46 protein-coding genes and 1 pseudogene (1 of these 47 running past the window's edge) are annotated in these 57,671 nt (G+C 71.6%); 20 read left to right on the top strand and 27 right to left on the bottom strand.

The genetic code is table 11. The features are described 5' to 3' along the window. Positions 1-373: the 3' end of a trans-aconitate methyltransferase gene (locus ACIPFH_RS07090; protein ID WP_401824004.1), read on the top strand. The gene continues 821 nt to the left of window position 1, outside the view; 373 of the gene's 1,194 nt are visible here — the last part of the coding sequence; the start codon falls outside the window, past its left edge; the stop codon is at positions 371-373. Then, positions 373-1,386, top strand: a pseudogene (locus ACIPFH_RS07085) (YbhN family protein); the annotation flags it as partial. The gene ACIPFH_RS07090 and the pseudogene ACIPFH_RS07085, both read left to right, overlap by 1 nt. A 143-nt stretch (positions 1,387-1,529) precedes the next feature. Here ACIPFH_RS07085 and ACIPFH_RS07080 read toward each other — a convergent pair. Beyond that, complete coding sequence (locus ACIPFH_RS07080; protein ID WP_401824002.1) at positions 1,530-2,402, bottom strand: creatininase family protein; 873 nt, start codon at positions 2,400-2,402, stop codon at positions 1,530-1,532. A gap of 38 nt (positions 2,403-2,440) precedes the next feature. Between ACIPFH_RS07080 and ribA the strand changes: the two genes are divergently transcribed. The 4 genes from ribA (at position 2,441) to ACIPFH_RS07060 (ending at position 6,611) form a co-directional block, all read left to right on the top strand. Further along, positions 2,441-3,100, top strand: coding sequence for a GTP cyclohydrolase II (gene ribA, locus ACIPFH_RS07075; protein WP_401824000.1), 660 nt, complete (start codon positions 2,441-2,443; stop codon positions 3,098-3,100). A 109-nt stretch (positions 3,101-3,209) separates the two neighbouring features. Beyond that, positions 3,210-4,355, top strand: a complete 1,146-nt coding sequence (locus tag ACIPFH_RS07070) for an NAD(P)/FAD-dependent oxidoreductase (RefSeq protein ID WP_401823998.1) — start codon at positions 3,210-3,212, stop codon at positions 4,353-4,355. Next, a complete protein-coding gene (locus tag ACIPFH_RS07065) occupies positions 4,352-5,413 on the top strand; it encodes a saccharopine dehydrogenase (RefSeq protein WP_401823996.1) in 1,062 nt (353 codons plus the stop codon). The genes ACIPFH_RS07070 and ACIPFH_RS07065 overlap by 4 nt, the downstream gene beginning before the upstream one ends. After that, positions 5,406-6,611, top strand: coding sequence for a saccharopine dehydrogenase family protein (locus ACIPFH_RS07060; RefSeq protein ID WP_401823994.1), 1,206 nt, complete (start codon positions 5,406-5,408; stop codon positions 6,609-6,611). Before ACIPFH_RS07065 ends, ACIPFH_RS07060 begins: the two co-directional genes overlap by 8 nt. Before the next feature lie 44 nt (positions 6,612-6,655). On the opposite strand, the gene ACIPFH_RS07055 is transcribed toward ACIPFH_RS07060, so the two are convergent. From ACIPFH_RS07055 to ACIPFH_RS07045, 3 genes are read right to left on the bottom strand one after another with little or no spacing between them, the layout of a single operon-like run. Continuing rightward, positions 6,656-7,888: a serine hydrolase domain-containing protein gene (locus tag ACIPFH_RS07055; RefSeq protein ID WP_401823992.1), complete on the bottom strand. Its 1,233-nt coding sequence runs from the start codon at positions 7,886-7,888 to the stop codon at positions 6,656-6,658. A 59-nt stretch (positions 7,889-7,947) separates the two neighbouring features. After that, positions 7,948-9,312, bottom strand: a complete 1,365-nt coding sequence (locus ACIPFH_RS07050) for an MFS transporter (protein ID WP_401825080.1) — start codon at positions 9,310-9,312, stop codon at positions 7,948-7,950. 53 nt (positions 9,313-9,365) lie between these two features. Continuing rightward, complete coding sequence (locus tag ACIPFH_RS07045; protein ID WP_401823990.1) at positions 9,366-9,962, bottom strand: TetR/AcrR family transcriptional regulator; 597 nt, start codon at positions 9,960-9,962, stop codon at positions 9,366-9,368. Between the two features lie 119 nt (positions 9,963-10,081). Between ACIPFH_RS07045 and ACIPFH_RS07040 the strand changes: the two genes are divergently transcribed. After that, positions 10,082-10,531: a PPOX class F420-dependent oxidoreductase gene (locus tag ACIPFH_RS07040; RefSeq protein WP_401823988.1), complete on the top strand. Its 450-nt coding sequence runs from the start codon at positions 10,082-10,084 to the stop codon at positions 10,529-10,531. On the opposite strand, the gene ACIPFH_RS07035 is transcribed toward ACIPFH_RS07040, so the two are convergent. Then, positions 10,528-11,550: an NAD(P)-dependent oxidoreductase gene (locus tag ACIPFH_RS07035; protein WP_401825078.1), complete on the bottom strand. Its 1,023-nt coding sequence runs from the start codon at positions 11,548-11,550 to the stop codon at positions 10,528-10,530. The two genes, ACIPFH_RS07040 and ACIPFH_RS07035, sit on opposite strands and share 4 nt — an antisense overlap. A gap of 26 nt (positions 11,551-11,576) precedes the next feature. Between ACIPFH_RS07035 and ACIPFH_RS07030 the strand changes: the two genes are divergently transcribed. Next, positions 11,577-12,191: a TetR/AcrR family transcriptional regulator gene (locus tag ACIPFH_RS07030; protein ID WP_401823987.1), complete on the top strand. Its 615-nt coding sequence runs from the start codon at positions 11,577-11,579 to the stop codon at positions 12,189-12,191. A 119-nt stretch (positions 12,192-12,310) separates the two neighbouring features. On the opposite strand, the gene ACIPFH_RS07025 is transcribed toward ACIPFH_RS07030, so the two are convergent. Together ACIPFH_RS07025 and ACIPFH_RS07020 are read right to left on the bottom strand one after the other, a co-directional pair. Beyond that, positions 12,311-13,651, bottom strand: a complete 1,341-nt coding sequence (locus tag ACIPFH_RS07025) for an MFS transporter (protein WP_401823985.1) — start codon at positions 13,649-13,651, stop codon at positions 12,311-12,313. 222 nt (positions 13,652-13,873) lie between these two features. Then, positions 13,874-14,545, bottom strand: coding sequence for a TetR family transcriptional regulator (locus ACIPFH_RS07020; protein ID WP_401823983.1), 672 nt, complete (start codon positions 14,543-14,545; stop codon positions 13,874-13,876). A gap of 150 nt (positions 14,546-14,695) precedes the next feature. Between ACIPFH_RS07020 and ACIPFH_RS07015 the strand changes: the two genes are divergently transcribed. Together ACIPFH_RS07015 and ACIPFH_RS07010 are read left to right on the top strand one after the other, a co-directional pair. Continuing rightward, positions 14,696-15,592, top strand: a complete 897-nt coding sequence (locus ACIPFH_RS07015) for a shikimate dehydrogenase (protein WP_401823981.1) — start codon at positions 14,696-14,698, stop codon at positions 15,590-15,592. 106 nt (positions 15,593-15,698) lie between these two features. Further along, positions 15,699-17,531 (top strand): bifunctional sugar phosphate isomerase/epimerase/4-hydroxyphenylpyruvate dioxygenase family protein, encoded by a 1,833-nt coding sequence (locus ACIPFH_RS07010; protein WP_401823979.1) that lies wholly within the window; start codon positions 15,699-15,701, stop codon positions 17,529-17,531. A gap of 1 nt (position 17,532) precedes the next feature. Here the strand turns inward: ACIPFH_RS07010 and ACIPFH_RS07005 are convergent, their stop codons facing one another. Genes ACIPFH_RS07005 through tkt form a run of 8 tightly spaced genes read right to left on the bottom strand, consistent with a single transcriptional unit; the run spans position 17,533 to position 27,884 of the window. Then, the gene (locus ACIPFH_RS07005; RefSeq protein ID WP_401823978.1) at positions 17,533-18,975 is read right to left on the bottom strand and encodes a membrane-associated oxidoreductase; all 1,443 of its coding nucleotides are present in this window, start codon (positions 18,973-18,975) and stop codon (positions 17,533-17,535) included. Positions 18,976-19,017: 42 nt separating this feature from the next. Continuing rightward, positions 19,018-19,611: a histidine phosphatase family protein gene (locus tag ACIPFH_RS07000; RefSeq protein WP_401823976.1), complete on the bottom strand. Its 594-nt coding sequence runs from the start codon at positions 19,609-19,611 to the stop codon at positions 19,018-19,020. 8 nt (positions 19,612-19,619) lie between these two features. Next, complete coding sequence (gnd, locus tag ACIPFH_RS06995; RefSeq protein WP_401823974.1) at positions 19,620-20,510, bottom strand: phosphogluconate dehydrogenase (NAD(+)-dependent, decarboxylating); 891 nt, start codon at positions 20,508-20,510, stop codon at positions 19,620-19,622. A gap of 9 nt (positions 20,511-20,519) precedes the next feature. Next, entirely contained in the window at positions 20,520-22,160 is a 1,641-nt protein-coding gene (gene pgi, locus ACIPFH_RS06990) for a glucose-6-phosphate isomerase (protein ID WP_401823973.1), read from the bottom strand. Beyond that, on the bottom strand, positions 22,153-23,088 hold the full coding sequence (gene opcA, locus ACIPFH_RS06985) for a glucose-6-phosphate dehydrogenase assembly protein OpcA (RefSeq protein WP_401823971.1): 936 nt from the start codon (positions 23,086-23,088) through the stop codon (positions 22,153-22,155). Before opcA ends, pgi begins: the two co-directional genes overlap by 8 nt. After that, positions 23,085-24,629 (bottom strand): glucose-6-phosphate dehydrogenase, encoded by a 1,545-nt coding sequence (zwf, locus tag ACIPFH_RS06980; RefSeq protein WP_401823970.1) that lies wholly within the window; start codon positions 24,627-24,629, stop codon positions 23,085-23,087. The genes opcA and zwf overlap by 4 nt, the downstream gene beginning before the upstream one ends. Then, positions 24,626-25,789 (bottom strand): transaldolase, encoded by a 1,164-nt coding sequence (tal, locus tag ACIPFH_RS06975; protein ID WP_401823968.1) that lies wholly within the window; start codon positions 25,787-25,789, stop codon positions 24,626-24,628. The genes zwf and tal overlap by 4 nt, the downstream gene beginning before the upstream one ends. 19 nt (positions 25,790-25,808) lie before the next feature. Continuing rightward, complete coding sequence (gene tkt / locus ACIPFH_RS06970; protein ID WP_401823966.1) at positions 25,809-27,884, bottom strand: transketolase; 2,076 nt, start codon at positions 27,882-27,884, stop codon at positions 25,809-25,811. Between the two features lie 168 nt (positions 27,885-28,052). Here tkt and ACIPFH_RS06965 point away from each other — a divergent pair, with 168 nt between their 5' ends. Continuing rightward, on the top strand, positions 28,053-28,955 hold the full coding sequence (locus tag ACIPFH_RS06965; protein ID WP_401823964.1) for a helix-turn-helix domain-containing protein: 903 nt from the start codon (positions 28,053-28,055) through the stop codon (positions 28,953-28,955). A 121-nt stretch (positions 28,956-29,076) separates the two neighbouring features. Here the strand turns inward: ACIPFH_RS06965 and ACIPFH_RS06960 are convergent, their stop codons facing one another. Continuing rightward, on the bottom strand, positions 29,077-29,988 hold the full coding sequence (locus ACIPFH_RS06960) for an SDR family oxidoreductase (RefSeq protein ID WP_401823962.1): 912 nt from the start codon (positions 29,986-29,988) through the stop codon (positions 29,077-29,079). A gap of 254 nt (positions 29,989-30,242) precedes the next feature. On the opposite strand from ACIPFH_RS06960, the gene ACIPFH_RS06955 reads away from it, so the two are divergent. Then, positions 30,243-31,187: a LysR substrate-binding domain-containing protein gene (locus ACIPFH_RS06955; RefSeq protein WP_401823960.1), complete on the top strand. Its 945-nt coding sequence runs from the start codon at positions 30,243-30,245 to the stop codon at positions 31,185-31,187. A gap of 92 nt (positions 31,188-31,279) precedes the next feature. On the opposite strand, the gene ACIPFH_RS06950 is transcribed toward ACIPFH_RS06955, so the two are convergent. From ACIPFH_RS06950 to ACIPFH_RS06935, 4 genes are all read right to left on the bottom strand, one after another. After that, entirely contained in the window at positions 31,280-32,671 is a 1,392-nt protein-coding gene (locus tag ACIPFH_RS06950) for a glycoside hydrolase family 16 protein (protein WP_401823959.1), read from the bottom strand. 171 nt (positions 32,672-32,842) lie between these two features. Next, positions 32,843-34,099, bottom strand: coding sequence for an Ig-like domain-containing protein (locus tag ACIPFH_RS06945; protein ID WP_401823957.1), 1,257 nt, complete (start codon positions 34,097-34,099; stop codon positions 32,843-32,845). Positions 34,100-34,463: 364 nt separating this feature from the next. Continuing rightward, positions 34,464-35,243: an IclR family transcriptional regulator gene (locus ACIPFH_RS06940; RefSeq protein ID WP_401823955.1), complete on the bottom strand. Its 780-nt coding sequence runs from the start codon at positions 35,241-35,243 to the stop codon at positions 34,464-34,466. Between the two features lie 18 nt (positions 35,244-35,261). Beyond that, entirely contained in the window at positions 35,262-35,687 is a 426-nt protein-coding gene (locus tag ACIPFH_RS06935; RefSeq protein ID WP_401825076.1) for a MarR family winged helix-turn-helix transcriptional regulator, read from the bottom strand. Positions 35,688-35,915: 228 nt separating this feature from the next. Between ACIPFH_RS06935 and ACIPFH_RS06930 the strand changes: the two genes are divergently transcribed. The 4 genes from ACIPFH_RS06930 to ACIPFH_RS06915 are packed head-to-tail and all read left to right on the top strand — an operon-like array spanning position 35,916 to position 39,731. Then, on the top strand, positions 35,916-36,833 hold the full coding sequence (locus ACIPFH_RS06930) for an SDR family NAD(P)-dependent oxidoreductase (RefSeq protein ID WP_401823954.1): 918 nt from the start codon (positions 35,916-35,918) through the stop codon (positions 36,831-36,833). Positions 36,834-36,856: 23 nt separating this feature from the next. Beyond that, on the top strand, positions 36,857-37,732 hold the full coding sequence (locus ACIPFH_RS06925) for an amidohydrolase family protein (protein WP_401825074.1): 876 nt from the start codon (positions 36,857-36,859) through the stop codon (positions 37,730-37,732). A gap of 12 nt (positions 37,733-37,744) precedes the next feature. Further along, a complete protein-coding gene (locus ACIPFH_RS06920; protein ID WP_401823952.1) occupies positions 37,745-39,250 on the top strand; it encodes a long-chain fatty acid--CoA ligase in 1,506 nt (501 codons plus the stop codon). A gap of 25 nt (positions 39,251-39,275) precedes the next feature. Then, a complete protein-coding gene (locus ACIPFH_RS06915) occupies positions 39,276-39,731 on the top strand; it encodes a MaoC family dehydratase (RefSeq protein ID WP_359122286.1) in 456 nt (151 codons plus the stop codon). A gap of 94 nt (positions 39,732-39,825) precedes the next feature. Here ACIPFH_RS06915 and ACIPFH_RS06910 read toward each other — a convergent pair whose 3' ends face one another. The 7 genes from ACIPFH_RS06910 to ACIPFH_RS06880 form a co-directional block, all read right to left on the bottom strand. Then, the gene (locus ACIPFH_RS06910; RefSeq protein ID WP_401823951.1) at positions 39,826-41,493 is read right to left on the bottom strand and encodes a histidinol-phosphatase; all 1,668 of its coding nucleotides are present in this window, start codon (positions 41,491-41,493) and stop codon (positions 39,826-39,828) included. Between the two features lie 20 nt (positions 41,494-41,513). After that, a complete protein-coding gene (locus tag ACIPFH_RS06905; RefSeq protein WP_401823949.1) occupies positions 41,514-43,361 on the bottom strand; it encodes a LamG-like jellyroll fold domain-containing protein in 1,848 nt (615 codons plus the stop codon). A 38-nt stretch (positions 43,362-43,399) separates the two neighbouring features. Beyond that, the gene (locus ACIPFH_RS06900) at positions 43,400-46,318 is read right to left on the bottom strand and encodes a glycoside hydrolase family 2 TIM barrel-domain containing protein (protein ID WP_401823947.1); all 2,919 of its coding nucleotides are present in this window, start codon (positions 46,316-46,318) and stop codon (positions 43,400-43,402) included. Then, positions 46,315-47,178 (bottom strand): carbohydrate ABC transporter permease, encoded by an 864-nt coding sequence (locus tag ACIPFH_RS06895; RefSeq protein ID WP_401823945.1) that lies wholly within the window; start codon positions 47,176-47,178, stop codon positions 46,315-46,317. The genes ACIPFH_RS06900 and ACIPFH_RS06895 overlap by 4 nt, the downstream gene beginning before the upstream one ends. Positions 47,179-47,193: 15 nt before the next feature. Beyond that, on the bottom strand, positions 47,194-48,156 hold the full coding sequence (locus tag ACIPFH_RS06890; protein ID WP_401823943.1) for a carbohydrate ABC transporter permease: 963 nt from the start codon (positions 48,154-48,156) through the stop codon (positions 47,194-47,196). Continuing rightward, positions 48,156-49,442 carry an ABC transporter substrate-binding protein gene (locus ACIPFH_RS06885; protein WP_401823942.1) on the bottom strand — a complete coding sequence of 429 codons (1,287 nt, stop codon included), beginning with the start codon at positions 49,440-49,442 and terminating at the stop codon, positions 48,156-48,158. The genes ACIPFH_RS06890 and ACIPFH_RS06885 overlap by 1 nt, the downstream gene beginning before the upstream one ends. A 94-nt stretch (positions 49,443-49,536) precedes the next feature. Continuing rightward, the gene (locus tag ACIPFH_RS06880) at positions 49,537-50,556 is read right to left on the bottom strand and encodes a carbohydrate kinase family protein (protein WP_401823940.1); all 1,020 of its coding nucleotides are present in this window, start codon (positions 50,554-50,556) and stop codon (positions 49,537-49,539) included. A gap of 159 nt (positions 50,557-50,715) precedes the next feature. On the opposite strand from ACIPFH_RS06880, the gene ACIPFH_RS06875 reads away from it, so the two are divergent. The 4 genes from ACIPFH_RS06875 to ACIPFH_RS06860 all read left to right on the top strand — a co-directional run bounded on the left by ACIPFH_RS06875 (position 50,716) and on the right by ACIPFH_RS06860 (position 57,428). Then, positions 50,716-51,480, top strand: a complete 765-nt coding sequence (locus tag ACIPFH_RS06875; protein ID WP_401823938.1) for a DeoR/GlpR family DNA-binding transcription regulator — start codon at positions 50,716-50,718, stop codon at positions 51,478-51,480. Next, positions 51,477-52,814 carry a 6-phospho-beta-glucosidase gene (locus ACIPFH_RS06870; protein WP_359122272.1) on the top strand — a complete coding sequence of 446 codons (1,338 nt, stop codon included), beginning with the start codon at positions 51,477-51,479 and terminating at the stop codon, positions 52,812-52,814. The genes ACIPFH_RS06875 and ACIPFH_RS06870 overlap by 4 nt, the downstream gene beginning before the upstream one ends. Before the next feature lie 113 nt (positions 52,815-52,927). After that, the gene (locus tag ACIPFH_RS06865; protein ID WP_401823937.1) at positions 52,928-56,014 is read left to right on the top strand and encodes an alpha-mannosidase; all 3,087 of its coding nucleotides are present in this window, start codon (positions 52,928-52,930) and stop codon (positions 56,012-56,014) included. Positions 56,015-56,177: 163 nt separating this feature from the next. Continuing rightward, positions 56,178-57,428 carry an alpha-L-fucosidase gene (locus ACIPFH_RS06860; RefSeq protein ID WP_401823936.1) on the top strand — a complete coding sequence of 417 codons (1,251 nt, stop codon included), beginning with the start codon at positions 56,178-56,180 and terminating at the stop codon, positions 57,426-57,428. Positions 57,429-57,671: the final 243 nt, after the last annotated feature.

The following is a 57,671-nucleotide window of genomic DNA, read 5'->3' as shown; positions in this document are numbered from 1 at the left end:
CGCCGGCCGCGTCGAGTTCAGCACGCCGGACCCGCTGGACGACGAGATCGCCGCCGCCTTCAACGACCACCAGCGGCGCGGCGGCCTCCTCGGCCCCGACGCGGTGACCGTCGCCTGCGAGGCGTTCGCCGCCCACGGCGCGACCGTCAAGGTGCATCCGAGCCCGTGGCGGCTCGGCCCCGAGAACGTGGGCCTGACCGCCCAGTGGCTGCGAGGCTGGGTCGGCGCGGCCGTCGAGGAGCGCCCCGCGCTGGCCGGGCGCGCCGAGGCCTACCTGACCGCCCGGCTGGCGGCCTGCGCGGCGGGCGACCTGCACGTCACCGTCCACCACAGCGACCTGCTCGCACTCGCCCGGCCGACGGGCGGGCTCTGATGAGCGCGGAGACGGTGAGCCCGCGGGTGACGGCGGCGCCGCCGGTCGTGTGGGCGCAGGGAGCGAAGGCGGTCGCACGACGGCCCCCGCGCAGCCCGTCGGTGGCCCGCACCGGCGCCGCCGTGTCCGAGGCCCGTATCGGCGTCATCGTGACCGCCCCGCGCGCGGCGAAGCCCTCCCCGTTGCGGGCCCTGCTCGGCAACCGCGCGCTGCGCACGCACATCGGGACGGTCGCCGGAGTCGCCATCCTCGGCGTGCTGCTGTGGCGGATGGGCACCGGCGTCTTCCTGGACGGGCTGCGCCGGATCGACGTGCCGACGCTGCTGGTGGCGCTCGGGGTCGGCGCGGTCACCACGGTGTTCAGCGCCTGGCGGTGGGCTCTGGTGGCCCGCGGGCTGCGCATCCGGCTGCCGCTCGGCCCGGCCGTCGCCGACTACTACCGGGCCCTGTTCCTCAACGCGGCCCTGCCCGGCGGCATCCTCGGCGACGTGCACCGCGCGGTGCGGCACGGGCAGAGTGCCGGCGACGTCGGACGAGGCGTGCGGGCCGTGGTCCTGGAGCGCACCGCGGGACAGCTCGTGCTGGCCGTGGCAGGCGTAACGGTCCTGCTGACCCTGCCCTCCCCGGTCATGCAGGACGTACGGAACATCGCCCCGCTGGTCCTGCTGGCCGGCGTGGGCGCGCTCGCCGTCGTCCTCGCCGTACGGATGAACTCCTCGGCCCCGCGTCGCGGGGGGCGGCTGCGGGCGGGCCTGGCCGAGGCGCGCGAGGGACTGCTGTCACGGCGCAACGGGCCGGGTGTCGCCGTGTCGTCGGCGATCGTGCTGGCCGGGCATCTCGGGATGTTCGTCGTGGCCGCTCGGGTCGCCGGCTCCGGCGCCTCCGTCCTCGCGCTGCTGCCGATCGCCGTCCTCGCCCTGCTCGCCATGGGCCTGCCGCTGAACGTCGGCGGCTGGGGCCCCCGCGAGGGCGTCACCGCCTGGGCGTTCGGGGCCGCCGGGCTCGGCGCGAGCACCGGTCTCGCGGTCGCCGTCGTGTACGGCGTGCTCAGCTTCGTGGCGGCGCTGCCGGGGGCGGTCGTGCTGGTCGTCCGCTGGTACGCGGGGCTGCGGGCCGGGGCCCCCGACGGCGCGGGTCCCCGGCTCGACGAGCGGCGTCACGACGACGTCGCGTCATCCGTTCCGGAGTCACCCGTTTCGAAGTCACCGGCTTCGGCGTCACGTGCTCCGGCGTCATCCGTTCCGGCCTCACCCGTTTCGGTTCCCGAAGCCGCCGGAGCCCCCGAAGCCAGCAATGAGAAATACGCGCCGAAGGAATCCGCCAGGCTCGCCAGGAGTTCCTTCCCCTTTTCCGCCGATCCCAGGGAAGGACGGCCGATGACGCCCGAATCGGTATAGGCGGACATTCCCAGCGTGAGCAGATGACGGCGGTCGTCCGCGACGAAATCGGCCGACTCATAACCGGGCCGGACGACTTCGGGGTGGGCGTGCAGCAGGATCGAGGTCTCGATCTCCCCGGCGTGCATGTCGGTGAGCAGCGAGGTCGACACCCCGGACCGCTCCAGCGCCGCCTCCCAGTCCTCCGGGGCCGGGAAGAGCGCCATCCGCTCACCGGCGGCGGAGGACTCCTGGACGACGTTGCCCAGGACGTAGTTCCCGCCGTGTCCGTTGACCAGCACCAGGGCCTCGACGCCCGAGCGGCGCAGCGACGCCGCGATGTCCCGTACCACCGCGTGAAGGGTCACGGAGGAGATGCTGACGGTTCCCGGCCAGGCCGCGTGCTCGTGCGAGCAGGCGATGGTCACCGGCGGGAGGAGGTGCACCGGGTACGCCCCGGCGATCTCCCGGGCGATGGCACAGGCGACCAGTGTGTCGGTGGCCAACGGCAGGTACGCACCGTGCTGTTCGAAGCTTCCGACGGGCAGGACCGCCACCTGTGCCGAGACATCGGCGCCCCGGGTCCGCACGTCTTCGGTAGTGTCCGTCGGCACCAGTCCGTACGCCGCCGACCGTATTTCCGCACCACTCATTTCTTCCCGGCCCTTCGTCTCTGCTTAGGAACCAGATCATGACAGAAAAAATTGGCGTACTCGGCACGAAGACCCCGCAGCGCACCGGTGTGGAACGCGTGGTGAATGCCCCCTTGCCCACCGTGTACGGGAAATTCCAGGCGATCGGCTACATGGACCATGACCGCGGTGACGAGCAAGTCGCCCTGGTCTACGGAGAGATCGGCACCGAGGACGTCCTGACCCGGCTGCACTCCGAGTGCCTGACCGGCGACGCGTTCGGTTCCCAGCACTGCGAGTGCGGCGACCAGTTGGCGTCCGCGCTGCGGGCTGTCGTCTCGGAGGGCCGCGGCATCGTCGTCTATCTGCGCGGGCACGAGGGCCGGGGCATCGGGCTGCTCGGCAAGCTGCGGGCGATGGCGTTGCAGGCGGAGGGCCTGGACACGGTCGAGGCGAACGTGGCGCTCGGCTTCCCGGTCGACGCCCGCGACTACAAGGTGGCCGCCGACATCCTGCGTGACCTGGGCGTGGACTCCGTCCGCCTGATGTCGAACAACCCGCGCAAGCGCGAGGCGCTGGTGGACAACGGCATCCGGGTCGCCGAGGAGGTGCCGTTGCTGATCGAGCCGTGCGAGAACAACATCACCTATCTGCGCACCAAGCGGGAACGCCTGGACCACCGGCTGCCCCACCTGGACGCGGTGGCGCACTGGTCCTGAAGCCGCTTCGCACCGCCGCCCCGACGGGTGGGGATCGTGGCGGCCATGGCGTACGACAGCCCCGGTCCCGGCGTACGGGCCGGGGCCGCCGTGACAAGGAGCCGCCCCGGTGAACACGCATGCCTCGGTCGTAGTCATCGGCGGCGGGGTGATGGGCACGAGCATCGCCTACCACCTCGCCGCCGTCGGCGTACCCGACGTCCTGTTGGTCGAGCGCGACGAACTCGCCGCGGGTTCGACCTCGAAAGCCGCGGGCGGGGTGCGCGCCCAGTTCTCCGACGAGTTGAACATCCAGCTCGGGGCGCGCAGCCTGGAGGCGTTCGGGCGGTTCGGGGAGGAGATCGGACACGACATCGGCCTGCACCGCGTCGGCTACCTCTTCCTGCTGTCCACCCCCGAGGAGGTCGCCTCCTTCGAGGCGGGCGTGCGGCTGCAGAACGCGCTCGGCGTGCCCAGCCGGATGATCGACCCGGCCGAGGCGCGCCGCCTGTCCCCGCTGATCCGCACCGACGGGTTACGGGCGGCCGCGTTCTCGCCCGACGACGGCCACTGCACCCCCGAGGCCGTCGTCCACGGGTACGCGGCCGCCGCCCGCCGGTGCGGGGCGCGCATCCTGCGGCACACCGCCGTCACCGGCATCGAACGCCGGGGCGACACGATCACCGCCGTGCAGACCACCCTCGGCCGGATCACCACCGACACGGTGATCTGCGCGGCCGGGGCCTGGTCCCGGGGCGTCGGCGCGATGGCCGGCGTGGAGCTGCCGGTGCAGCCGCTGCGCCGCCAGATCGCGGTCACCGAACCGGTCCCCGGTCTGCCGCCGGACCTCCCCATGACCATCGACTTCACCAGCAGCCTCTACTTCCACGCCGAGGGCCCGGGGCTGCTGGTCGGGATGTCGGACCCCGACGAACGGCCGGGCTTCGCCACCGACACCCACGACCGGTGGATCCCCCGCCTCGCCGCGGCCATGGAGCGTCGCGCGCCCGCGCTCCTCGACCTGCGCCGCACGGGCGGCTGGGCGGGACTGTACGAGGTCACACCGGACCACAACGCGCTGATCGGCGAGGCGTCCTCGGTATCCCGTTTTCTGTATGCCACCGGCTTCTCCGGTCATGGCTTCCTGCAGGGACCGGCCGTCGGCGAGGTCGTCCGCGACCTCTGTATCGGCCGCGTACCCTTCGTGGACGTCACGCCCCTGAGCGCCGACCGCTTCGCGGCCGACGCCCCGCGTCCGGAGGTCAACCGCGTATGACCGAACTGCACCTGTGGTTGCGCCATGAGGCCCGCACCACCGAACGGCGCACCCCGGTCGTCCCCGACGACGCCCGCCGCCTCGTCGAGGCCGGCGTGGAACTGACCGTCGAGGACTCTCCGCAGCGCGTCTTCCCGGCGCGGGAGTACGAGGCCGTCGGCGCCCGGGTCGTCCCCGCCGGCTCCTGGGTGTCCGCGCCCCGCGACGCCGTCGTCCTGGGCCTGAAGGAACTCCCGGACGAGCCGGACCGGCTGACGCACCGCCACATCCTCTTCGGACACGCCTACAAACAACAGCCGGGCGCCGCAGCCCTGTTGCGCCGGTTCGCCGCCGGGGGAGGGGCGCTCCTGGACCTGGAGTACCTGGTCGACGACGACGGCCGTCGCCTCGCCGCGTTCGGCTTCTGGGCGGGCTACCTGGGTGCGGCCCTGGCGGTGCTCCAGCACCGGGGCAGGCTGACCGCCCCCCTGCTGCCCACCGAGAGGGGCGTATGGGACGAGGCGCTGCGTCCGGCCCCCGGCGACGGGGGGTTCACCGCCCTCGTCGTCGGCGCCCTGGGCCGTAGCGGCCGGGGCGCCCGGGCCGCGTTCGCCACCGCCGGCGTCGACCCCACCTGCTGGGACCTGGCGGAGACCGTCGACCTGGACCGCGCCGCCCTACTGGCCCACGACGTGATGGTCAACTGCGTCCTCGCCACGAGCCCGGTGCCGCCGTTCGTCCGCGAGGAGGACCTCGACGCCCCGGACCGCCGGCTGCGCACCCTCTCCGACGTCACCTGCGACGTGGGCTCGCCGCTCAACGTCCTGCCGGTGTACGACCGCACCACCGAGTGGGCGGAGCCCGTGCGCCGCCTGCGCAAGGAACCCCCGCTCGACCTGATCGCCATCGACAACCTGCCGTCCCTGCTGCCGCGCGAGTCCAGCGTCGACTTCTCCGCGGCCCTGACGCCCCAGCTGCTGGACTTCGGCGTCGGCGGATCGTGGGGCCGCTGCCTGGACCGCTTCCACCAGGCATCCCGCGAACTGGCTCTCGTGGAAGGGAAGTCGGACCGTGTCTGACCTCGTTCCGGCGACCGGTACCGTCCACTGGGTCGGCGCCGGTCTCTCCACGGGCAGTGGCCTGGCCGCCCTGTGCGAGCGCACCGACGGCGTACGGCTGTGGCACCGCACGACGGAGCGAGCGGCCGAGGCCCTCGACCGGCTGGGCCTGACCGGACGGGCCGAGCCGTGCGCGTACGGCCTCGACGCGCTCACGGCCCGGCTGGCCCCCGGGGACGTCGTGGTGTCGATGCTGCCCGCGCCCGAGCACGCGAGCCTGCTGGCGGCGTGCGTGGCCCGGCGGGCCCACTTCGCGTGTTCCAGCTACGTCTCCGACGCGGTGATGGAGCAGGTGCCGGCGGCCGCCGACGCCGGGATCGTCGTGCTCACCGAAGCCGGGCTCGACCCGGGCATCGACCATCTCTTCGCGCACAGCCTCGTCGCTCGCGCCCGGGAGGCGATCGGCGACGACACAGCGGCCTCGTACCGTCTCACCTCGTACTGCGGAGGTGTCCCGGCGGTCCCCAACGCCTTCCGTTACCGCTTCAGCTGGGCGCCGCTCGGCGTCCTCAACGCCCTGCGCTCGCCCGCGCGTTACGTCGAGGACGGCACCGAGATCGTGGCCGACCGGCCCTGGGAGGCGACGCGCGGACACCTCGTCGACGGCGAGAACTTCGAGGTCTATCCCAACCGTGACAGCGTCCCGTTCATCGAGCAGTACGGGCTGCCGCGGGCCTGGAAGGCGCGGACCTTCGTACGCGGCACCCTGCGCCTGGACGGCTGGCTGCGGGCCTGGGACACGGTCTTCGAACAGCTGACGGCGGGCGACGACACCCGGATCGCCGCGCTGGCTCAGGAGTTGGCGGCGGCCCACCCCACCACGGAGACCGATCGCGACCGCGTGGTCCTCGCCGTGTCGCTGGAGGTGCACGTGCCCGGTGGCGACAGCGGCGGCAGGGACGAAGGCGGCGGCAGCGGTGAAGGCGTCGGCAACGGCACTACCTGGTCCGGGAGTTACCTCCTGGACCTGAAGGGCGGCGAGGAGGAGAGCGCGATGGCACGCTGCGTCTCCCGGCCGCTCGCCCTGGGCGTCCGGCACATCATGGACGGCTCCCTGTCGCCCGGGCTGAGCCGGGCGGCCGAGACGGCGACGCGCTCCGAGGAGTGGCTCCGTGAACTCGGGGATCAGGGGCTCGACTTCACGTTGCGGATCGAATAGAGCCGACCGACCGAATGCTGACGGCCAGGCGTCGGCCGACCCGGTCAGGACGTGACTGACTCGTGGATCAGCCGCTTGAGTTCGGGGTAGAGCTTCAGAGACCTCCTCGGCCTCAACTGGGTCAGGAACTGGACGCTCAGATCGCGGCTCGGGTCGACCCAGAACGTCGTGGTGGCGACACCGCTCCAGCCGTAGGTGCCGAGGCCGCCGGGGGCCTGCGTGCGGCTCGGATCGGTGACCACGGAGACACCCAGGCCGAAGCCGACGCCGTCGTTGCCGGGTTCGTCGTGGGCGGGGCGGCTGCCGAAGGAGCGCAGGTCGGCGCCGCCGGGGAGGTGGTTGCGGGTCATCAGGTCGACGGTCTCGGGCGCGAGCAGCCGGACGCCGTCGAGCTCGCCGCGGCGGCGCAGCAGCTCGCTGAACCGGTGGATGTCGTACGCGGTCGCCACCATGCCGCCGCTTCCCGAGAGGAACCGGGGGCGGCCGAACAGCGGCAGGCCCGGGATCCGCTCGATGCCGCTGCCGTCGCCGCTGTCGCCGTACAGTTCCGCCAGCCGGCCGGCCTGTTCGTCGGTGACCTGGAAGCCGGCGTCGGGCATGCCGAGCGGGCGGAAGATCCGCTCGGCGAGGAACTCGTCCAGCGGCCGGCCGGAGACGACCTCGATGATCCGGCCCAGGACGTTCGTGGCCACCGAGTAGTTCCACTGCGTGCCCGGCTCGAACTGGAGCGGCAGTCGCGCGTATGCCTCGACCGTGCCGGCCAGGTCCGAGCCCGGCAGCACCGCCGACTCCAGCCCGGCCTCGCGGTACAGGGCGTCGACGGGGTGGCAGTGGTAGAAGGCGAAGGTCAGCCCCGCCGTGTGGGTCATCAGATGCTTCACGAGCAGGGGCCGGCCGGCCGGGCGGGTGGTGAGGTCGGCGCCCGAGCCGCCCGTGTACACCCGCTGGTCGGCGAAGGCGGGGAGGTGGTCGGCGACCGGGTCGTCCAGGCCCAGCCGGCCCTCCTCGACCAGTATCAGCGCGGCGACCGAGGTGACCGGCTTGGTCATCGAGTAGATCCGGTAGAGGGTGTCGGCCTCGACGGGCAGTCCGGCGGCGATGTCGCGGTGCCCGTGCGCGGTGAGGTGGGCGACCCTGCCGCCGCGGGAGACGGCCACGAGGAACCCGGGCAGGCGCCCCTCGTCGACATAGTGGGCGACATGCTGATCGAGACGGTCCAGCGCCTTCGCGTCCAGCCCGACCTCGCTCGGGTCGACCTCTTGCCGCAGCAGTGCCATCGTTCTCCTCCGGTGCGATCGTTCAAGGTGCGGTCCCGGCCTACCCCGCCCGGACGCCCTCAGACCTCATGGTCGCGCAGGGAACGCGAGTGCGGACCCCTTTCGACGTCGTGATCCGTGTGGGTTGCGTCGCTTCCACCCGCCGGGGTGCAGAGAGAAGGGGCGGGCGGGGCGGGGCGCGAAGGGCCCGGCAGCGCCCGGCAGACCGGCAGCGCCGCCGCGACCACGAACGCCAGCAGGACGAGGGGTGAGCGCGCCGCGCCGAAGTCCATGAGCACGGTCGCCGACGCCACGCCCAGCACCGGCCCCACGTTCATCGCCGTCTGCTGCAACCCGCCCGCCACCCCGGCCGACTCCGCGGGAGCCTGCCGTACGACGACATGGGTCGCCGCGACCATCACGGCGCCGAAACCGGCGCCCACCAGCGCGAACCCGGCGCAGAAGGAGAACGGCCCGGAAGCCCGGGCGAGGAGGAGCAGCCCGGCGGCGAGGACCGCCATCGCTCCCGCGACCGTGGCGCGGGCGCCGGACCGGCGCAGCAGGACGGCGGAGGCGGGCGCGGCGGCGATCAGCAGCGCGGCCAGCGGGAGGCTGAGCAGCGCGCTGTGCAGCGGGGTCAGCCCGAGGTCGTCCTGGAGGACATAGACGCAGGCCAGCAGTCCGCCGTTGAGGGCGGCCGACGCGGTGACCAGCACGCCGAGCGCCCCGCCCACCGCGGGCGGGCGCACCACCTCCGGCGGCAGCAGCGGGGAGCCGGTGCGGCGCTCGTGCCGTACGAAGGCGGCGCCGGCGAGGAGGGAGACCGGCGCCGACCACGTCATGGCGGGGAGGGTGACGAGCGCGTGCACCAGGCAGGCCAGAGCCACGGCGAGCAGCATGGCGCCTGGCAGGTCGAGCGGGACGTCGGCGGGCGGTCGCGGGCGGTCCCGGGAGGCGAGGGCGAGTGCACCGAACAGCAGCGCGGGCACGATGTTGAGGAGGAACACGGCCCGCCAGCCGAACTCCGTGGCCAGCGCCCCGCCCACCACCGGCCCGGCCGCCGCGGCCACCCCGATGGACGCGGTGCGCACGGCGATCGGCGTCCGCAGCCGCTCGGGCGGGTACGCGGCCCGCAGCATCCCCAGCGTGGCCGGCTGCAACAGCGCGCCGAACGCGCCCTGCACGACCCGCAGCGCGATCACCCAGCCGATGTCCGGCGCCAGCGCGATGCCCGCCGAGGCGGCGCCGAAGCCGAGCATGCCGAGGGCGAAGGTACGGCGGTGCCCGTAGCGGTCGCCGAGCCGCCCGGCGAACACCAGCAGCCCCGCCACCGCGACGAGATATCCGGTGCTGGTCCACTGCACCTGGGTGAACCCGGCGTGCAGGTCGCGGCGCAGGGTGGGCTGGGCGACGGTGAGCACGGTGCCGTCCAGGGCGACGACCATGGCACCGGCCACGCTGCTCGCCAGCGTCAGTGACGGCGAGGACGCGGAAGGCCTCACCGGTCGGCCGCCGGGCCGAGATGCGCGTCCAGGGCCGATCGGAGAAGGGGCGCGAAGTCGTCGTTCCCCGTGGCGAGTTGGAGGCTTCCCCAGCGCCACAGCTGGGCGATGCCGTGCAGGTTCGCCCACAGCGCGCCCGCGACGGCCCGGGCGTCGCAGCCGGGCCGGACCCGGCCGACCAGCTCCACCAGGACGCCGAACAGCGGAAGGCTGGTGTCCCGCAGCCGCAAATGCCCGCTCTCCAGCAGGTCGTGACGGAACATCAGCTCGTACATGCCGGGGTTGTCCGCCGCGAACTCCAGGTAGACGTGGGCCAGTTCGCCCAGCTGGACGCGCGGACCGGCGGCGCCGTCGCCGAGCGCCTTTGTCACCCGGGCGCCCAGCTGGGCGAAACCGCGGTGGGCGATGGCCGACAGCAGCTCCAGGTGCGTGGGGAAGTGGCGGCGGGGCGCACCGTGCGAGACGCCTGCCCGGCGGGCGATCTCCCGCAGGGTGAGCGCTCCGGCGCCCTCCCGGGAGAGCAGGTCCACGCCGACGTCGACCAGACGGGTGCGCAGATCGGGGTCCGGGTCCGGCTTGTCGGAATCACTCATGGACACTGTCTACCAGGAGTTGGTAGACAGTGTCTACGCGCGAGGGTGGACGGTGTCCATGCGTGTGCGGCGGATCGGGGCGGGGGAATGGGACCGGGGCGACACGGGTTGTGCCGGACATGACTCAGGACAGGACGCGGAACGCGCTGCTCGCACTGCTCTCCGAGGGCCGCGGCGGGGTACTGGTCACCCTCAAGCGCGACGGCCGCCCCCAGTTGTCGAACGTCTCGCACCACTACTATCCGGACGAGGGCCTGATCCGGATCTCCGTCACGGACGACCGCGCCAAGACCCGCAACCTGCGCCGTGACCCACGGGCGTCGTACCACGTCACCGCGTCCGACCACCGTGCCTACACGGTCGCCGAGGCCACCGCAGACCTCACGCCGGTCGCGAAGGACCCCTACGACAGCACCGTCGAGGAACTCGTCAGGCTCTACCGCGACGTCCAGGGCGAGCATCCCGACTGGGACGACTACCGCGCCGCCATGGTCCGCGACCACCGCCTGGTGCTGCGCCTGCGGGTGGAGCGGGCGTACGGCATCCCCAGGGGATCCGCCGACGGCTAGCCGGTGGGCCTGCCGCTGCCGTCGCGGGTGCGGGGGCTGCCGTCGCCGACAGGCGTGCTGTCGTCGCTGCGGGCTCGAAGGGCGTGCAGCACGGCGACCATGTCCGCGCCCGCATGGCCCAGCGCCACGGTCTCCTCGAACAGGGCGTGGCAGGCGTCGAGCAGCGGGGACGCCAGTCCCGACGCGCGTGCGGCCCCGGCGATCAGGCGGTTGTTCCTGAGGACGTCGAGCGCGGCGGCCTGCACGGCGAAGTCGCCCGCCAGCAGTTTGGGCGCCTTCATGCGCGAGACCCCGCTCGACAGCGGGCCCGCCGCCACGACGTCCAGGAACAGGCCCCGGTCGAGCCCCTGCCGCTCCGCGAAGTGGAACGCCTCGGTGAAGCCGGTCACCTGCGTGATCAGGAACAGGTTCACCGCGAGCTTCATCAGCAGGGCGCCGGGCGCCGGCCCGCAGCGAAACGTCTCGTGACACATCGGCGCGAGCAGCGGCCGCACGATGTCCACGGCCCCCTCCTCGCCGGCCAGCATCGCGACCAACCGCCCCTGCTCGGCCGGGACCCGTGAGCCGGAGACGGGCGCCTCGACATGGCGGCCGCCCCCCGCGCGCACGTCCGCCTCCAGCCCTCGCGAGTACTCGGGCGAGGTCGTGCCCATGGTGACGACGACGCGCCCCGCCACGCGCGCGCCGAAGTCCGGAGTGCCGCGGCCGAGGACGGCGTCGACGGCGGACCCGTCGGCCAGCATGAGGATCACGACGTCGGCGCGGGCGAACACGCCGGCGGGATCCGCCGCGACCTCGGCGCCGGCCGCGCGCAGGGTCTCGGCGGAGTCCGCCGTGCGGTTCCACACCACCAGGGGCGTTCCGGCGCGGGCCAGGCGCAGTGCCATGGGGCGGCCCATCACGCCCAGACCGATGAATCCGACCCGCATGAGGCCGCCTTCCCGCTCAGCTCTATGACAGCGGTCATAGTAGCGGCCGCTATGACGCCGGTCATAGGCTTCCTGCGACGGCGCAGCCAGGGGGCGCAGCTCGAAGGAGGCCGACCATGCCGGTGCCCGAACGCGGACCCCGTGAGCGGATGGTCTTCAGCGCGGCCCAGCTCGTCCGCCGCGACGGGGTCGGCGCCACGGGCATGCGGGACGTCGCCGTGCACGCCGGCGCACCCCGGGGTTCGCTCCAGCACTACTTCCCCGGCGGCAAGCAGCAGCTCGTCAACGAGGCCGTGGACTGGGCGGGCCGCTACGCCGGCAAGCGCGTCGCGCGCTTCCTGGACGACCTGGCGAAGACCGGCGAGCCGACTCCCGCCGGACTCTTCGCCGCGATGGTGCGCCAGTGGACGGACGAGTACGCGACGGCCGGCTTCGCCACCGGCTGCCCCGTGGCCGCGGCGACCGTCGACGGCGCGGCCACGGGTGACGCCACCAGGGAGGCCGCGGCCGCCGCGTTCGCGGCCTGGACGGGCCCGGTCGCCGAGGCCCTGACCGGCATGGGCGTTCCGGCGGGCAGGGCCGGTTCGCTCGCCACCCTCATGATCAGCGCCCTGGAGGGAGCGATCCTGATCGCCCGGGCGGAGCAGGACGTACGAGCACTGACGACGGTCGCGGCGGAGTTGGCTCCCCTGCTGGACGGGTCCGTGGAGAGGGGCTTCCCCCCGGGGTGAGAACGGCCCCGGCCCGGTGGACCGGTCCCGGCGCATCCCCGAGCCCCCGGAGCGACGAAGGCGTCCGGGGGCTCGGGGATCACGAAGTACCGGGGAGTCCACCCGGTGGGCGGCCAGGATCAGGCGGTGACCGTTTCCGGCTGCGCGGCGTTTCGCGCGCCCCGCGCGCCCAACTGCTCGGTCGGGATCTTCGCGGTCTCCCGGGCCGACAGGGCCGCGATCACCGGCGGGACACACAGTGCCGCCGTGAAGAGGGCCACGGAGGACCAGCCGTCGCCGTCCGGGCCCGCGATCTGCGCGGCGAAGGTGACCGCGAATCCGGCCACCGCGAAGCCGATCTGGGTGCCGATCGCCATGCCGGACAGACGGACGCGGGTGGAGAACATCTCGCCGTAGAAGGAGGGCCACACGCCGTTCGCGGCGCTGTAGACGACCCCGAAGGTGGCGATGCCCAGCAGCAGGATCAACGGGTAGGAGCCGGTGGAGATCGCCCAGAGGTAGGCGAACATCATCACCGCGCTGCCGGACGCGCCGATCAGGTACACCGGACGGCGGCCGATGCGGTCGGAGAGCGTGGCCCACGCCGGGATGGCCGCCAGCGCGACCACGTTGGCCAGCGCGCCCACCCACAGCATGGAGGTGCGGCTCATCCCCACCGAGTCGCTGGTCGCGTAGGCCAGCGCCCACACCGTGAAGATGGTGCTGACCGAGGCGACGAGCGCGCCCGCGACCACCCGGAGGACGTCCGCCCAGTGGTCGCGCAGCAGCACCACCAGCGGCAGCTTGACGACCTCGCCGGTGGCCTGCTGGGCGGCGAAGGCCGGGGTCTCCTCCAGCTTGCGGCGGATGACGTAGCCGGCGACGGCGACCGCGATGCTCAGCCAGAACGGCACCCGCCAGCCCCAGGACAGCAACTGCTCCTCGGGGAGGGCCGCGATCGGGATGAAGACGAGGGTGGCGAGGAGCTGACCGCCCTGGGTGCCGCTGAGGGTGAAGCTGGTGAAGAAGCCCCGTCGCTCCGACGGCGCGTGTTCCAGCGTCATGGAGTTGGCGCTGGCCTGCTCGCCGGCGGCGGAGATGCCCTGGAGGACGCGGCACAGCACCAGCAGGGCGGGCGCGAGCGTGCCGACCTGGGCGCGGGTGGGCAGGCAGCCGATGAGGAACGTCGAGACGCCCATCAGGATGAGGGTGAAGACCATGATCTTCTTGCGGCCCACACGGTCGCCGAAGTGACCGAGGAAGAGTGCGCCGACGGGACGGGCCGCGTACGCGACACCGAAGGTGGCCAGCGACAGCAGGGTCGCGGTGGCCGGGTCGGACTCGTCGAAGAAGACCTTCGGGAAGATCAGTGCTGCCGCGCTGCCGTAGATGAAGAAGTCGTAGTACTCCAGAGCGCTGCCGATCCAGGCCGCCATGGCGGCTTTCCTCGGCTGGCCGGGAGGTGCGGCGGGGACGGACACGGCGTGCTCCTTCGAGGGAACTCCAACGTACGTGGAGTGGGGCAAGGGGAGTAGGGCCGGTTCCCTGGGGTGCGGGGCGGCTGCGCCGGGTGCGTGCCCGGCTAATTAACCCACTGGGTAGTTAGTAGCGGATGGCTAGGGATGTTGCGCTGATGTTTCTCCGCTGTCAATAGGCGGCGCCGTAGGATCTTCCGCCGGGGCGCCGGGCCGCTCCGTGGCGGATCAGTCCGCCGTGCGCTCCGCCGTCAGATAGGCGATGACCATGTCGCCGAGCATGGTGCGGTAGTGCTCCCGCTGGGCCGGGTCGACCAGGTCACGGCCGAACAGGGCGCCGAACGTGTGCCGGTTGGCCACCCGGAAGAAGCAGAACGAGCTGATCATCGCGTGCAGGTCCACGGCGTCCACCTCGGCCGTGAACAGGCCGGACTCCCGCCCGGAGGCCAGGATGCGGCGGATCACGTCGAGCGCCGGGGAGCCGATCCGCCCGAGCTTCTCGGAGGCGGCGATGTGCTCGGCCTCGTGGATGTTCTCGATGCTCACCAGACGGATGAAGTCCGGGTGCCGCTCGTGGTGGTCGAAGGTCAGCTCCGCCAGCCGGCGGATGGCCGCGACCGGGTCGAGGTGCTCGACGTCGAGCTGCTGCTCGGTCTCGCGGATCACGCCGTACGCCCGCTCCAGTACGGCGGTGAAAAGCTGCTCCTTGCCGCCGAAGTAGTAGTAGATCATCCGCTTCGTGGTGCTGGTGCGGGCGGCGATGTCGTCGACCCGGGCCCCGGCGTAGCCGACCCGGGCGAACTCCTGGGTCGCCACGTCGAGGATCTCGGCCCGGGTCCGGGCGGCGTCGCGCAGGCGCCCGTTGCCGTGGGGTCGTGCCGGTTCGTCGACGCTGGTCATCGGGGTTCCTTCGAGCGGCGTGGGTGCAGTGCCGCGATTCTAGAAGCCCACCCGCGTCCCGGGGGGTGAGAAGGCTTCCCCCGGGACCCGCCTTGGTGTTATGACTAACTCACCAGTTCGTACATTAGCCAGCCGATCAGGAGGTCCGCCGTGGCCGTCGTCTTCAAGGACTCGTATCTCGTCGGGCTGATCGGTTCCGGTATCGGTCCGTCGCTCAGCCCGGCGTTGCACGAGCGGGAGGCCGATCGGCAGGGCCTGCGCTACCTGTACCGCCTCGTCGACATCGACGCGCTGGACCTCGGCCCCGAGGCGGTGGGCGATCTGGTGCGCGCCGCCCGCGACCTCGGCTTCGACGGGCTCAACATCACGCACCCGTGCAAGCAGCTGGTCATCCCGCACCTGGACGCGCTCGCCCCGCAGGCCGAGGCGCTCGGCGCGGTCAACACCGTCGTCTTCGAGGACGGCCGGGCCGTCGGCCACAACACCGACGTGACCGGTTTCGCCGCCTCCTTCGCGCGCGGTCTGCCCGACGTCCCGCTCGATCGGGTGGTCCAGCTGGGCGCCGGAGGCGCGGGAGCGGCCGTCGCGCACGCCACCCTCACCCTGGGCGCCGGGCAGGTCACCGTCGTGGACGCGCTGTCCGAACGGGCCGCGGACCTCGCCCGCTCCCTCAACCGCCACTTCGGCCCGGGCCGGGCGGCGGCCGCCGCACCGGACCGGCTGGCCCACCTGCTCGCGCGGGCCGACGGCGTCGTGCACGCCACCCCCACCGGCATGGCCGCACACCCGGGCCTGCCCTTCCCGGCCGAGCTGATCCGTCCCGACCTGTGGGTCGCCGAGGTCGTCTACCGGCCCCTGGAGACCGAGCTGCTGCGCACCGCCCGCGGGGTCGGCTGCGCCACCCTGGACGGGGGCGGCATGGCCGTCTTCCAGGCCGTGGACGCCTTCCGTCTGTTCACCGGCCACGAGCCCGACAGCGTCGCCATGCTGGCCGACTTCGCGGAGATGGCCCGTGGTGCGGAGCACTCCGCGGGCCACGCCGTATGACAGCCGCGGGCCGTCCGCGTCCGGTCACGCCCACCCGGCGGAGCCGCGGGACGTCCCCGCCCCGCGCCCCTGACGGGACGCGGCACAGCCCCCAAGGAGCACCACCGTGCGTACGTCCATAGCCACCGTCTCCCTCAGCGGATCCCTGACCGAGAAGCTCACGGCCGCCGCCCGGGCCGGATTCGACGGCGTCGAGATCTTCGAGAACGATCTGCTCGCGAGCCCCCTCACCCCGGAGGAGATCCGCGACCGCTGCGCCGACCTCGGCCTGGGCATCGATCTCTACCAGCCGATGAGGGACATGGAGGCGGTGCCGGCCGAGGAGTTCGCCCGTGGCCTGCGCCGCGCCCGCCACAAGTTCGAGGTGATGAACAGGCTCGGCGCGGACACCGTCCTGGTCTGCTCCAGCGTCTCCCCGCTCGCGGTGGACGACGACGCGCTCGCCGCCGCGCAGCTGAGCGAACTCGCCCACCTAGCAGAGGACTTCGGCATCCGCGTCGCCTACGAGGCACTCGCCTGGGGACGGCACGTCAGCACCTACGACCACGCCTGGCGCATCGTCGAGACAGCCGGCCACCCCGCGCTCGGCACCTGCCTGGACAGCTTCCACATCCTGTCCCGCAGCTCCGGTCCGAAGGACCTCGAAGGCATCGAGGACATCCCCGGCGAGAAGATCTTCTTCCTCCAGCTGGCCGACGCCCCGCTGCTCGGCATGGACGTCCTCCAGTGGAGCCGCCACCACCGCTGTTTCCCCGGCCAGGGCGGCTTCGACGTCGCCGGACTGGTGAGACACGTACTGCGCACCGGCTACGCGGGCCCCCTCTCGCTCGAGGTCTTCAACGACGTCTTCCGGCAGGCCGAGGCCGGCCCGACCGCCGTGGACGCCCGCCGCTCCCTGCTGCTCCTCCAGGAGGAGGCCGGCATCCGGACGCTGCCCGCGCCCGCGGTCCCCACCGGCGTGGCCTTCGCCGAGCTGGTCACCCACGACGCCGAGCCCGTCGTCCCCCTCCTCACCGGCCTGGGCTTCGTCCGCACCGCCCGCCACCGCGGCAAGCCGGTCGAGCTGTGGGAGCGGGGCGAGGCCCGCATCCTGGTCAACACCGGTCCGGCCACCCTCTCCCGCTCTCGGCCTCGCTCGCGCGGGGCGACCCCCGTCGACGGCACCACCCTCGCCGCGATCGGCCTGGAGTCACCCGACCCGGCCGCCGCCGCCCGCCGCGCCGAGGCACTTCTCGCCCCCGTCCTGCCGCGCCGTCGCGCCACCGCCGACGCCGCGCTGGACGCCGTGGCCGCGCCCGACGGCACGGAACTCTTCCTGTGCGCGACGAACCGGCCCGGACTGCCCGACTGGCGCGCCGACTTCGAGGACGTGCACACCCCCGCCGCTCCGGCCCGCTCCGACGCCTTCCGCATCGACCATGTGGCGCTGACCCAGCCCTGGCACCACTTCGACGAGGCGGTCCTCTTCCACCGCGGCGTCCTCGGCCTCGACGCCCAGGAGAGCGTCGACGTCGCCGACCCCTACGGGCTGCTGCGCAGCCGTGCCGTCACCAACGCCGACGGCAGCGTGCGGCTCCCGCTCACCGTCGGCGCGGCCCCCGGCGACGACACCGCGCAGGCCCGGCACATCGCGCTGGGCACCGAGGACGTGGTCGCAGCGGCCCGCCGTTTCACCGAGGCCGGTGGCCGTCTGCTGCCCATCCCGGCGAACTACCACGACGACCTCGCGGCCCGCTTCGAGTTCGCCGACGGCGAGCTGGAGACCTACCGCGAGCTGGGCATCCTCTACGACCGGGACGCGCACGGTGTCTTCCGGCACTGCTACACGCACACCGTCGGCCGCGTCTTCTTCGAACTCGTCCAGCGCGACGGCGGCTACCAGGGCTACGGCGCCGCCAACGCGCCGGTGCGGCTGGCCGCCCAGCGCGCCGTGCGCTGACCTACTGCCGGCTGACCGTCCTGGTCACACCGGCGACGACCGTCGTGGCCAGGATCCAGCCGGTCACGATGAGGACGTACGACAGCCACTGGTACCAGCCGGTCGGCGCGAACGCGCTCTCCTGCCCGAAGGAGATCACGGGCAGCAGCAGGTCGAGGGTGTAGAAGACCGGGTTGAAGTGGGGCGCCTCGCCCGCCTTGAGCGCGGGCGGGTGGTGCCCGGCGTACGCGATCGAGCCGACGGCCAGCAGGGACAACAGCCAGACGGCCGCCCGCAGCGGACGGAACCCGTAGCCGACGGCCGCGTCCTGGAGCCGGCCCCACACGCGGCCGTACCAGGGCAGGGTGCCGCGATGCCGGCGCTGCTTGGCCAGCTGTACGACCCGGGCCGCCCGGTCGTCGCCGATGCGGCGGTAGGCGGCCGTCAGCTGCTCGTAGGCGTGCGGGTCGAACGCGCCGTCGTCGCGCTCCAGCATCGGCAGCCGTCGCTCGGCGGGCTCGTGCGGGGTGAGGAAGGTGTAGGTGAGATCCAGCAGCCGCACCTGGTCGGGCAGCATCTCCGGCTCCAGCTGGAGCTGACCCACCTCGGCGCGCCGCAGGTTGAGCCTGCCCTCGATCGGGGCGCCCTCGCGCAGCCAGATCTCCCCTATGACGCAGCTGCTGGCCCGCAGCGCGGTGCCGCCCGGGTTGGACAGGGAGCTGCGCAGCAGATCCACCCGGCCGGGGATGCGGGAGCCCCGCAGATCGATGCGGCCCCGGGCGCGCATCCGCCGGCCCAGCAGGTTGGCGCCCACGTCGAGGGACTCCGCGCTCAGCACATGTGCGCCGGGGTTGTTCAGTTCGGCGTCCTCCAGGTCGATCGAGCCGGTGACGGAGGCGCCGTCGAGCCGGATCAGGCCCTGGGTGCGCAGACCGCGGGCACAGAGGTCGTTGTCGATGGAGACCTGGTTGAGCTGGAGAACGGGCTGGGTGGGGTCCGTCGCGGTGACGGCCGCCCCGTCGAGGTACAGCGCCCCCGAGATCTGCGCCCTGCTGAGGTGCACCGCGCCGCCGATACGGCACCGGGTCAGCCGTAGCCCCCCGTCGATCCGGGTGTGCGACGCGTCCAGACCGGGCAGCTCGGAGTCGCGCAGGCTGACGTAGTTGAGCTGGGCGCCGACCAGCCGCGGGGCCTCGTCGAAGCGGCAGTGGATCAGGCGGAACATGCTGTCGACGACCGCGTTCCGCAGATCGAGGACGCCGGTGACGCGCGCGCCGACGACCTTGAGGGCGGCTATCTCCCCAGGCTCCCGGGGGCCGTTGAGGAGCAACGCCCGCAACACCGCCGCCCGCACACGGCGTTCGGGGCCGTTCTCCTCGCCGGCCGCGCGGAAGTCGACGGTCGTCCCCGTGGCGAAGGCCCGCCGGAGTCGCTGTTCGGCCGGTGTCAGATCGTTGATCTCCATCAGCCGCGACTCTGGCGGGCCCTGCCGAGCGGTGTCAACCGGCTACGCCCGTACGTTCCATTCGGCGATCACGGGCCGCCCGTGCTCGGTCGACAGACGGCTGACCGTGCCCGTGGCCAGCTGGAACAACCGCCCCTCGGCGGGTGGCAGTCCGAGCCGACGGGCCGTCAGCACCCGCAGGAAGTGCCCGTGCGCGACCAGCACGGCGTCGCCGCGGCAGTTCTGGAGCGCCGCGTCCACCCGGGACAGCACCCGGTCGGCGCGCCGGCCGACCTCCTCGGGCGACTCGCCGGGATGTCCGTCCGGGCCGGGCGGCACCCCGTCGGTCCACAGGTCCCAGGTGGGACGACCACCGTGTATCTCCACGGTGGTGACGCCCTCGTAGGCGCCGTAGTCCCACTCGTGCAGGTCGGGATCGGTGACGGCCCCGGTGACGCCCGCCAGTTCGGCGGTGCGGACCGCGCGGTGCAGCGGGCTGATCAGGGCGAGGCAGAAGGGCCGGCCGGAGAGGAGCGGGGCGAGGGACTTGGCCTGTTCCTCTCCGTGTTCGGTGAGGGGCAGATCGGTCCAGCTGGTGTGCTGCCCCGACACGCTCCACTCCGTCTCCCCATGGCGGACCAGCAGCAGATCCCCCACGGCCGGCCCTACTTCTTCGCCGACTCGACGGCGTGGCCGCCGAACTGGTTGCGCAGCGCCGCGACCATCTTCATCTGCGGCGAGTCGTCCTGACGGGACGCGAACCGGGCGAAGAGGGACGCCGTGATGGCGGGCAGCGGTACGGCGTTGTCGATGGCGGCCTCGACCGTCCAGCGGCCCTCTCCGGAGTCCTCCGCGTAGCCGCGCAGCTTGTCGAGGTGCACGTCCTCGTCGAGGGCGTTGACCGCCAGGTCGAGCAGCCAGGACCGGATGACGGTCCCCTCCTGCCAGGACCGGAAGACCTCGCGCACGTTCTCCACGGAGTCCACCTTCTCGAGGAGCTCCCAGCCCTCTGCGTACGCCTGCATCATGGCGTACTCGATGCCGTTGTGGACCATCTTCGAGAAGTGCCCGGCGCCGACCTTGCCCGCGTGGACGTAGCCGTAGGGGCCCTCGGGCTTGAGCGCGTCGAAGATCGGCTGCACCCTGGCGACGTGCTCGGCATCGCCGCCGACCATCAGGGCATAGCCGTTCTGCAGGCCCCAGACACCGCCGGAGACACCGGCGTCGACGAAGCCGATGCCCTTGGCGCCGAGCTCCTCGGCGTGCTTCTCGTCGTCCGTCCAGCGGGAGTTGCCGCCGTCGACGACCGTGTCGCCGGACTGGAGCAGGTCGCCGAGTTCGTCGACGACGGACTGGGTGGGCGCGCCGGCCGGGACCATCACCCAGACCGTGCGCGGCGCTTCGAGCTTGTCGACGAGTTCGGCGAGGCTGCTGACGTCGGAGACCTCGGGGTTGCGGTCGTAGCCGATGACGGTGTGGCCGGCGCGGCGGATGCGCTCGCGCATGTTGCCGCCCATCTTGCCGAGGCCGATCAGACCCAGCTGCGTCGATGTCATGTCAGTTCACTACTTCCTGAGTTCGCGGTAGGCGGCGACGAGAGCGGCGGTGGAGGGATCGAGGCCGGGGACCTCGGCACCGCGGGTGAGGGCGGGTTCGACGCGCTTGGCGAGCACCTTGCCGAGCTCCACGCCCCACTGGTCGAAGGAGTCGATGTCCCAGATCGCGCCCTGCACGAACACCTTGTGCTCGTAGAGGGCGATGAGCTGGCCCAGGACCGACGGGGTCAGCTCACGGGCGAGGACGGTCGTCGTGGGGTGGTTGCCCTGGAAGGTGCGGTGCGGCACCTGCTCCTCCGGTACGCCCTCCGACCGGACCTCCTCGGCGGTCTTGCCGAAGGCGAGGGCCTGTCCCTGCGCGAACAGGTTGGCCATCAACAGGTCGTGCTGCGCCTTGAGTTCGTCGCTCAGCTCGTCGACCGGCCGGGCGAAGCCGATCAGGTCGGCCGGGATGAGCTTCGTGCCCTGGTGGATCAACTGGTAGTAGGCGTGCTGTCCGTTGGTGCCCGGAGTGCCCCACACGACCGGGCCGGTCTGCCACTGCACGGGTCGGCCCTCGCGGTCCACCGACTTGCCGTTGGACTCCATGTCGAGCTGCTGGAGGTAGGCGGTGAACTTCGAGAGGTAGTGGCTGTAGGGGAGTACGGCGTGCGACTGCGCGTCGAAGAAGTTCCCGTACCAGATGCCCAACAGGCCGAGGAGCAGCGGGGCGTTGGAGTCGGCGGGAGCGGTGCGGAAGTGGTCGTCGACGATCCTGAACCCGTCGAGCAGCTCCCGGAACCGCGCCGGACCGATGGCGATCATCAGCGACAGGCCGATCGCCGAGTCGAAGGAGTAGCGACCGCCGACCCAGTCCCAGAACTCGAACATGTTGGCCGTGTCGATGCCGAAGTCGGCGACCTTCTCGGCGTTGGTGGACAGCGCGACGAAGTGCTTCGCGACCGCCTTCTCCTCACCGCCCAGCCCCTTCAGCAGCCAGGAGCGGGCCGAGGTGGCGTTGGTGATCGTCTCGATCGTGGTGAAGGTCTTGGAGGCGACGATGAACAGCGTCTCGGCGGGGTCCAGGTCGTGGACCGCCTCGTGCAGATCGGCGCCGTCGACGTTGGAGACGAACCGGAAGGTCAGCGAGCGGTCCGTGTAGGCCCTCAGTGCCTCGTACGCCATCGCGGGACCCAGGTCGGAGCCGCCGATGCCGATGTTGACGACATTGCGGATCCGGCGGCCCGTGTGACCGGTCCACTCACCGGAGCGCACGCGCTCGGCGAATCCGCTCATCCCGCTCAGGACGGCGTGGACCTGGGGGACCACGTTCTCGCCGTCGACCTCGACGACGGCGTCCGCCGGGGCCCGCAGTGCGGTGTGCAGGACCGCGCGGTCCTCGGTGATGTTGATCCTCTCGCCGGCGAACATGGCGTCGCGCAGCCCGAACACGTCGGTGGCGGCGGCGAGTTCGCGCAGCAGGGCGAGGGTCTCGTCGGTGACCAGGTTCTTGGAGAAGTCGATGCGCAGGTCGCCGACGCGTACCACGTACCGCTCGGCGCGCCCCGGGTCCGCCGCGAACAGGTCCCGCAGGTGTGCCTGCCACCGGGCGCGGTGATCCTTCAGGGCGGCCCACTCGGGCCGCTGGTCGAGCCGGGGGGTGTCAGACATGGGAGGATGGCTCCTTGGTGTCCTCGCCCCGCAGGGCGACGGCGTACATCTCGTCCGCGTCGAGGCGCCTGAGCTCCTCGGCGATGAGTTCGGAGGTGGCGCGGACCTTCAGCGCGAGGGTGCGCGAGGGCTGTCCGGGCAGCGTGAGCGTGGCGAGCGGGCCCTCGGGGCGGTCGATGACGATCTCGCCGTTCCCGGTGCCGAGCCGGACGGCCGTGACGACCGGCCCCGCGGTGACGACCCGGTCGACCACGACGTTCAGCCGGGCCTCCAGCCAGCGCGCGAGCAGCTCGGCGCTGGGGTTGTCGGCCTCGCTCTCCACGGCCGCCGTGGTGATCGGCACCCGGGCCTGGTCCAGGGCCGCCGCGAGCATCGAGCGCCACGGGGTGAGCCGGGTCCAGGCGAGGTCGGTGTCGCCGGGGGCGTACGACTTCACGCGCGCCGCCAGGGCCGTCAGCGGCTGCTCGACGGCGTACATGTCGGTGATCCTGCGCTGCGCGAGGGCGCCCAGCGGGTCCTTGGCCGGGTTCTCCGGGGCGTCCACCGGCCACCACACGACGACCGGGGCGTCCGGCAGCAGCAGCGGCAGGACGACGGAGTCGGCGTGGTCGGAGACCTCGCCGTACGTCCGCAGGATGACCGTCTCGCCGGTGCCCGCGTCGGCACCCACCCGGACCTCGGCGTCGAGGTGGGAGTTGGTGCGGTCGCGCGGGCTGCGGGCGTGCCGCTTGATGACGACCAGGGTGCGCGAGGGGTGCTCGTGCGAGGCCTCCTCGGCCGCCTTGATCGAGTCGTAGGCGTTCTCCTCGTCCGTGACGATCACCATCGTCAGAACCATGCCCACGGCTGGTGTGCCGATGGCGCGGCGACCCCGCACCAGCGCCTTGTTGATCTTGCTTGCCGTGGTGTCGGTCAGGTCGATCTTCATGGCCTGCGCCAGCTCCGTCCGTCTCGTGCGAGCATCTCGTCGGCTTCCTCGGGTCCCCAGCTGCCCGAGGGGTACTGCGCGGGCCTGCCGTGCCGTGCCCAGTACTCCTCGATCGGGTCGAGGATCTTCCAGGACTCTTCCACTTCCTGGTGGCGGGGGAACAGGTTGGCGTCGCCCAGCAGCACATCCAGGATGAGGCGCTCGTACGCCTCCGGGCTGGACTCCGTGAAGGACTCGCCGTAGGCGAAGTCCATCGTCACGTCCCGGATCTCCATGGAGGTGCCGGGCACCTTGGAGCCGAAGCGGACCGTGATGCCCTCGTCCGGCTGGACGCGGATGACGATCGCGTTGGCGCCGAGCTCCTCGGTCGCGGTGGAGTCGAAGGGGGAGTGGGGAGCGCGCTGGAAGACGACCGCGATCTCGGTGACCCGCCGGCCGAGGCGCTTGCCGGTGCGCAGGTAGAAGGGGACGCCCGCCCAGCGGCGGTTGTCGACGTTCAGCTTCACGGCGGCGTACGTGTCCGTCGTGGAGACCGGGTCGATGCCGTCCTCCTCCAGGTAACCGCGAACCTTCTCGCCGCCCTGCCAGGCCGACACGTACTGCCCCCGTACGGTGTGCTTCCCCAGTTCCTCGGGCAGCTTCACCGCCCGGAGCACCTTGAGCTTCTCGGTGAGCAGCGCGTCGGCGTCGAACGAGGCGGGCTCCTCCATGGCGGTGAGGGCCATGAGCTGGAGCAGGTGGTTCTGGATGACGTCACGGGCGGCGCCGATGCCGTCGTAGTAGCCGGCCCGGCCGCCGATGCCGATGTCCTCGGCCATGGTGATCTGCACGTGGTCCACGAAGGACCGGTTCCAGATCGGCTCGAACATGGTGTTGGCGAAGCGGAGCGCCAGGATGTTCTGGACGGTCTCCTTGCCGAGGTAGTGGTCGATGCGGAAGAGCTGGTCCGGCTCGAACACGTCGTGCACGACCGCGTTCAGTTCCCGCGCGCTGTCCAGGTCGCGCCCGAACGGCTTCTCGATGACCGCCCGACGCCAGGCCCCCTTGCGTCCCTTCGCCAGCCCGTGCTTCTTGAGCTGCTCGACGACCTTGGGGAAGAACTTCGGCGGTACGGAGAGGTAGAAGGCGAAGTTGCCGCCCGTGCCGCGGGAGGAGTCCAGCTCCTCGACCGCGTTCTTGAGCTGCTTGAACGCGGTGTCGTCGTCGAAGTCGCCCGGGACGAACCGCATGCCCTCGGCGAGCTGCTGCCAGACCTCCTCGCGGAACGGGGTCCGGGAGTGCTCGCGCACCGCGTCGTGGACGACCTGCGCGAAGTCCTGGTCCTCCCAGTCGCGGCGGGCGAATCCGACGAGCGAGAAGCCCGGTGGGAGCAGACCGCGGTTGGCGAGGTCGTAGACCGCCGGCATCAGCTTCTTGCGGGACAGGTCTCCGGTCACGCCGAAGATGACGAGGCCGGACGGCCCCGCGATGCGGGGCAGGCGCCGGTCGCGGGGGTCCCGCAGGGGGTTCTCCCAGGCCGCGCCGAGACTGCTGGTGCTCATTCCGCGTCAACTCCCTTGCTCATCAGCGACTTCGTGACCGCGTCAAGAAGGTCCTGCCACGCCACCGCGAACTTGGCGACACCCTCCTCCTCCAAACGGGTGACCACCTCGTCGTAGGGGATGCCGAGCGCCTCGACGGCGGCCAGGTCGGCACGCGCCTGGGCATAGCCGCCGGTGACCGTGTCGCCGGTGATGTCGCCGTGGTCGGCGGTGGCGTTCAGCGTGGCCTCGGGCATGGTGTTGACCGTGCCCGGGGCGACCAGATCGTCCACGTACAGCGTGTCCTTGTACACAGGATCCTTCACGCCGGTGGATGCCCACAGCGGACGCTGCTTGTTCGCCCGGGCTCCCGCGAGGGCGGTCCAGCGGTCGCCGGAGCGGGTCGGACGGCCGGCGGACCCGAACACCTCCTCGTACGCCTCGTAGGCCAGCCGCGCGTTGGCGAGCGCGGCCCTGCCCTTCAGCGCGCGGGCCGCGTCGGTGCCGAGCAGGGTCAGCCGCTTGTCGATCTCGGCGTCGACGCGCGAGACGAAGAAGGAGGCCACGGAGTGCACGGCGGAGAGGTCCAGGCCCTTGGCGGCGGCCTTCTCCAGGCCGGCCAGATAGGCGTCGACGACCTCGCGGTAGCGCTCCAGGGAGAAGATCAGCGTGACGTTGACGCTGATGCCGAGGCCGATGACCTCGGTGATCGCCGGGAGACCGGCCCGTGTCGCCGGGATCTTGATCATCACGTTGGGGCGGTCGACCAGCCAGGCGAGCTGCTTGGCCTCGGCGATCGTGGCGGCGGTGTCGTGGGCGAGACGGGGGTCGACCTCGATGGAGACCCGGCCGTCGCGACCACCGGTCGCCGTGTAGACAGAATGCAGGACATCGGCTGCGGCCCGCACATCGGCCGTCGTCAGCATCCGTACGGCTTCGTCGACCGTGACGCCCCGCACCGCCAGCTCGCCGAGCTGCTCCTCGTAGCCTTCGCCGGAACCGATCGCGGCCTGGAAGATGGACGGGTTGGTGGTGACACCGACGACGTTCTTCGTCTCGACGAGCCGGGCGAGGCCGCCGGAGGCGATCCGCTCGCGCGACAGGTCGTCCAGCCAGACGGAGACGCCCTCCTCGGACAGGCGCTCCAGCGCTCCCGCGGTTGCTTCGGTCACTTCGATCATCTTCTTTCTGGCGGTCGGATCAACCACGCGCGGCGGCAAGGGATTCCCGGGCCGCGGCGGCGACGTTCTCGGCGGTGAAGCCGTACTCGGCGAACAGGGTTTCCGCGTCGGCGGAGGCGCCGAAGTGCTCGAGGGAGACGATCCGCCCGGCGTCGCCCACGAACCGGTGCCAGGTGAGGCCGATGCCCGCCTCGACCGCGACCCGGGCCCGCACCGACGGCGGAAGGACGCCGTCGCGGTACTCGCGCGGCTGCTCCTCGAACCACTCCACGGACGGCATCGACACCACCCGGACGCCGATCCCCTCGGCCTCGAGCGCCTCGCGCGCGGCGACGGCGAGCCGTACCTCGGACCCGGTGGCGACGAGGACGACGTCGGGGGTCCCGGTGGAGGACTCGGCCAGGACGTATCCGCCCTTCGCCGCGTCCGGGTTCGGCGCGTACGTCGGGACGCCCTGCCGGGTGAGGGCCAGGCCGTGCGGGGCCGGCCGGGTGCCGTGCCGCCTCAGGATCTCGGCCCAGGCGATCGTCGTCTCGTTGGCGTCGGCCGGGCGGACCACGTTCAGGCCGGGGATGGCCCGCAGCGAGGCCAGGTGCTCGACCGGCTGGTGGGTGGGGCCGTCCTCGCCGAGACCGACGGAGTCGTGCGTCCACACGTACGTCACCGGCAGCTGCATCAGCGCCGACATCCGGACGGCGTTGCGCATGTAGTCGGAGAACACCAGGAAGGTGCCGCCGTAGATACGGGTGTTGCCGTGCAGGGCGATGCCGTTCATCTCGGCGGCCATCGAGAACTCGCGGATACCGAAATGGACCGTACGGCCGTACGGGCTCGCCCCGGGCAGCGGGTTGCCCGCGGGGAGGAAGGAGGAGGACTTGTCGATGGTGGTGTTGTTCGAGCCGGCCAGGTCGGCGGAGCCGCCCCACAGCTCGGGCAGGACCTCGCCCAGCGACTGGAGAACCTTGCCGGAGGCGGCGCGGGTGGCGACCGGCCTGCCGGGCTCGAACACCGGCAGCGCGTCCTCCCAGCCCTCGGGCAGCTGACCCGCGAGGACCCGGTCGAACAGGCGGGCGCGCCCGGCGTCGGCGCCGCGCCACTTCTCCAGCTGCCTGTCCCAGGCCGCGTGGGCCTGCGCGCCCCGGTCGAGGGCGGCGCGGGTGTGGGCGAGCACCTCGTCGGTGACCTCGAAGCTCCGCTCCGGGTCGAAGCCGAGGAGGCGCTTGGTGGCGGCGACCTCCTCCGCGCCGAGGGCCGAACCGTGGGAGGCCTCGGTGTTGCGGGCGTTCGGGGCGGGCCAGGCGATGATCGTGCGCAGGGAGATGATCGAGGGGCGCCCGGTCTCGGCCTGCGCCGCCTTCAGCGCCGCGTACAGGGCGGGGACGTCGACGTCGCCCTCCCCGGTCGGCCCGACGCGCTGGGCGTGCCAGCCGTAGGCCTCGTACCGCTTGAGCACGTCCTCGGAGAACGCGGTGGCCGTGTCGCCCTCGATGGAGATGTGGTTGTCGTCGTAGACGAGGACGAGGTTGCCGAGCTTCTGGTGGCCGGCGAGGGAGGACGCCTCGGCGGAGACGCCCTCCTCCAGGTCGCCGTCGGAGACGATCGCCCAGACGGTGTGGTCGAACGGCGACTCGCCGACCGGGGCCTGCGGGTCGAACAGACCGCGCTCGTAGCGGGCGGCCATCGCCATGCCCACGGCGTTCGCGACACCCTGGCCGAGCGGTCCGGTGGTGGTCTCCACACCGGCGGTGTGCCCGTACTCGGGGTGGCCGGGCGTCTTCGAGCCGTGCGTACGGAAGCTCTTCAGGTCCTCGAGCTCCAGCTCGTAGCCGGAGAGGTAGAGCTGGGTGTAGAGGGTCAGCGAGGTGTGGCCGGGGGAGAGGACGAAGCGGTCACGGCCCGTCCACTCGGGATCCGCCGGATCATGTCGCATCACCTTCTGAAAGATCGTGTACGCGACCGGCGCGAGGCTCATGGCGGTTCCGGGGTGGCCGTTGCCGACCTGCTGGACGGCATCCGCCGCCAGAAGGCGGGCGGTGTCGACGGCACGCCGGTCAATTTCGGTCCACTCGAAGTTGTTCGGTGTCTGCGTGCTCATCTTCAAGAAATCCTCGATAGGAGCGATACAGCTGCTCTGATGTGTTCAAACCTAAAAGTCTGACTTTTATAGGGGAAGGTCTCCCTGTGTCAGCCTGTGGTGAAAGTGGGACACCCGCGGGCGACACATGAGCGCCATCGAGCGGCATCTGGGCGGCGTGAGAAGGACATGGTGGACACAAGTACCCAAGACGGCGCCGGTGAGGGCATCAGGACCTTTCCCTTTCCCGTCGAACACAGCGTCGGCGGCGTCGGCATGCAGGTGGGCCCCATGGGAGCCGGCCTCACCTGGCCCACCGACACTCCGCTGGACCGCGTGCACCGCATCGACTTCCACGTGGTGATGCTCTTCGACGACGGTCCCGTCCGCCACATGATCGACTTCGCCGAACACGAGGCGACGGCCGGCGACCTGCTGTGGATCCGCCCGGGCCAGGTCCACCGCTTCTCCAGGTCGAGCGAGTACCGCGGAACGGTCCTGACCATGCAGCCCGGCTTCCTGCCGCGCGCCACCGTCGAGGCCACCGGCCTCTACCGCTACGACCTGCCGCCGCTGCTGCGCCCGGACGGACCGCAGCTCGCGGGCCTGCGCGCGGCTCTGACGTATCTGCGCGGGGAGTACGACGACGGCGGCGCCGGCGGCACCCTGCCCCTGAGTCTGCACACGGCGGTGCTGCGGCACTCCCTGTCCGCGTTCCTGCTGCGGCTCGCGCACCTCGCGGCGAGCGGCGCGGAGGCGGCGCGCCGTCAGGCCGACAGCACGTTCACGCTCTTCCGGGACGCCGTGGAGCGGGACTTCGCCACCAACCACAGCGTCAGCGCCTACGCCGACGCCCTCGGATACTCCCGCCGGACGCTCGTCCGCGCGGTCCGCGCGGCCACCGGGGAGACACCCAAGGGCTTCATCGACAAACGGGTCGTCCTGGAGGCCAAACGCCTGCTGGCCCACACGGACCTGCCGATCGGCCGGGTGGGAGCGGCGGTGGGCTTCCCCGACCCGGCGAACTTCTCGAAGTTCTTCCAACTGCACACGGGAAACACCCCGGTGGCCTTCCGCGCGGAACTGCGCTGAGGCGACCGGGGTGCGCTGTGACCGACGCGGGTGCCGGGCCGGGGTGACGCGGGATTCGGCCTTGGAAGGACGGGATTCGGGATTCGGGCCTGGCCCGGATTCACGCCGGGGTGACGCGGTGTCAGGCCTGGGCGTCGCCCTTCCCGAAGTAGTGCCCCTCGTCCAGGTCCGCGATGAGGCCGGGGTGTTCGGGCCGCCAGTCCAGCAGCTTGCGGGTCACGGCGCTGGACGCCGGGATGTCACGGCCCACGAGCCCGCCGAGCCAGCCGAAGTGGGCGCCCGCCTCGGCGGCCGGGATCGCGGTCACCGGCAGGTTCAGATGGCGGCCGATGGCGGCGGCGATGTCACGGAACGGCACGCCCTCGTCGTCGACGCCGTGCAGTCGGGTGCCCGCTTCGGCCGACTCCAGGGCCAGCCGGTACAGACGGGCCGCGTCGAGCCGGTGCACGGCGGGCCAGCGGTTGGCGCCGTCGCCGACATGGGCCGAGACGCCCCGCTCGCGGGCGAGGTCGATCAGCCGCGGCACGAAACCGTGGTCGCCGACGCCATGCACCGAGGGCGAGAGCCGGACGGCGCTGACCCGCACACCCCGCTCGGCGAACGCGAGGGCCGCCGCCTCGTTGGGCATCCGCGCCGCCGCGGGGGAGTCGGCGACGAAGGCGTCGTCCTCGGTGCCCACCCGGCCCGGCGGCAGCCCCGCGGTGCCGGAGGTCACGACGAAGGGCCGGCCGGAGCCCGTGAGCTCCTCGCCGAGCGTCTCGATGGCCCGGCGTTCGGTCCGCGCGGAGGCCTCGAAGTCCGCGAAGTCGTGCTGGAACGCCAGATGGACGACACCGTCGGCGGTCGCCGCGCCGCCGCGCAGGCCGTCCGGGTCGGTGAGGTCACCGCGGTACACCTCGGCCCCGACGGAGGTGAGGAACGCGGCGCCCGTGTCCGAGCGGGCGACGCCCACCACCTGGTGCCCGGCGCCGATGAGTTCGCGGACGACGGCGGACCCGATGAACCCGGTCGCGCCGGTGATGAATACGCGCACAGTGCACTCCTTGGACGAGGTCGGAAAGAGGCCTCGGCAACGGGTCGGCGTCCGCGGACGCCGGCGCGAGGTGCCGATCAGGGGCCTCGGTGAGGGGCCGCCGGGCCGGGGCCGGGCGACGGCTCCATCGTCCGCGGGGAAGGCCGCCCAGGTCCAAGGCCTGTTACGTATCGCGCAATACGCTTCAGGCATCACCGCAGGTCCGGCAGGGCAGAGGCACGAGCGTCCGATGACCGGGCGGCTACCCTTGCCTCATGCCCGCCCCCGACCCCGACCGCGCCCGGGACCCGGACCCGGTAACCGACCTCGACCTGCGGCTGGTGCGGTACTTCACCGTCGTCGCCGAGCACGGGCACTTCGGCCGCGCCGCCCACGCCCTGCACCTCACCCAGCCGTCCCTGAGCCGCCAGGTGCAGCGCCTGGAACAGCAGTTGGGTGTACGCCTGCTGGACCGCACCCCCCGGGGCACGCGGCTGACGGAGGCGGGGGAGGTGTTCCTGCCGCGCGCCAGGGCACTGCTGGGCTCGGCCGCCGAGGCCGCCGCCCGGGCCCGCGCCGCCGCCGAGCCCAGCCGGATCGTCGTCGGCTACCTCACGGCGATCATCGTCACGCCGGCCGTACGAGAGCTGCGGCGCAGGCACCCGGACGCCGACGTCCGCACCCAGCACCTGACCTGGCACGAGTCGCGCCAGGCCCTGCTCGACCGCCGGGTGGACGCCCTGGTCGCCCGGCTGCCGTTCCCGACGGACGGGCTGCACGTCACCGTCCTCTACGACGAACCCCGCGTGCTGGTCGTCCCCCTCGACCATCGGCTGGCCGGCAAGGAGTCCGTCACCGTCGACGACCTGGCCGGCGAACCCATGCCCCGGGTTCGGGACTCCGACCCCGCCTGGAGCCGGTTCTGGCGCCTCGAACCGCGCCCCGACGGACTCCCGGTGCCGGACGGGCCGTACGTGGACGAGGTCGAGGACAAGTTCGAACTCGTCGCGGCGGGAGAGACGGTGCTGGTCTCGGCGGCCGCCCCGGGATTCGCCCTGCGTCCCGACCTCACCGGTGTTCCCCTCGTCGGCGTCGAGCCGAGCCAGGTCGTCCTGGCGACCCGCGCCGACGACCGCGGCCGCCTGGTGACCGCCTTCCGCAAGGCCGCCCGGACACACCTCACGGGCGGCTTCGAGCCACGCGAGCGGGCCGGCCGCTGAAGGCCCCGCAAGCAGGTCGCGCTCGTCGCGCACGCGGCGCCGGGAGTCGGCCTGTACAAAGGTCGACCGCCCGGCGCCGCGTGGCCGTTCGGTCAGCGGCCGAAGGTCAGCCAGTTGACGTTCACGAAGTCCGCGGGCTGACCGCTGGTGAAGGTCAGATAGACGTCGTGGGTGCCGGTGACGGAGCTGATGTTCGCGGGGATCGTCCGCCACGCCTGCCAACCACCGGTGTTGGCGACCGCGAAGCTGCCGACGGGCGTGGCGGTACGGCTGTCGAGGCGTACCTCGACCAGTCCGCTGACCCCGCCCGCCGCACCGCTGGCGACCCGGGCGCTGAACTGGGTCGCCGCCGTGGAACCGAAGGTGACGCCCTTGTACAGCGCCCAGTCGCCGTTCGCGAGGGAGCCGATGTCCTGGCCGCCGCCCGTGTCGGTCGTCGTCTCGGCGACCGTGCCGGACTGGCTGTCGTACGACTCGGCCTGGATCGTGCCGTAGGCGTCTCGGCTGCCGGTCGGCGGCGGCGTGGTACCGCTCCCACCGCCCGCGGCCTGGAGCACCTGCACGTAGTCCACCACCATGGGGTGGCCCGGCTCGGTGGCGCCGTCCAGACCGCCGCCGAAGGCGTCCGGGAAGGCGCCGCCCATCGCGACGTTCAGGATGACGAAGTAGCCGTGGTTCGTGGCGTTGGTCCAGGTCGTCGCGTCGACCTGGTTCGCGGTGACGGTGTGGTAGTTGACGCCGTCGACGTAGAAACGGATCGCCTCGGGGGTCACCGACCGGTCCCACTCCATCGCGTAGGTGTGGAAGCCGGACTGGCAGGTCGTGCCGGGACACGCGACGGAGTTGCCGATGCCGGTGGTCTCGTTGCACGGGCCGCCCGGATTGGTGCCGCAGTGCATCGTCGCCCACACCTTGTTCAGGCCCTGGACGTTCTCCATGATGTCCAGCTCGCCGACGCCCGGCCAGTTCTGGTAGTTGCCGCGGTAGGGCGCTCCGAGCGCCCAGAACGCGGGCCAGTAGCCCTCGGCGGCGGTGCCCGTCACGTTCGGCATCTGGATCCGGGCCTCCACCCGCAGCTTGCCGCCGGACGGGGGCTGGAAGTCGGTCCGCTTGGTCTCGATGCGGCCCGAGGTCCAGTTGCCCGCGGAGTCGCGCAGCGGGATGATGCGAAGGTTGCCGTTGCCGTCGAGCGAGACGTTGCTGGTGCTGTTGGTCATCGTCTCGACCTCGCCGGTGCCCCAGTTGGAGGGGCCGCCCGGATACGAAGTCCCGGTGCTGTACTGCCAGTTGGAGGCGCTGACGCCGGTGCCGGCGGCGCCGGTGAAGTCGTCGAGGAAGACCTGCGTCCAGCCGGTCGGGGGTGTGGGCGCGGAGGCGTTCGCGGGCAGGGTGACGGCCGCCGCCGCGGCGGCCGCCAGGCCGAGTGTGCCGAGCACGGCGACGAGCGCGCGTCGCCGTCTGGGTATGCCGGAGGTTGCGCTCATGGGAGGGGTGCCTCTCGGGTACGGAGTGATGGGCGCGGGTGTCTTCGAGAGCCTTTGAGAGCGCTCTCAAAGTGGGCCCAATGTGCTCTCCGTCCCGGACGCCGTCAAGACTTAAAGCAAGGAAAGTCCTTTCGGGGCAGGGAAGTTCACGGGTTGAACCACGCAAAGGTGCTAAAGCGCGCTGCCCGCCCGCCAGTCCGCCCAGGACAGGTTCCAGCCGTTGAGGCCGTTGGCCGCGTCGACGGTCCTCTCGCCCGAGTTCTTCACGATCACCACGTCGCCGAGCATCGAGCTCGCGTAGAACGCGTAGCCCGCGACGGAGCTGTCGTTCGCGCCCTTGGCGTCGTGCAGGCCGACGCAGCCGTGGCTGGTGTTCCGGCTGCCGAACACCGAGGCCGAGGCCCAGTAGTTGCCGTGGACGAAGGTGCCGGAGGTGGTCAGACGCTGGGCGTGCGGCACGTCGGAGATGTCGTACTCGTCGCCGAGGCCGACCGTGGAGGACTCCATCCGGGTCTGCTTGAACCGTTCGCTGATCACCATGACCCCGGACCAGGTGGTGTGGTCGGAGTCGCCGCCCGAGACGGGGTAGGTGGCCAGGGTCGCGCCGTCCCGCTCGACCACCATCTCCTTGCTGGACAGGTCCACGGTGCTGATCTGCGCGCGGCCGATGTGGAACGTGACGTCCTTCGACTGCGTACCGTAGACACCCTTCGCTCCCTCGACGTCCTTCAGGCGCAGACCGAGGCTGATCGTCGTGCCGGGTGCCCAGTACGTCTGCGGCCGGAAGTCCAGCCGGGTGTCGCTGAACCAGTGCCCGACGATCTCCACGGCCGGCTCGGCGGTCACCGTGATCGCCTTCTGCACGGCGGCCCGGTCCGACACGGCGTGCGAGAAGTTGATCGAGATCGGCATGCCGACGCCGGAGGTGGAGTTCGCCTCGGGGGTGAAATAGCCGACGAAGGTCTCGTCCGGGGACCTGGTGGTGAAGGTGGCCGTCCGCGCGTCGGCGCCCTCGGCCCGGGCGGTGACCGTGTACTTGGTGCCGGAGTGGGGATGGGCCGTGGACGTCCACGTGGTCTTGGCCTCGTCGAGGGAACCCGCGAGGGTCGAGCCGTCGTTGCCCGTCACCTTCACGGAGGCGAGGGCGCCGTCGGTCACGGTGACCTCGACCGGGCTGGTGAAGGCGGCCTTCCTGGTGCCGTCGGCGGGAGTGACCGAGATCACCGGCTGTGCGGCGGCCGGCGAGGCCTTCGTGGACGCGGAGCCCGACGTCCCGGCCGCCGTCGTGTTCTCCGAGGCGTCCGCCGACCCGGAACCGCACCCGGTCAGCGCGACGGCCGGGACGGCGCCGAGCACGCCCAGGATCCCGCGCCGGGACCAGCCCTCCGGCCGCTTGTCGGACCGGTTCGATATGTGCGAGACGCCCACGGCACGCCTTCCTGAGTTGTCCACCTTTGCGTGTGCATCCTGCGCCTCGTAGATGGGTCGATCCTTTGAATCCCCGGGTCATCACCTGAGATTCCTGTGAGGACCACCTGGGAAGCGCTGCCGTCCGTAGGGGTGACGTCCTGCGGACGCGTCCGGCCGGGTGCGCGGCGATCGCGGCAGGCGGCGATCGCCGCGGGGAGAGGGCCGCCGTGCCGACCCCGTCCCGTGGTGTCCTACGAGAGCGGGTAGTCGTAGCGGCGTTTCGACTGCGCGGACCACCGCCCGCGCCCGGTCCACAGGCCCCGACCCGCTCACCCCACGGCCGACCCGGCCTCGCGGGCCGGCGGTCGCGGGGTGCGGGAACTCACCCGGGCCGGCCCTCGGGCCGCCAGCCCAGGGCCCGGGAGATTCCGCGGGCCGCGAGACGTACCGCCGGCGCCAGCACCGGGACCTGTGCGTCGGCGTGCGGGACGACGACCGACACGGCGGCCACCACCGCGCCGCCCGGCCCGCGCACCGGCGCGGCCACCGACAGGGCGTCGTCCGTGACCTGACGGCTGCTCACCGCCACTCCCGCGCGACGTACTTCGGCGAGGGCCCGGCGCAACCGCACCGGATCGGTGATCGTGTGCGCGGTGTAGGAGGCCAACGACCCGGCACAGTAAGCCTCTTGGAGCTCGGGGTCGCTGTTGGCCAGCAGCGCGAGCCCCACGCCGGTGACGTGCAGGGGCCAGCGGGCGCCCACCCGGATGTGCACGCCGACGGCCGAACGCCCCGACAGCCACTCGGTGTAGACCACCTCGGACCCGTCCCGCACCGCCAACTGCACGTTCTCGTGCGTGGCTTCGTACAGGTCCTCCAGGAACGGCAGCGCGATCTGCCGCAACGCGAGACCACGCGGTGCCAGCGCCGCGACCTCCCACAGCCGCAGCCCCACGTGGTAGACGCCGGACGGATCGCGCTCCAGCGCGCCCCACTCCGTCAGGGCGCTCACCAGCCGGTGCGCGGTGGTGAGCGTCAGCCCGGCGCGACGGCTGATGTCGGTCAGGGACAGCGCGGGGTGCGTGTGGTCGAACGCGGCGAGCACCGCCAGCAGCCGTCCGGGCGCGGAGCGGGCGGTCGTGGCGAGGGCGCCCTGGTCCATCAGGTCCTCCTCACGGCATCAGCCGAGTCCGTCCTCGGCGATCCGCCGCAGCAGTGTGTGCAGTGTCTCGCGTTCGGCGGCGTCGAGGGGGTCCAGCAACTCGTTCGTCACCCGCAGGCCCGCCTCGTCGGTGCCGCGCAGGAACGCGCGGCCGTCCTCGGTGAGGGCGACGATCCGGCTGCGGCGGTCGTCCGGGGCCGCGCGGCGCTCGGCGAAGCCCAGCTTCTCCAGATCGTCGACGAGGCCGACGATCGCGCTCGGGTCATAGCCGAGGCGGGTGCTCAGCTCGCGTTGGAGCGCGCCCTCGGAGGTGGCCAGGAAGCGCAGTACGGCGTAGTGGCGCAGTCGCACTCCCGACTCCTGGAGAAACGTGTTGAACAACTGACCCGAGCGCAGTCCCAGGCGGTAGAGCAGGTAGCCCGTGTCCGCGTGCAGTCCGCGCATCCACGGCTCGTCCACGTCGATCGGGGCGGCGTTCACTGCGTTGTCCTGGCGGGCGATGGCGGGCTCCCTGGGCTCGGTCCCCTTCCGGGGTGGTGCGACGTACGCATTGCAGCAGATTCCAGCATGACGCACCCGTAGGACGACAACAACTATTGACGACAACAATTATTGCTCTTAGCTTCGATCTCGTAGTCCGCACCTCCGCACCCCATGTGAAGGGACACCGTCGTGCCCAGCATCGATCTCACCGGCAAGGTCGCCGTCGTCACCGGCAGCGGCCGTGGCCTCGGCCTCGCCTACGCTCATGCCCTGGCCGCCCACGGCGCCTCGGTGGTCGTCAACGACGTCGACGAGGCGGTCGCCGAGCAGGCCGTGAAGTCCCTCGTCGAGGCCGGTGGCAGGGCCGTCGCCGAGGTGGTCCCGGTCGGCACCACGGAGGCCGCACAACGGCTGGTCGACCGTGCCGTGGAGGAGTTCGGCCGGCTCGACGTCCTGGTCACCAACGCGGGCATCCTGCGCGACAAGGTGCTGTGGAAGATGAGCGACGACGACTTCGACGCGGTGATCACCACCCACCTCAAGGGCACCTTCACCTGCGCCCGCGCCGCCGCCGTACAGATGCGCGAGCAGGGCGAGGGCGGCACGCTGATCCTCGTCGGCTCCCCGGCCGGCCAGCGGGGCAACTTCGGCCAGACGAACTACGCGGCCGCCAAGGCGGGCATCGCCGCCTTCGCCCGGACCTGGTCGATGGAACTGGGCCGCGCGGGCATCACGGTCAACGCGATCGTCCCGGTCGCCGCGACCGCGATGACCGAGACCATCCCCGCCTTCGCCCCGTACGTCGAGGCCCTGAAGAACGGCGAGCCGTTCCCGGACTTCCTGCGCAAGGGCGAGGGCTTCGGCACCCCCGAGGACTGCGCGGCCCTGGTTCCCTTCCTGGCCTCCGAGGCCGCCCGGGGCATCACCGGCCAGGCCATCGGCATAGGCGGCGACAAGGTGGCACTCTGGTCGCATCCGCAGGAGATCCGCGCGGCCTACGCCGACGGCGGCTGGACGCCCGAGACCCTGGCCGACGTCTTCCCCACCTCGGTCGGTGCCGAGCTCCAGACGGTCGGCATCCCGGCCCCCAAGTTCCCGGAGGCGTGATGAGTCCCGCCGCGACCCCCTCCATGAACGTCGACGAACTGGTCGCGATCGACGTCCACACCCACGCCGAGGTGTCCTCGAAGGGCCACTCCTCGCTGGACGACGACCTGCACGACGCCTCCTCCGCCTACTTCAAGGTCGAGGGCAAGCGGAAGCCCACCCTGGAGGAGACGGCCCGCTACTACCGTGAGCGGAAGATGGCCGCCGTGATCTTCACGGTGGACGCCGAGTCCGCGACCGGAACCGCGCCGGTCCCCAACGAGGAGGTCGCCGAGGCCGCCGCCGCCAACGCCGACGTCCTCATCCCGTTCGCCTCCATCGACCCCTTCCGGGGCAGGGCGGGCGTGAAGCAGGCCCGGCGCCTGGTCGAGGAGTACGGGGTGAAGGGCTTCAAGTTCCACCCCAGCATCCAGGGCTTCTTCCCCAACGACCGCTCGGTGGCGTACGACCTGTACGAGGTGATCGAGGAGACGGGGACCATCGCCCTGTTCCACACCGGTCAGACGGGCATCGGCGCCGGAGTGCCGGGCGGCGGCGGGATCAGGCTCAAGTACTCCAACCCGCTGCACGTGGACGACGTGGCGGCCGACTTCCCGCACCTCAAGATCATCCTGGCGCATCCGTCCTTCCCCTGGCAGGACGAGGCGCTCGCCGTCGCCACGCACAAGCCGGGCGTGCACATCGACCTGTCCGGCTGGTCGCCGAAGTACTTCCCGCCGCAACTCGTTCAGTACGCCAACACGCTGCTGAAGGACAAGGTCCTCTTCGGCTCCGACTTCCCCGTCCTCACCCCCGACCGCTGGCTCGCCGACTTCGACAAGCTGACGATCAAGGACGAGGTGAAGCCGAAGATCCTCAAGGACAACGCCGCCCGTCTGCTCGGGCTCACCACACCGTAAGGGGCGTGGAAGATGCGCAACGAGGGACTGGGGTCCTGGCCCGCTCGCCGGGCCCGCAAGACCCCCAACCGCACCGCCCTGATCCACGGTGAACAGTCGACGGACTACCGCACACTGCACGCACGGACCACGCGCCTGGCTCACGCCCTGCGCGCCCGGGGCGTGCGACGCGGCGACCGCATCGCCTACCTCGGGCCGAACCACCCCTCCTACCTGGAGACCCTGTTCGCCGCCGGCACCCTCGGCGCGGTCTTCGTCCCCCTCAACACCCGCCTCGCCGGCCCCGAGATCGCCTACCAGCTCGCCGACTCGGGCGCCAAGGCACTCGTCTACGGTCCCTCGCACGCGGGCCTGGTCGCCGGGCTGCCCGGCAACACGGACGTCCGGACGTACGTCGAGGTCGGCGCCGAATACGAGGAGGCGCTCGCCGGGGCCTCCGACGAGCCGATCGACACACCGGTCACCCCCGACGACACCTGCGTCATCATGTACACCTCGGGCACGACCGGCCGACCCAAGGGCGCCATGCTCACGCACGGCAACCTCACCTGGAACGCGCTCAACGTCCTCGTCGACACCGATCTGATCGCCGACGAACGCGCCCTGGTCTCCGCGCCGTTGTTCCACACGGCCGGCCTGAACATGCTCACCCTGCCGGTGCTCCTCAAGGGCGGTTGCTGCGTCCTGGTCGAGGCCTTCGACCCACAGGCCACGTTCGACCTGATCGAGCAGCACCGGATCACCTTCATGTTCGGGGTGCCGACGATGTTCGAGCAGGTGGCCCGGCACCCGCGCTGGGCGGACGCGGACCTGTCCAGCCTGCGGATCCTGACCTGCGGCGGCTCCCCGGTGTCGACCCCGCTGATCGCCGCCTACCAGCGACGCGGACTCACGTTCCTGCAGGGCTACGGCATGACCGAGGCGTCCCCCGGCACGCTGTTCCTGGACGCCGAGCACGCGGTCAGCAAGGCGGGCTCGGCCGGCGTCCCGCACTTCTTCAGCGACGTACGGGTCCTGCGCCCCGACCTCGCACCCGTCGAGGTCGGCGAGACCGGCGAGGTCGTCGTCCGAGGGCCGCACGTCATGCCCGGCTACTGGGGACTGCCCGAGGAGACGGCCGCCTCCTTCGCCGACGGCTGGTTCCGCAGCGGGGACGCGGCCCGGGTCGACGAGGACGGTTACGTGCACATCGTCGACCGCATCAAGGACATGATCATCTCGGGTGGGGAGAACATCTACCCCGCCGAGATCGAGGACCTGCTCCTCGCCCACCCCGACATCGTGGAGTGCGCGGTCATCGGCGTGTCCGACGACAAGTGGGGCGAGGTGCCGCGCGCGGTGGTCGTCCCCCGTGCGGGCGCCGCGCTCGACCCCGACGAGGTGCTGGCCTCGCTGGCCGGGCGGCTCGCCAAGTACAAGATCCCCAAGTCGGTGGTGGTGGCGGACGAACTCCCGCGCACCGCCTCCGGAAAACTCCTCAAGTCCCGGGTGCGCTCCCGGTTCGGCACCGACTCCTGAACAACTCTCCTGTGAGGAACGGCATATGAGCATCACCGTCAACGGTCTCGACGAGCTGAAGAAGCTGGCCGGGAGCGACCTGGGCACCAGCGAGTGGATCGAGGTCACCCAGGAGCGCATCGACACGTTCGCCGACGCGACCGGCGACCACCAGTGGATCCACGTGGACCCGGAGAAGGCCGCGGAAGGTCCCTTCGGCGCGCCGATCGCCCACGGTTACCTCACGCTCTCCCTGTTCATCCCGCTGTTCACCGAGCTGCTGGACGTTCAGGGCGTGACGACGAAGGTCAACTACGGCTTGAACAAGGTCCGTTTCCCCTCGCCGGTCAAGGTCGGCTCGCGCATCCGCCTGGTGGCCAAGCTGACCGAGGTCGAGGAGGTGCCCGGCGGGGCGCAGATCACCGTCGACGGGGCGATCGAGATCGAGGGCGGGGCGAAGCCCGCGGCCGTGTTGCAGAGCCTGTCGCGCTTCTACGCGTGAGTGTGTCTCGCCAGGCTCCGTAGGGCTTGACGTCGCGGGGAACTGCGGGCCGGCCGCGCCGGTCGCGCAGTTCCCCGCGCCCCTTCGGGGCACTTCACCCGACGACGTCCACGAAGACCGGGTTGGAGTAGAACCAGGTGTCGGCCCACGGGTCGCCGTTGCCCGGCTCGTGCGGGATCGGGCCGCGCGGGTCCACGGAGGCTCCCAGGTAACCGGTTCCGTTCCGCTTGCCGTCGCTGCCGCGCAGGCGGACGTAGCAGGACTCGTCGCCGACGGTGAACGGGACGCGCAGGGTGTAGGTCCCCTTGCGGCCGCTCACGTCCTTCGTGTGGACGACCCTCGTGTCGGGGGCCCGCCAGGTGTCCCGGTCGGGCACGGCGCCGCGCACCGCGCCCCGGATCACGTCCACGTGCGCCAACTCCGGCACGACGCCCTGAGGGTTGGGGCGGGAGGCGCTGGTGACGGTGATGTCCAGGGTGAGCCTCTCGCCCTTGCGCACCCGCAGCCGGCCGCCGAGCGTGACGCCCCGCCCGTCGCCGTGCTCCCGTCGCAGCCGCACCTCCAGGCCGTCGAGCAGATGCCCGTGGTCCAGCCAGACCCGCCCCTCGCGCAGCCCCGTCATCACCGCGCGGTAGCCGTAGCGGGTCACACCGACGTGGGTGCGGCTGAACTGGCCGGGCCAGAAGTCGCTGCCCGGCTGCGCGGTGTCGGTGTTCACCGGGTCGGGCAGCCTGCCGGTGTTGTCGAAGTTCTGTCCGGCGGGCCAGTCGCCGTTCTTCCAGGTGTCGAAGACGGTCCGGTGGTTGTCGGAGTTGGTGGTGATCGAGAACAGCCGGCCCTCGGCCAGCATCGAGTCCCACAGGCCGCCGACGGTCGCGGTGGCCCAGTCGAATCCGCCGTACGTGAGGTAGGCGTCCGCCGGGTAGCCCGCCCAGGACTGGGCCGACGGCTTGTTCTCGTACTCACCGCGGATGGACGTGGCCCCACGCCAGCCGGGAAGCGCCGCGCCCTGGGCGCCGGGCGCGCCCTCCATGCCGATCACGATCTCGGGGGCCGCGTCGCGCCAGTTGCGCATCTCGTGCGGCGAGTCGATGCCGAGGCGCAGCGGGTGGTTGGCGAGGACGAGGACGTCGTCGACGTAGCCGGTGCGGCGCTGCTCGGCCAGCCACTGGACGGCCTTGACGGCGTGCGCCTCGTTGCGGGCGGTGTCGGCCGCGCCTGCGGCACCCTCGGTGTAGTTGAGCAGCTTGCCGTCGTAGGCGAGCTCGAACCGGGTGAGCAGGTCGACCTCGTGCGGGCCGGGCGCGGCGAACACCGTGCAGTGTTCGGCGGCCGGGATGTACCACTCGAGGCCCTGGAAGATCAGCTGGCGCGGGTTCGCGGCCCGGGCCTTGACTATCTCCTTGTGCTCCAGCGCGGCACCGTAGTAGGCGTGCCCGAAGTTGGAGTGTTCGTTGAACACCATCCAGTCGAGGCCGTACCGGGCGGCGGCCCGGGCCTGCTGGGAGAAGGTGTACTTCGCGTCGTGACTGTAGACGGAGTGGACATGGTGGTCGCCGACCAGGTAGGCGAGCCGCGGGTCCTCACCGCCGTGGCCCCGGCCGGTGGCGGCGACGGCCGGGGTGGCGGCGCCGCCGAGGGCGAACGCTGCGCCGAAGAGGCCGGCGCGGCGCAGAAGTCCGCGCCTCGACACGCCCTGGGCATCGAGGTCGGTGGGTGAGACGGACGGATCGGCCCAGGCGGGCAGTTGCTGCTCGGTCACGGTGATCCTCGCGAAGGGTTTCAGTGGTTCATGAAGGAGGTGACGGGCAGCGCCCGCGCGACGATCCGGACGTCGCCGAGGCGGCCGTGCAGGATCTGGTCGATCTGCCCGCCGTACTCGTAACCGCCGAGCAGCCACGGCAGCCCGACGGAGGCGACGCCGACGGCCGCCGCCTTCGGGTTGCGCACCACCGGGCAGCCTTCGACATACAGCGTGGTGTGCCGGCCGTCGTTGACGACCGCGATGTGCCACCAGGTCTCCAGGGGGGTCTCCTGACCCCAGTTGGTGGCGATGCCCTCCTGGTTCAGCGGACGCATCGCCCACTGCGGTTCCCGGTCGTTGGAGAGGGAGAGCGTGGCCAGCGGTTCGTCGGGGTCGTCCCCGGACTTGCCCGCGGCTCCGCCCGTGCCGGTCCGGCTGACCAGTCCCGACCAGGCGTGGTGCGACGGATCCCAGTCGGCGGGCAGGCGGTAGAACGCCTCGATGGTGTAGCCGTCCCTGAAGGTGGCCGAGTTCAGCGGAGCGCCGTCCACGGTGCGCAGGTAGGCGCCCTTCAGCGGGGACTTGTATCCCTGGAACTCCAGACCGCCGTGGCCGGGTTGGTCGGGGTGGTGGTCGGCCGACCAGCCGAGGGCGCCGCCGCCCACCGTGACGAGGGTGAGGTCGTTGCCGCGCCCGGACAGATCACGGACGGTGCCGCTGACCGCCGTGCCGTCGTCGTGGCCGTCGAAGCGCCAGTAGGCGACCGTGTCGCGCACCAGCACCTTCGTCGCGGGCCGGGCGGCACGCGCGGGCACCGGGTCGAAGCCCGCGAAGCGCTCGGTGAAGTCGATGTCGACCGTGAACCGGTCGGCGTCGCCGCTCAGTTCGGTCTCCTGCCGCTCCAGCTCGTTGAGTCCCTTTGCGGCCCGGCCGAGGATCCACGGGGAGACCGTCTCCACGTCGATGACTTTCCGGTCGAGGTCGAAGCGGTAGAGCCGGATCATCGCGGCACCACCGAAGTACCGGTTCTGATAGTTCGTCAGGTGCAGATGGACGTCATGTCCGGCCGCGTTCGTGCGTATCGCCCGACCGGCGGGCCAGTAGTGCCCGTTGAGGGTGAGGAAGATCTGGTCGTGGTCCTCGATCAGGCGGTCCCACAGCTGCTGCCCGTACGCCGACAGGGAGTCGTCCTCGACGACCAGTTCGTGCGTGGTCAGGACGACCGGTGTCCTCGGGTGCCGGGCGAGGACGTCGGCGGCCCAGGCGTACCCCTTGTCCGACAGCCGCCAGTCCAGCGCCAGCACCATCCATTCCCGGCCGCCCGCCCGGAACACGTGGAAGGTGTTGTACCCGTCGGGGGAGGCCCCTTTGAACGTGGACTTCCCCCGGAAGCGCTGCGGTCCGAAGGCGTCCAGGTACGGCGTCGCGCCGCGCTGGTCGGTCGTCGACGACTTCACGTCGTGGTTGCCGGCCAGCACGCTGTAGCCGACCCCGCGCCGGTCGAGCAGCCCGAACGCCTCGCTGATCGCGGTGACTTCGTCCTTGGCCCCGTTCTGGGTGAGGTCGCCGAGGTGGGACAGGAACACGAGGTTCTCGGCACCGCCCTCGTCGCCGCGCTCCAGGAGATACCGAAGGGAGGCCTCGACCGGCGCCCTGTCGATGCTCGGGCCGTCGAAGAGGTACTGCGTATCGGGCATCACGGCCAGTGTGAAGCGGCGGCTTTCGGGGTCCGGGCGCCACTTGGCGGAGGCCGCCTCGGCAGCGGCCGGCAGTGCGAGGCCGGCCGTGGCGGCCGCGCCGAGCAGCGCGGTGGCCCGGAGGAAACCGCGTCTTCCGGCACCGGCCTGCGCGGTCTCGCCCTGTTCGTGGGCATGCGAAGTACACACGTGCGCTCCGTAGGAAGTCCGTTGCTGGGAAAGGGGGGTCAGAGAACGCGCAGGGTCCAGCTCCAGCGGTGGACGCCCGGTGCGACGAGGTAGGAGGGGAAGGTGTCGGGGCCGCATGACGCCGTGCCCAGGCCGCGGTGCGCCGCGTCGAGGTGCACCACGCAGCCGGCGCGCGGGACGAGTTCGTCGTGGTGGGAGACGGCGGTCAGGTCCTCGGCGCGGTAGCGCGTGACGGAGACCTGGCGCGGCTCGTCCAGTGTGATTGCGAGGCCCGTGGCGTCCGGCGCCGAGAGCGTGAAGCTCCGCACACCGTGCCGGCCGCCACTCTCCTGCGGTCGCAGATACGGGGTGAACAACTCGTCGACCTCGGCCCGGTGATGGCCCACCGGGGCGCCTGCGCTCCGGTCGGGGTACGACTCCCAGGGGCCCTGTCCGAACCACTCCAGCCGGTCCAGTCCCGCCAGCGTCTCGAAGACCGAGCCGACGCGTGCCACGTCGTCGAACTCCGTGGGCAGTTCGGCCTGTTCGTCGATCCGCAGGCCGCCCTCGACCGGTGTGAAGACCTGCCGGTGGCGGACGACGCCGGTGGTGCCGGCGTACTCGGCGAGCACGCAGACCCCGTCGCCCTCCTGGTGCACGGCGACCAGCTTGCGCACGAGGGCGTCCAGGCCCCAGGTCCGCCAGCGCAGCGCCATCCCGCCCAGCTCGTCGTTGTCGGTGGGCGCCCGCCACAGCGACAACGCCGGCGCGGCGTTCAGCAGCGGGTGGACGAGCAGTCCGTCGGCGTCGATCTCGACACGGCCGGAACCCACGCTCTCCTCGACCGGCACCGGCGCCCGCAACCGCACCTGCGGCGCGCACACCCGAGTGCCCCGCGGAGCCCACGGCAGATCCTGTGCCGTCGTGACCCGCAGCGTCAGCCACGCCTCGCCGCCCTCCTCCGGCAACGTGAACGGCAGCGGCACCACAGCCGTCCCGCCGGGCGGGAGGTCGGGCAGCTCGGCCGAGGCGGTGAGCGTCCCGCCGTGGGCGAGCGACAGCTCCCACTCGCCCGCCAGCCACTCCAGGCCGCGGAAGTGCTGGTGGTTGGAGACGACCAGCCCCTCGGGCCGGACGCCCTGGAGCCGTACCGGCGCGGCGAGTTCCCGGTGCTCGAACATCACCGGCTTCGGAGTGCGGTCCGGGAAGACGACACCGTCCGCGATGAACGCGCCGTCGTGGTCCTTCTCGCCGAAGTCGCCGCCGTACGCCCAGCGGTACCCGGGCGCGGCGACACCGTTGTCATGGAGTCCGGCGCCCCCACGCCCGACCGGTCTTCCGTCGTTCACACGCTGAAGAATGCCGTGGTCCCAGAACTCCCAGATGAACCCGCCCTGAAGACCCGGGGTGGCCTCGATGGCGGCCCAGTGGTCGGCCAGCGTGCCGTTGCTGTTGCCCATGGCGTGGGAGTACTCGCACTGGATGAGCGGCTTGGTCTGCTGCCCGGACAGCGCGTGCGCCACGCAGTCCTCCAGGGGCGCGTACATCGGGCAGGCGACGTCGGAGGCCACCTGCGGATCGGCCCAGCCGCGCTTGGCGGCCCCCTCGTACTGCACCGGCCGGGTCGGGTCGTGCCGGCGCACCCAGCCCGCGGCCGCGTCGTGGTTGGCGCCGTAGTCGGACTCGTTGCCCAGCGACCAGATGATGACCGACGGGTGGTTCTTGTCCCGCAGCACCATCCGCGAGACCCGGTCGACGAAGGCGTTCAGATAGCGCGGGTCGTCGGCGATCTCGTGGGCGTGGTCGTGGGACTCGATGTCCGCCTCGTCGACGACGTAGAAACCGAGCTCGTCGGCGAGGTCGTACAGCCCGGGGTCGTTCGGGTAGTGCGCGGTGCGGATCGCGTTGAAGCCGAAACGCTTCAGCAGGACCAGGTCCGCGCGCATGTCCTCGGATGACACCGTCCGCCCCGTCAGCGGGTGGAAGTCGTGCCGGTTCACCCCCCGGATGAAGATCCGCTCACCGTTGACCAGCAGATCCCGGCCGACGATCGTGACGTCGCGGAAGCCGACCCGGTGGCGGGAGGTGTCGGCGACGGTGCCGTCGGCTCGGTGCAGCCGGACCGTCAGGCCGTACAGCTCGGGCGTCTCGGCCGTCCAGGTGCGTACCTCGGGCACCCGCGCGCGCAGGCGTGCCTCGCCGAGGAAGGCGGAGACGCGCTCGTCCTCGGCGTTGGCCAGGTCGAACTCCGCGTCCCGCGTCAGCGTCAGCCCGTCCAGCTCACCGCTGACGTACCACCCCTCGGGCAGTGCCCCGCCCGAGTCCCGCACCTGGCAGTCGACCCGCAGCTCACCGTCGCGCGCCGCCCGAACGGTCACGTCGGCGAGCCGCAGCGGGTCGGTGGCGTACAGCAGCACCGAGCGGGTGATGCCGCCGTGCCACCACTGGTCCTGGTCCTCGATGTGCGAGGCGTCCGACCACTTGACGACCGTCAGCCGTACGACGGACCGGCCGCCCGCGCGTACGACACCCGAGAGATCGAACTCGGCCGCCAGATGGGAGTCCTTGGAGATGCCGACGGGCCGCCCGTCCACATGGACCAGCAGCACACTCTCGGCGGCCCCCACCTGGAGCACGATCCGGCGCCCGGCCCACCCGGCGGGAATGTCGACCTCCCGCTCGTACACACCCGTCGGATTGCCGGCGGGCGACAGCGGCGGGAATTCCGTATACGGCATACGGATGTTCAGATACTGCGGAAGGTCGTCCGTGTCCTGCATGGTCCATACGCCGGGCACGGCCGCAGTCGACCAGGGACCGCCGACCGGCGCGTCCGGAGCGGACAGCAACCGGAAACGCCAGTCACCGTCCAGGGAGTGTGCTCCGGAGCGCCGGTCGACGGCGTTCATGGGCAGCCGTCCCCACGAGGTCACCTCTGGCGCCTCCCAGGGGCGGAGCGTCAGCAGCGGATCCGTCACTTGATCGCTCCCTTCGCGAGGTCGCCGATCATCTGGCGGGCGCCGATCGCGAACACGATCAGCAGGGGGACGAGGGCGAGGAGCGCGCCGGTCATGACCATTCCGTAGTCCGTGGTGCCATGGGTGCCGTTGAGCTGGGACAGGGCGACCTGGAGGGTCACGTTGTCCGGGTTGGTGAGGGCGATCAGAGGCCAGGCGTAGTCGTTCCACTGGCCCATGAACGTGAAGATGCCGAGGAAGGCCAGGCCGGGCCGGACCACCGGGAGGGCCACGTGCCAGTACTGGCGCAGGAAGTGCGCGCCGTCGATGCGGGAGGCGTCGAGGAGTTCGTCGTGGATCGCGCCCTTCATGTACTGGCGCATCCAGAAGATGCCGAACGCGTTGGCGGCCGCCGGCACGATCAGCGCCGTCATCGAGCCGATCCAGCCGAGCTTCGCCATGATGACGAACTGGGGGATGGCCTGGAGCTGCGCCGGGACCATGAAGATGAACATGAGCAGCACGAACAGCAGCCGCTTGCCCGGGAACTCGAACTTGGCGAAGACGAAGGCGGCCAGCGAGTCGAAGAACAGGACCAGGAAGGTCACCGACCCCGCCACCAGCATCGAGTTGAACATCGAGCCGAAGAAGTCGATGTTGTCGAAGAGGCTGCGGACGTTCTCCGGGAAGTGCGTGCCCGGCAGCAGTTTGGGCGGGTAGGAGAAGATCTCCGACGACGTGTGCGTCGACATGATCACGGCCCAGTAGAACGGGAAGGCCGAGAGCAGGACGCCGACGACGAGGCCGGCGTGCAGCGCGATCCCCCGGCGGCGGGTCCCGTCGATCCTCTTGGTACGCCGGGTTCCTTGGATGGATGCCATGGTGTGCGGGCCTCCCTAGTCTTCGCCCCGGCGCTGCACCAGGCGCCAGTTGATGATCGAGAAGAGGACGACGACGAGGAAGATGCCCCACGCCACGGCGGCGCCGTAGCCGAAGTCGTTGTTGTCGAAGGTCTGCTGGAAGAAGTAGAGAACCATCGTCCGGCCGGCGTGACCCGGCCCGCCCGAGAACGTCGAGTCGTTCGAGGTGTTCTGGAGCAGCACCTGGGGTTCGGAGAAGCTCTGGAGGCCGGTGACCGTCGACACGACGAGCACGAACAGCAGCACCGGCCGCATCATGGGCAGTGTGATCCGGAAGAACGTCTGCACCGGACCGGCGCCGTCCATGCGCGCCGCCTCGTACAGCTCGCCCGGGACGGTCTGGAGGCCGGCGAGGAAGATGATCGCGTTGTAGCCGGTCCACTGCCAGGTCATCAGCGTCGCGATGGCGATCTTGATGCCCCAGGGTGTGTTCAGCCAGGCGATCTGGTCGAAGCCGATCGCCTGGAGGAACGCGTTCACCAGGCCGAAGTTGGTGGAGAAGACCGAGCCGAAGATGATCGCGATCGCCACGACCGAGGTGACGTTCGGCAGGAAGTAGGCGACGCGGTAGAGGTTCTTGAAACGGACCGCCGAGTTGAGCATCACGGCCGTCACCATCGCCAGGAAGATCATGGGGAAGGTGGCCAGCGCCCAGATGACGATCGTGGTCCCGATCGAGCTCCAGAACTCGGAATCGCTCAGCAGGTACTGGTACTGCGACAGCCCCGCCCACTCCATCGAGCCGAGGCCGTCCCAGCGGTGGAAGGAGAGATAGAGCGAGAAACCGACGGGGATCAGGCCGAAGCAGAGGAAGAGCAGGTAGAAGGGTGAGATCGCGGCATAGAGGTGCCAGTACTTCCGGAAGCCCTCACGGGGCTGTGCGACGGGGACGTCCGCCACGACCGCCGGGGGCTTCTCCAGCGTGCGCAGGGTGGCCATCAGTAGCTCACCCCCAGGTGCTTCGCGATGCGCCGGCATTTGCTCATGGCGTCACTCCAGGCCTGCTCCGGGTCCTTGCCGAGGACGCCGACGTTCTTGATCTCGTCCTTGATGGGCTGCCCGAGCGCGACGTCGAAAGGGCTGTTGTAGGCGACCGCGATCTTCTGCGCCGCCGGACCGAAGACGTCCATCGTGACCTGACCGCCGAAGAACTCGTCCGGCTCGCGCACCTGCCCGAGGTCGTAGGAGGCGGGCGTCGAGGGAAAGAGTCCGGCGTCCACGAAGCCCTGCGCCTGGTTGCCGGCGTCCAGCATCCAGCTGATGATCTGGAACGCCCGCTCGGGTTCCCGGCACGCCTTGGTGACCGACAGGAAGGAGCCGCCGTTGTTGGAGGGCCGCACGGGCATGTCGGCCACCCGCCAGCGGCCCTTGGTCTTCGGCACGCCGTTCTTGAGGTCGCTGGTGGCCCAGGACGCGCCCAGCTGGCTCGGCAGCTTGCCGTCCTCGACCGCCGACAGCTGGTCCGGGGTGCCGTTGACCAGGTTCGATACGATCTTGCGCTGTTTCGCCTCGACGGCGAGCGCCCAGGCGTTGCGCACATGCTCCTGGTCGCCGATGAAGTTGCGGTCCTTGTCGACGTACCGGGCGCTGCCCTGCTGGACCGCGTTCTCGAAGACGCTGTTGACGTCGGTGAGCAGGAAGGTCCCCGGTATCCGCTGCCTGAGCCGCTCGCCCGCCGCGAAGAACTTCTCCCAGGTGTCGAGCTCCTTCGACACGTCCGCGGGCTCGTGGGGCAGGCCCGCCTTCCGGAAGACGGCGTACTGGTAGAAGTGCGCCACGGGCCCGCAGTCGATCGGGAAGCCGACCATCGTGCCGTCGTCCGCGATGCCCTGCTCCCACTTCCAGGGCAGGTACCGGGACCTGTACCGGTCCGCGCCGAGCGTGCGCAGGTCCACGAACTGGTCGGCGTTGGGCAGATAGGACGCCATGTCCTCGCCCTTGAGGCCCGCGATGTCGGGGACGTGGGCGCGGCCGGCCATCGTGGTGATCAGCTTCGACCGGTAGTAGCCGCCGATCTTGACGGCCTCGAGGTCGACCGAGCTGTCGTAGCGGGCCTTGGCGTTCTTGACGACCGTGTCGCCCAGACCTCCGTCCCAGTACCACAGGACCATGTTCCGGCCGGTGGAACCGGTCGGAACGGCACAGCCGGACGCCAGGCCGCCGAGCGCCGCGGCGGCCGAACCGGCCAGGCCCGCACGGAGCAGGCCTCTACGTGAGAGCCGCACAGCTCCCACCGCCTTTCGGATCTGTTCGCGTCTTCGCAGACGGGGTGCAATTCGAGGGGCATGCGAGGGGGTTGTCTTCTTGGTGCGGGCGCGGTCAGGGCCGCGGGGCGGGCGGGGTGACCGGGGCGTACCGCACCGGCGGGCCCACGTCCGCCGGGATGCGGTCGGCGAGGAAGGCGTACGCCCGCTTGAGCTCGGGGTCGCGCAGCGCGCGCCACCACCGGTCGACGCCGTACCACCCGGGGGCCGCCAGCGCCCCGCCGTGGTGCTGTACCGAGAGCCCGGCGGCGAGGACGGCGAACCGCAGCCGTTCCACGAGCGGCCAGCCGCCCAGTGAGGCGGCGACGAAGCTCGCGCCGAACACGTCACCGGCGCCCGTCGCGTCCAGGACATCGATGTCAAGGGCGGGCACCTCCGCGTACTCCCCGGTCGCCTGGTCGACCGCGACCGCGCCGTCGGCGCCCCGGGTGACCACGGCCACCGGCACCAGCTCCGCGAGGATGCCGAGCGCGGCGACCGCGCTGTCGGTGCGGGTGTACGCCATCGCCTCGGTCTCGTTGGGCAGGAAGGCGTGGCACAGGGCGAGCTGTTCGAGCAGGTCGGTGGACCACTGCCGGGTGGGGTCCCAGCCGACGTCGGCGTAGATCCGGGTGCCGTTCGCGGCCGCCTTGGCGAGCCAGGCGCGCGGTTCGGCCTCCAGGTGCACGAGGGCCGTGAGCGCCTCGGGCGGGTCGCCCATCAGCACGTCCTGGGAGTACGGCGGCTCCTGACCGTGGGTGACGAGGGCGCGGTCGTGACCGTGCGCGAGGGCGACGGTGACCGGCGTGTGCCAGCCGGCGCCCACGCGGGACAGGCCGAGGTCGACGCCCTCCTGGCCGGCGAGGACCTCGTGGCAGTGGGCGCCGTAGAAGTCGTCGCCGAAGACCGTGGCCAGCGAGGTCCTGAGGCCGAAGCGGGCGGCGGCCACCGCGAGGTTGGCGATGCCACCGGGGCCGCAGCCCATGCCGGCCGTCCAGATCTCCTCGCCCGGCGTCGGCGGCCCGCCGAGCCCCGTGAGGACGAGGTCGTAGAAGAGCAGCCCGGTGAGCAGTACCTCGGGCCGGTCGTCGTCCACCGCACATCCTCCTCACCGGGGGAGCTCGTCCTGTTCGGGTGAGCCCGTCAAATCTCTTCAATTCGGTGACCGGAATCGTGCGCCCCTCGGCGACATTGGTCAATACCTCAGCAGAAGTGAGCATAGATTTGATTGAAGATGACGAGTAGTGTTCATGCCGTGCTGGCAGAACGACGACATCAACTCATCCTGCGGGCCCTGCGCTCCGGTGGCCCCGCAGCCGTGACCGATCTCTCCGAGCAGCTGGGTGTGAGCCCTGCCACGATCCGGCGCGACCTGGTGAAACTCGAGGAGGACGGCCTGCTCACCCGGGTGCACGGCGGCGCCGTCGCGGAGGAGGGCGACCAGCCCTTCGCCGAGGTCGCCGAGGTGCGCGTGGGCGAGAAGGACGCCATAGCCGCGCACGCCGCGGCCATGGTCGCCGACGGTCAGTCGGTCCTCCTCGACATCGGCACCACCGCCTACCGCCTGGCCCGGCAGCTGCACGGCCGCCGGCTCACGGTCATCACCAGCAACCTCGTGGTCTACGAGGAGCTCGCCGACGACGAGGGCATCGAGCTGGTCCTGCTCGGCGGCATGGTCCGCCGCGAGTACCGCTCCCTGGTCGGCTTCCTCACCGAGGACAACCTGCGGCAGCTGCACGCCGACTGGCTCTTCCTCGGCACCAGTGGAGTGCGTCCGGGCGGGCAGGTGATGGACACGACGGTCGTCGAGGTGCCGGTGAAGCGGGCCATGATCAAGGCCGGTGACAAGGTCGTCCTGCTCGCCGACTCGGCGAAGTTCCCGGGTACGGGCATGGCGAAGGTCTGCGGTCCCGAGGACCTGGACGTGGTGGTGACGGACACGCCGGTCGATCCGGCGACCCGGTCCTCCTTGGAGGAGGCGGGCGTCGAGGTGGTCGTGGCAGGAAAGGTGCAAGAGTGAAACTGACGATTCTGGGCGGCGGCGGGTTCCGGGTGCCGCTCGTCTACGGGGCGCTCCTGACGGACCGCGCCGAGGGCCGGGTCACGGAAGTCGTTCTGCACGATCTGGACGACAGCCGACTGCACGCGGTCGCCCGTGTACTGGATGAGCAGGCGGCCGCCGTCCCCGACGCGCCCCGGGTGACCGCCACCACCGACCTCGACGAGGCTCTGCGCGGCGCCGACTTCATCTTCTCCGCGATCCGCGTCGGCGGCCTCGAGGGCCGCGCGAACGACGAGCGGGTCGCCCTGGCCGAGGGCGTCCTCGGCCAGGAGACGGTCGGCGCCGGAGGCATCGCCTACGGTCTGCGGACGGTCCCCGTCGCCGTCGACATCGCCCGTCGGGTGGCCCGCCTGGCCCCCGACGCCTGGGTCATCAACTTCACCAACCCGGCGGGGCTGGTCACCGAGGCCATGTCCCGCCACCTCGGCGACCGGGTGATCGGCATCTGCGACTCGCCGGTCGGGCTGGGCCGCCGGATCGCCCGCGTGCTCGGCGCGAACCCGAAAGAGGCGTGGATCGACTACGTCGGCCTCAACCACCTCGGCTGGGTCCGTGGCCTGCGGGTCGCCGGTCGCGACGAACTCCCGCGGCTGCTCGCCGACCCCGACCTGCTCGGCTCCTTCGAGGAGGGCAAGCTGTTCGGCGTCGACTGGCTCCAGTCCCTCGGCGCGATCCCCAACGAGTATCTGCACTACTACTACTTCAACCGGGAAGCCGTACGGGCCTACCAGCAGGTCGAGAAGACCCGCGGCGCCTTCCTGGCCGACCAGCAGGCCCGCTTCTACGAGGAGATGAAGCGTCCCGGCGCCGCGGCCCTGACCGCCTGGGACCGTACCCGCGCCGAACGCGAGGCCACCTACATGGCCGAGAACCGGGAGACGGCCGGCGCCGGCGAACGCGACGCCGACGACCTCTCCGGCGGCTACGAGAAGGTGGCCCTCGCCCTGATGCGGGCCATCGCCCGGGACGAGCGCACCACCCTGATCCTCAACGTGCGCAACCAGGGCACCCTCTCGGTGCTGGACGCGGACGCCGTCATCGAGGTGCCCTGCCTCGTCGACGCCAACGGCGCGCATCCGGTGGCCGTGGCCCCGCTGCCCGAGCACGCCACCGGTCTGGTCTGCGCGGTGAAGGGCGTCGAGCGCGAGGTGCTGGCCGCCGCCGAGTCCGGCTCCCGGTCGACGGCCGTGAAGGCGTTCGCACTGCACCCGCTGGTCGACTCGGTCAACGTGGCCCGCAAGCTGGTCGAGGGCTACACCGACGTCCACCCGGGGCTGGCGTACCTTAAGTGAGCGCCGGAGGGAAAGCGCTTTCCCCGCTTGCCCTCCCTCCTCCTTCCCTCCGGCGCACCGAGCCCCCGGCCCCCGGCCTCCCGCCCCTCGTGGTCCCTCTCTGGAGATTCCCCATGCATGACGAACGCCGCCGCATCGAGGAGCGCGTCGAGCGCGTCCACAATCAGCGCGTCAAGCCCGCGATCTACGCCGCCGGCGTGCCCTTCGAGGTCGAGGCCTGGCAGGCGCCGGGAGAGCCGGTCCCCTTCGAGGAGGCCGCGGCCGCCGTCTACCAGCCCTTCGCGATGGACACCCCGTGGGGCCCGCCCTGGGGCACCACCTGGTTCCGGATGCGCGGCCAGGTGCCCGCCGAGTGGGCCGGCAAGCGCGTCGAGGCCGTCATCGACCTCGGCTTCGTGGGCGACTGGCCCGGCAACCAGGCCGAGGCCCTCGTCCACCTCGCCGACGGGACGCCGCTCAAGGCGGTCAACCCGCTCAACCAGTACGTGCCGATCGGCAACCCGGCGACGGGCGGGGAGAGCATCGACTACCTGGTCGAGGCGGCCTCCAACCCGGACATCCTGGCGAACGACTTCGCGGGCCCCACCCTGCTGGGCGATGTGCTGACGGCAGGCGACCGTCCGCTGTACACATTCCGCCGAGCCGACATCGCCGTCCTCGACGAGGAGGTCTGGCACCTCGACCTCGACCTCCAGGTGCTGCGCGAGCTCATGGTCCACCTCGGCGAGCACGAGCCGCGCCGCCACGAGATCATGCACGCCCTGGACCGCGCCATGGACACCCTCGACCTCGACGACGTCTCCGGCAGCGCCGCGGCCGTCCGCGCGGTCCTCGCACCCGTACTGGCCAGCCCCGCCCACGCCAGCGCCCACACCATCTCCGGTGTCGGTCACGCGCACATCGACTCCGCCTGGCTGTGGCCGATCCGCGAGACGAAGCGCAAGACCTCCCGCACCTTCTCCAACGTCACCTCGCTCGCCGAGGAGTACGACGACTTCATCTTCGCCTGCTCGCAGGCCCAGCAGTACGAGTGGGTGCGCGACAACTACCCGCAGGTGTGGGCGCGCATCCAGGAGTCGGTGAAGAACGGGCAGTGGGCGCCGGTCGGCGGCATGTGGGTCGAGTCCGACGGCAACCTGCCCGGCGGCGAGGCGATCGCCCGCCAGCTGGTGCACGGCAAGCGGTTCTTCATCGAGCACTTCGGCATCGAGACGAAGGGTGTCTGGCTGCCGGACTCCTTCGGCTACAACGCCGCCTACCCGCAGCTCGCCAAGCTCGCCGGGAACGAGTGGTTCCTCACCCAGAAGATCTCCTGGAACCAGACGAACAAGTTCCCTCACCACACCTTCTGGTGGGAGGGCATCGACGGGACCCGCATCTTCACCCACTTCCCGCCCGTCGACACCTACAACGCGCGGTTCAGCGGCGAGGAGATGGACCGCGCCGTGCGCAACTACTCGGAGAAGGGCGGCGGTACGCGTTCCCTGGCGCCCTTCGGCTGGGGCGACGGCGGTGGCGGCCCCACCCGCGAGATCATGGAACGGGCACGCAGGCTGGCCGACCTGGAGGGCTCCCCGAAGGTCGTCGTCGAACACCCGGACACGTTCTTCGCCAAGGCCCGCGCGGAGTACCCGGACGCGCCCGTCTGGGTCGGCGAGCTCTACCTGGAACTGCACCGGGCCACCTACACCACCCAGGCCCGCACCAAGCAGGGCAACCGGCGCAGCGAACACAGGCTGCGCGAGGCCGAGTTGTGGGCGACCACGGCCGCACTGCACGCGCCGGGCTACGCCTACCCGTACGCGAAGCTCGACCGGCTCTGGAAGACGGTGCTGCTGCACCAGTTCCACGACATCCTGCCGGGTTCCTCGATCGCCTGGGTGCACCGCGAGGCGGAGGCCGAGTACGCGCGGGTCGCCGAGGAGCTGGAGGTGCTGACGGCCGAGGCGGTCGCCGCGCTGGGCGGCGGGCAAGCGGGCGGCGACCCGCGTGGCGGCGCGCTCCGCGTGTTCAACACGAGCCCCTACGGGCGCGCCGAGGTGGTCCGCACGCCCGAGGGCGCACCGGCGTACGTCGAGGTGCCCGCGAACGGCAGCGCGCCGCTGACCGGCGCGGAGCTCCCGCAGCCGGTGACGGTCTCCGGCCGGGTCCTCGACAACGGACTGGTCCGTGTACAGGTGGCGGAAGACGGAACACTGTCCTCTGTGTACGACCTGCGGGCGGACCGCGAGGTCCTCGCCGACCAGGGCAACCTGCTGCGCCTGCACACCGACCTCCCCAACTACTGGGACGCCTGGGACATCGACAAGCACTACCAGAACCGCTACACCGACCTGCTGGAGCCGGACGCGGTGACGGTCGTCGAGGACGATCCGCTCGTCGGCGCCATCCGGGTCACGCGCTCCTTCGGCAAGGGCTCGACCCTCACCCAGACCATCACCCTGCGCGCCGGCAGCCCCCGCGTGGACTTCGAGACCGACCTCGACTGGCACGAGGCGGAGAAGATCCTCAAGGCGGCCTTCCCGGTGGACATCAGGGCGCCGCACTCCTCCGCCGAGATCCAGTTCGGCCACATCCAGCGCCCCACCCACACCAACACCAGCTGGGAGGCGGCCCGGTTCGAGGTCTCCGGCCACCGCTGGGTGCACATCGGCGAGCCCGGCTACGGCGTCGCGGTCATCAACGACTCCACCTACGGCCACGACGTCTCCCGCACGGTCCGCGAGGACGGCGGTACGACCACCACGGTCCGCCTCAGTCTGGTCCGCGCCCCGCGGATCCCGGACCCCGAGGCCGACCAGGGCCGGCACCGCTTCAGCTACGCGCTGCTCCCCGGCGCGAGCATCGAGGACGCGGTCGCCGAGGGCTACTCCCTCAACCTCCCGCTGCGCGTGGCCGACGCGTCGGACGCCGGCCCCGGCCCCGTCGTCTCGGCGGACGGCGACGGCATCACCGTCGAGGCGGTGAAGCTCGCCGACGACGAGTCCGGGGACGTCGTCGTCCGGCTCTACGAGTCCCGCGGCGGCCGGGCCACCGGCACCCTGCGCACGGGCTTCCCGCTCGCGGGCGCCCAGGTGACCGACCTGCTGGAGCGGCCGCTGGAGCCCGCGACCGTCGGCGAGGACGGCGCCGTCGCCGTCGTGCTGCGGCCCTTCCAGATCCTGACGCTCCGCCTGGCACGCGCCGCCACCGGCCGCTAGGCCCTGTCCGCGAGGTCCCACCCGGCCCTGCGGGCGGACGGCGCTGCTTCGCGGACACGACCCGGGCCGGACACGGCCCGGCACCGGCCCCCACGGGCGGGCGCGCCCTCGAAGCGCGCCCGCCCCGCTCCCGAAGAACCCTGCTCTGCGGAGGAGTTCACTCGTGCCCATGCAAACCTGGTTCACCGACGCCAAGTTGGGGATCTTCGTCCACTGGGGGATCTACGCCGTGGACGGCGTCCAGGAGTCCTGGTCGTTCTACGACGACATCGTGCCCCACGACCGGTACATGTCCCAGCTCGACCGCTTCACCGGCGCACACTACGATCCGCGCGCCTGGGCCGACCTGTTCGCCCGCGCCGGCGCCCGGTACGCCGTCCTCACCAGCCGCCACCACGACGGCGTCGCCCTGTGGGACACGGCGTACGGGGATCTGAACCTGGGTCGCGACTATCTCACCGGCTACGCCGACGCCCTGCGGGAGAAGGGGCTCAAGGTCGGTCTGTACTACTCGCACTCCGACTGGAACCACCCGGACTACGCCACCACCCGCAAGCCGGGCCGCCCGCCGGAGATGGAGGACAACCGCTACTCCGAGTGCTCCGCCGAGGACGAGGACCTCGAGGCCTGGGAGCGGTTCCTCGCCTACCGGGACGGCCAGGTCCGCGAGCTGGCCTCCCGCTACCGGCCCGACCTGATGTGGTTCGACGGTGAGTGGGAACGCGGCGAGGAGCAGTGGCGCATCATGGAGCTCGCCACGCTGATCCGCTCGTACTCCCCGGACGTCGTCTTCAACGCCCGCATGCTCAGCGAGGGCGACTACGCCACGCCCGAACAGGGCGCCCCCATCGAACCCCCTGCCGGGCCGTGGGAGTTGTGTCTCACCATCAACGACTCGTGGGGCTACCGGCACCACGACCACCACCACAAGTCGCTCACCCAGCTGGTCCGCTACTTCACCGAGACCATCGGCGGCGGCGGCAACCTGCTGCTCGACGTCGGCCCGATGGAGGACGGCACCGTCCCGCAGCCGCAGGCCGAGCGCCTCGAAGGTCTGGGGGAGTGGATCCGCAAGCACGAGGAGGCCGTCTACGGGACGGTGCGGGGGCTCCCGGCAGGGCACCACTACGGGCCCAGCACCCTCTCCGCCGACCGGCGCACCCTCTACCTCACCCTGTTCGACATCCCGCGTTCCGAGATCGGTGTCCGGGGTCTGGTCACGCCGGTCCGTAGGGTCACGGTGCTCGGTACCGGAACGGAACTGGCCCACCGCGTGGTGGGAGGCCTGCACGAGGCGGTCGGCGTGCTGTGGATCGACCCGCCGGCCGGGTCCGACCTCGACCCGCACGCCACGGTCCTCGCGGTGGAACTGGACGGCGAACTGGAGCTGTACCGGGGGTCGGGACGCTTCTGAGGCGCCCTGCCGCGCACGGCGCGGTCGCGAGAGCGGGGCGGGCCGGCAGGTCGGCCGGACGGCCGGACACAGGCGGTTCCGGTGGGACGAACCGGGCGGGCACGGCGTTTCGGGTCGGGGGGGCGGGCCCCCCGCCCGCCGCCCCCCCGCCCCCCCCCCCCCGCCCCCGGCGGCCGCCCCCCCCCCCCCCGGGGGGGCCCCCGGTTGGGCGGGGGAGGCCCCCCGCCCCCGGGCAGCAGCCAC

It is taken from the genome of Streptomyces sp. NPDC088157 (assembly GCF_044741545.1).
Taxonomy (GTDB): domain Bacteria; phylum Actinomycetota; class Actinomycetes; order Streptomycetales; family Streptomycetaceae; genus Streptomyces.
This window is presented reverse-complemented; position numbering and strand designations above follow the sequence as displayed.

Bases quoted from the DNA above. Each gene is read 5' to 3' on its own strand.
- ACIPFH_RS07040 (WP_401823988.1), top strand. From the start codon at position 10,082: ATGACTCAGGACAGGACGCGGAACGCGCTGCTCGCACTGCTCTCCGAG.
- ACIPFH_RS06890 (WP_401823943.1), bottom strand. From the start codon at position 48,156: ATGGCCACCCTGCGCACGCTGGAGAAGCCCCCGGCGGTCGTGGCGGAC.
- ACIPFH_RS06895 (WP_401823945.1), bottom strand. From the start codon at position 47,178: ATGGCATCCATCCAAGGAACCCGGCGTACCAAGAGGATCGACGGGACC.
- ACIPFH_RS06920 (WP_401823952.1), top strand. From the start codon at position 37,745: ATGCGCAACGAGGGACTGGGGTCCTGGCCCGCTCGCCGGGCCCGCAAG.
- pgi (WP_401823973.1), bottom strand. From the start codon at position 22,160: ATGTCTGACACCCCCCGGCTCGACCAGCGGCCCGAGTGGGCCGCCCTG.
- ACIPFH_RS06940 (WP_401823955.1), bottom strand. From the start codon at position 35,243: ATGGACCAGGGCGCCCTCGCCACGACCGCCCGCTCCGCGCCCGGACGG.
- ACIPFH_RS07030 (WP_401823987.1), top strand. From the start codon at position 11,577: ATGCCGGTGCCCGAACGCGGACCCCGTGAGCGGATGGTCTTCAGCGCG.
- ACIPFH_RS07055 (WP_401823992.1), bottom strand. From the start codon at position 7,888: ATGGCACTGCTGCGGCAAGAGGTCGACCCGAGCGAGGTCGGGCTGGAC.
- ACIPFH_RS06965 (WP_401823964.1), top strand. From the start codon at position 28,053: ATGGTGGACACAAGTACCCAAGACGGCGCCGGTGAGGGCATCAGGACC.
- ACIPFH_RS06865 (WP_401823937.1), top strand. From the start codon at position 52,928: ATGCATGACGAACGCCGCCGCATCGAGGAGCGCGTCGAGCGCGTCCAC.
- ribA (WP_401824000.1), top strand. From the start codon at position 2,441: ATGACAGAAAAAATTGGCGTACTCGGCACGAAGACCCCGCAGCGCACC.
- zwf (WP_401823970.1), bottom strand. From the start codon at position 24,629: ATGAGCACCAGCAGTCTCGGCGCGGCCTGGGAGAACCCCCTGCGGGAC.
- ACIPFH_RS07065 (WP_401823996.1), top strand. From the start codon at position 4,352: ATGACCGAACTGCACCTGTGGTTGCGCCATGAGGCCCGCACCACCGAA.
- ACIPFH_RS06925 (WP_401825074.1), top strand. From the start codon at position 36,857: ATGAACGTCGACGAACTGGTCGCGATCGACGTCCACACCCACGCCGAG.
- ACIPFH_RS06955 (WP_401823960.1), top strand. From the start codon at position 30,243: ATGCCCGCCCCCGACCCCGACCGCGCCCGGGACCCGGACCCGGTAACC.
- ACIPFH_RS06915 (WP_359122286.1), top strand. From the start codon at position 39,276: ATGAGCATCACCGTCAACGGTCTCGACGAGCTGAAGAAGCTGGCCGGG.
- opcA (WP_401823971.1), bottom strand. From the start codon at position 23,088: ATGAAGATCGACCTGACCGACACCACGGCAAGCAAGATCAACAAGGCG.
- tal (WP_401823968.1), bottom strand. From the start codon at position 25,789: ATGATCGAAGTGACCGAAGCAACCGCGGGAGCGCTGGAGCGCCTGTCC.
- ACIPFH_RS07005 (WP_401823978.1), bottom strand. From the start codon at position 18,975: ATGGAGATCAACGATCTGACACCGGCCGAACAGCGACTCCGGCGGGCC.
- gnd (WP_401823974.1), bottom strand. From the start codon at position 20,510: ATGACATCGACGCAGCTGGGTCTGATCGGCCTCGGCAAGATGGGCGGC.
- ACIPFH_RS07050 (WP_401825080.1), bottom strand. From the start codon at position 9,312: ATGGTCGTCGCCCTGGACGGCACCGTGCTCACCGTCGCCCAGCCCACC.
- ACIPFH_RS07020 (WP_401823983.1), bottom strand. From the start codon at position 14,545: ATGACCAGCGTCGACGAACCGGCACGACCCCACGGCAACGGGCGCCTG.
- ACIPFH_RS07080 (WP_401824002.1), bottom strand. From the start codon at position 2,402: ATGAGTGGTGCGGAAATACGGTCGGCGGCGTACGGACTGGTGCCGACG.
- ACIPFH_RS06950 (WP_401823959.1), bottom strand. From the start codon at position 32,671: ATGAGCGCAACCTCCGGCATACCCAGACGGCGACGCGCGCTCGTCGCC.
- ACIPFH_RS07045 (WP_401823990.1), bottom strand. From the start codon at position 9,962: ATGAGTGATTCCGACAAGCCGGACCCGGACCCCGATCTGCGCACCCGT.
- tkt (WP_401823966.1), bottom strand. From the start codon at position 27,884: ATGAGCACGCAGACACCGAACAACTTCGAGTGGACCGAAATTGACCGG.
- ACIPFH_RS06935 (WP_401825076.1), bottom strand. From the start codon at position 35,687: ATGCGCGGACTGCACGCGGACACGGGCTACCTGCTCTACCGCCTGGGA.